Source organism: Streptomyces sp. NPDC111802 (assembly GCF_055634335.1).
On record NZ_JBVKCZ010000026.1, the window covers coordinates 56,949 to 112,902 of the forward strand.

Sequence of the window (55,954 nt, forward strand, 5' to 3'; positions counted from 1 at the left end):
GAGCGCGACCAGGGCGCCGTACAGCATGTGCGTCGTCGCGTACGAGCCGACGTACGCGTCCCGCACCGCGTCCACCAGATAGCGGAACGGGATGAAGTGGGACAGCACATCCAGCCACACCGGTCCCAGCGTCATCGGGAGCATCAGACCGGACAGCAGCATCATCGGCATCGTCATGGCGTTGATCGCCGGGCCGAACTCCTGCGGGGTGCGGACCTTCATCGCGAGGGCGTACGACAGCGAGGCCAGCGACACCGTCAGCAGCGCGACGAACGCGAAGCCGATCAGCACACCGGGCAGGGGAGCGCGCAGCCCCATCAGCAGCGCCGCCAGCACCAGAAGTACCGCCTGGAAGACGAACACGGTGGCGTCGCGCAGCACCCGGCCAAGCAGCAGGGCGAGGCGGCTGACGGGCGTCACGCGCATGCGCTCCACCACGCCCTGGCCCTTCTCGATGATGATCGCGAACCCGGCGAACGACGCCCCGAACAAGCCGAGTTGGAGCAGCAGCCCGGGCACCAGCACCTGCCACGAGCTGCCGCGCCCGCCGAGCGGCAGGTCGGTGAGCAGCGGGCCGAAGAAGAGCAGATAGAGGAGCGGCATCAGGACGCCGAAGAGCAGGGCGAAGCGGGAGCGCAGGGACTGGCGGAGATAGCGGCCGTAGATGAGGGCCGTGTCCTGGAACAGCATCTGAGAATTCCTATACGGCTACGGGGGCGGCGTCGGCCGGTGCGGCGCCGCGGCCGGTGATGGCGAGGAACGTGTCCTGGAGCGAGGCGTCGATCGAGCCGCCGTACTCCAGCTTCAGCGCGCTCGGCGTGCCCTCCGCGACGACCACGCCCCGGTCGACGACGACCAGGCGGTCGGAGAGGGCGTCGGCCTCGTCCAGGTAGTGGGTGGTCAGGAAGACGGTCGTGCCGTGCTCGTCGCGCAGGCGACGGATCAGGTCCCACAGGTCGGCCCGGCTGCCGGGGTCGAGGCCGGTCGTCGGCTCGTCGAGGAAGAGCACCTTCGGGCGGTGCGTGAGCGCCATCGCGATGTCGAGGCGCCGCCGCTGCCCGCCGGAGAGGGCGCCGGCCTTGCGGTCGAGGAGGTCGGTGAGACCCAGGTCGCGGGCCAACTCCGCTGCCCGCTCGGTCGCCTGCGCCTTCGTCAGGCGGTACAGGCGGCCCTGGGTGACCAGTTCCTCCCGCACGGTGATCTGCGGATCGACGCCGCCCGACTGGGCCACGTACCCGCACGCCCGGCGCACTCCGGCGGGGTCGGTCGCGAGATCGCAGCCCGCCACGGTGGCCGCGCCCCCGGTGGGCGCCAGCAGGGTCGTCAGCATCCGCAGGGTCGTCGTCTTGCCGGCCCCGTTCGGGCCCAGAAAGCCGAGGATCTCGCTCTGTCGGACGGTCAGGTCGATGCCGCGTACGGCCTCGACGGGGCCGAGCTTGGTCTGGAAGGTACGGGCCAGTCCGGCCGTACTGATGATGGGCATGGCCCCAGAAAAACAGAGTCACTTAAATTTTGCAATGCCCCCAAAGTTTCAGTGAGCCCACCGAAGCTAGGATGTGGACCATGGCTGAAGGGCTCAGGGAGCGCAAGAAGCGCGAGACGAGGCAGCGGATCTCGGACATCGCTACCGGGCTGTTCCTGGAGCACGGCTTCGTGACCGTGACGATCGCGGACGTGGCCGAGGCCGCCGATGTCTCCGTGAACACCGTCTACAACTACTTCCCGGCGAAGGAGGACCTCTTCTTCGACCGCTCCGCCGGCGTCGTCGAGCAGCTCTCGCGCTGGGTGCGCGGCCGGGAGAAGGGCGAGTCGGCCGCCCGCGCCGTGCTGCGCGAGCTGCGTGCCGAGGTCGAGGCGGTCTCGCCCAGGGTCGGGCTCATGGAGGGCTACGACCGCTTCCTGCGCTGCATCCAAGAGGCGCCGCCCCTGCGCTCACGGCTGTGGAGCCTGCAGCAGGAGATCCACGAGCATCTGGAGGCGACCCTGCGCGAGGAGGCCGGCGCGGACGCCGACGACCCGTTGCCGGGGCTGATCGCCGGTCAGATCGCCTGGATCCACCAGACGGTGTTCGTCCACATCGGGCAGGAGATGGTCGCCGGGCGAAATCCGGGCAAAGTGTCACGCGAGGTGCTCGTACTTCTCGGCGACATCGAGGAGCTGTTGAGCGAGAAGGTGCTCAACTACGCCGTCCGAGGCGCTCAGTGACCCGTGCCGGTGTGATGTCCGTCAGATGAGACGTGACTCGCGTTACTAACCGGTCACACAGTCCCTCACGCCCGCTAAGGTCCGCCGAAGAGCAACCTAAACAGGGTGTAAGGCGTTTCAAAGGGGAGTCGCAACAGTGGCACGGAAGCTTGCCGTCATCGGCGCCGGCTTGATGGGTTCCGGGATCGCCCAGGTCTCCGCTCAGGCGGGCTGGGACGTGGTCCTGCGTGACGTCACCGACGAGGCGCTGGGGCGTGGCACCGACGGCATCAAGGCGTCGTACGACAAGTTCGTCAGCAAGGGCAAGCTGGAGGCGCACGACGCCGACGCGGCCCTCGCCCGGATCACCGCGACCACCGACCTGGACGCCGCCGCCGACGCGGATGTCGTCGTCGAGGCCGTCTTCGAGAAGCTCGAGGTCAAGCACGAGATCTTCCGCGCGCTCGACAAGATCGTGCGCCCGGAGGCGGTGCTCGCCTCCAACACCTCCGCCATTCCGATCACCAAGATCGCGGCGGCCACCGAGCACCCCGACCGGGTGGTCGGTGTGCACTTCTTCTCGCCGGTGCCGATGATGCAGCTCGTCGAGCTGGTCCGCGGCTACAAGACGAGCGACGAAACCCTCGCCACCGCACGGGAGTTCGCCGAGTCCGTCGGCAAGACCTGCATCGTGGTCAACCGGGACGTCGCCGGCTTCGTCACCACCCGGCTGATCTCGGCCCTCGTCGTCGAGGCCACCAAGCTCTACGAGTCGGGCGTCGCCACCGCCGAGGACATCGACCTCGCCTGCAAGCTGGGCTTCGGTCACGCCATGGGCCCGCTCGCCACGGCGGACCTCACCGGCGTCGACATCCTGCTGCACGCCACCAGCAACATCTACACCGAGTCCCAGGACGAGAAGTTCGCCCCGCCGGAGCTGATGCGCCGGATGGTGGACGCGGGTGACATCGGCCGCAAGAGCGGGCAAGGCTTTTACAGCTACTGAGGTTTCGTAGACCACCGGACAGCTCCCGCACGTGTCACGCGATGGGGTGAATTCGGTATCGGTTCGCTTACAGACGGCAACCTCTGACCGCTCAACGCAGTCAGAGGTTGCATCACCGGCCACAGCGAAGACTCCTGGCAAACACAGACGCAAACACAGACAGCGGCACACACGCAGACAACACACCGCGGAGCACGAACGCACGCTTGGGGAGCGCATATGCACATCAGGGGCGACCACGCCGAGCTGGTCGTCGGGGGCCGCCTCGACGTCCGCAGCGCGGCGGACGCCCGTACGGTCCTGCACTCGGCCGTCGACGACGGAGTCGGCGATCTGGTGCTCGACCTGTCCGAGCTTGAGTTCTGGGACGCCACCGGACTCGGGGTGATCATGGGGGCCCATCGGCGGGCCGGCCGCTGCGGCCGGCGCCTGGTGCTGCGCGGCGTGCCGCCGCAGATGCAGCGGCTGCTGGTGGCCACCCGGCTGCACCGGATCCTGGCGATCGAGGGCGGCATCGGGGTGGAGTCACTGCCGAGGGTGTGACACCCGCAACGGGCGGGGCGGGACAGTCGGGCGTTCCGGCTGCGAAGCGCATGTCACGCACAATCCTCACGAGACTGTGATGTCTCGGGCGGCGCGGTACCCCGACCTGTCGTAGATACTGTGCGAAGGTTTAGGGTTCGGCTGCCCGCCACCTAGACAAACCCCTTCGAGCGGGCCCGGACCAGAAGCGACAGCGCGGTGTGCAAAGGCCGGGAGGGGCCGCAAACAGCACACGACGCTTTTGGGGGGCTTGACCTATGGACCCGAACAACCGGGGACCCGAGGAGTACGGCCTTGACGCTGACGGCCAGTCGTCGCGCCAGCGCCCGCCCAGGGATCCCCTCACACCCGACTTCGGACAGCACACGCCCGCACTCGCCCGCACGGTGCAACTGGTCTCGGGCGACTTCCTGCTCACCGTCAATCCCGTGGACGGCAGTGAGATCGAGGTCTGCCCGCCCGCGGAGCGGCCCGCACGTCCCGAGAAGCTGGCCCCGGCCGAACGCGCCGAGATCGACCGCGCCGCCAGGCCGCCGGTCCCACCCGGGCCGACCCGTCCCGCACAGCCGCTGCTGGCCCGCCAGGACGAGCGCGAACAGCTGGTACGGATGCTCGCCCGCGGCCGCTCCGTACGTCTGGTCGGCCCCCGGGGTGCCGGCCGCACCAGCCTGCTCGACCTCGTCGCCGACGACTGCGAGGACCTCGCGCCCGACGGCGTGATCCGTCTCACCGGCTTCCACCGCACGCCCGCCGATCTGCTGTACGACCTCTTTCACGCCGTCTACAGCGCGCCCCTGTACCGCCCGGATCGGGACGAACTTCTCTCCTGTGTGCGGGAGATCGGTGCCGTCGTCGTCCTGGACGACATCGAGTTCGGCGGCGCCGCGCTCGACGAGCTGCTGGACGCCACCCCTGAGTGCGCCTTCCTGATCGGCGCCACGCCCGAGGTGCCCGCCCCGTCCGCCGACTCCGGCATCGAGGTGGTCGCCCTCGACGGTCTCGACCGCGCCGCGAGCATGGAGCTCCTGGAGCGCGGGGTCGGCCGGGTCCTCACCGAGGACGAGACGAACTGGGCGGGCGATCTGTGGTTCGAGTCCGAGGGCCTGCCGCTCAGGTTCGTCCAGGCCGGGGCGCTGCTGCGGCAGCGGGACCGGCTGCGGGCGGGAGCGGAGGCCGTCGACGAGTACGGCGTCTTCGAGGACGCACCGCCGGTCGACGCCCCCTTGGACGCCTCGTACGACACCGAGGGCGGCGGCGTGGAGACGCCCCTGCCGTCGCTCGGCGAGGCGGCCGGCCCGGCGCGGCTGCTCGCCTCCCGGCTCAGCGCGTCGGCCCGCGCCACCCTGAGGTTCGCCGTCGCGCTCGGCGGCGAGGTGCCGCACCAGGCGCATCTGCCCGCGCTGGTCGGTGACACCCACGCGGACGCCGCGCTGGGCGAGCTGGCCGACTGCGGGCTGGTCTCGCCGGTCGGCTCCCGCTACCGGCTCGCCGCCGGGGTGCAGGCCCAGCTGGAGGGCGCCGGATACGCCGAGGAGGCGCGGGACGACGCCCTCACCGCCGCCCGGCACTACGCCTGGTGGGCGGGGCACCCCTCGGTCACGCCGGAGCGCGTCTGCGCCGAGGCCGACGCCGTGCTCGCCGCGCTGGGCGTGCTGGTGCCGGGTACGACACCGCCCGACGAGGGCGAGGAGAGCCCGAGCGTGCTGCTGGCCCGCACGGCGGCGCCCGCGTTCGCGGCGGGGCTGCACTGGGGCGCCTGGGAGCGGGCGCTGCGGGCGGGTGCCGAGGCCGCCCGCCTCGCCGGTGAGGTCTCCGAACAGGCCTATTTCCACCACGAGTTGGGCATCCTCGCGCTCTGTGTCGGCCAGCTGGACCGGGCCCGCGCCGAACTGGAGACCTCCACCGGGCTGCGCGGCGCCCTCGCCGACAAGCGCGGCACCGTCGCGGGGCGCCGCGCCCTCGCACTGGTCTCGGACCGCTCCGGTACGACGCCCGGAGTGGCCGCCTTCGCCGCCACGTCGGGGGAGGAGGTGTCGGACGCGCGGTACGAGGAGTCGCAGTCGCCGCCGGGCGGCGTGCCGGCCGTGTTCCCGCCCGTCGGGGACCCCACGACGCTGGTCACCCACCGGGCGTCCGATCCGTCGTCCCCGGGGGCCTCGCACAAGGGCCGCGGCGGCGTCCGGAGCTTCGCGCGGCGCAACCTCGTCGCGGCCGGCGCGGGCGCGCTGCTCGTGGCGGTGCTCGGCACCGTCGTGACGCTCGGGGCCACCTCCGACAACGACCCCAACGCCCCTTCCAACCAGGTCGGCGTCAACCCGTCCGCCAGCCAGGGCCCCGGCGACGACAGCCTGGGCGCGGACAAGGTGGAGAGCAACGAGGACAAGGGCTCCGGCGACACCGGCTCGGCGACCAGCCGGCCGACCGATCCGGGACCCGACGGCACGTACGGCACCTCGGACGACCCGACGCCCACGGACGGTCCGACGGATCCGTCGGACGACCCGAGCGGTACCCAGGGTTCGGGCGGCGGTTCCACGCACTCGCCGACGAAGCCGCCGTCGTCGCCCACGAAACCGCCCACCTCGCCGACCAGGCCGCCGACGGACCCCACGGACGACCCGACGGATCCGACGGACGACCCGACTGATCCGACGCAGAACCCGACCACCACCCCGACGGACGACCCCACCACCACCCCGACGGAGACCCCGACCAGCTCGACCTCGGCCAGTGGCCCGGCCTCCGCCAGCCCGGTGGAGACCACCAGCTCGGCGAGCGCCCCGGCGGCCACCGACGCGGACACCCCGAGCACCGGCACGGATGCGCTGATCTGACCCACCGATCAGGACAAGAGGGCCGGGTCCGTCCAACGGACCCGGCCCTCGACGTCGTACGGCCGCGGACGGCCGTCGGTCAGAACAGCCGCAGCTTGTCGTCCTCGATGCCCCGCATCGCGTCGTAGTCCAGCACCTGGCAGCCGATGCCCCTGTCCGTCGCGAGGACACGGGCCTGGGGCTTGATCTCCTGGGCCGCGAAGATGCCGCGTACCGGCGCGAGATGCGGATCCCGGTTCAGCAATTCCAGGTAGCGCGTGAGCTGTTCCACACCGTCGATCTCGCCGCGCCGCTTGATCTCGACCGCGACCGTCTGTCCCTCCGCGTCCCGGCACAGAATGTCGACCGGCCCGATGGCCGTCATGTACTCGCGGCGGATGAGCGAGTAACCCTCGCCCAGGGTCTCGATGCGGTCGGCGAGGAGCTCCTGGAGGTGTGCTTCCACGCCGTCCTTGATCAGACCGGGGTCCACCCCCAGTTCGTGCGAGGAGTCATGGAGGATCTCCTCCATTGTGATGATCAGCTTCTCGCCCGCTTTGTTGGTGACCGTCCAGACGTCCTTCTGCTCGCCGTCCCCCTCCTTCAGAGTGCAGGGCGGCGACATCCAGTTGAGGGGCTTGTAGGCCCGGTCGTCCGCGTGGATCGAGACGCTGCCGTCCGCCTTGACCAGGATCAGACGGGGCGCCGAGGGCAGATGGGCGGTGAGCCGGCCCGCGTAGTCGACGGAGCATCGGGCAATGACGAGACGCATGGTCCGCAACGCTACTCGACGGGCCCATGTCGACGCGATCCGCCCTGGGGGAGTCCGTAACACCCCGGACTGCCCCTGTTCATTTCTGGCCGATTGTGCGCCTAACGAGGTCCGCCCATGTACGCATTCTCCTGGTGCGGTCACGGTCTGTTGCCTACCGTATTAAACGGGAGGTCGCGAGGCGTGTACACAGCGTGTCCGGTATCGCGAACTCCCTCATCTGTCCGGCAACCCCCGCTGTTTCGGGGGTGCGAGAGGAGAACCCATGTCGCTCGACGTCTCACCGGCCCTACTCGAACAGGCCGAGCGAGGCGAGGTCGACGAAGCCGCCTTCGTCGACTGCGTCCGGACCTCCCTGCCCTACGCATGGGAGATGATCAGCTCCCTGGTGGCCCAGCTGAAGGTCGACGGCGGCTCGTTCGCCGACAACCAGACGCCCCCGCCGGACGAGCAGGCACGTGGCCAGCTGCTGCGTGCGCTTGCGAGTGACGCGATACGCGGCGCGCTGCAGCGGCACTTCGGGGTGCGACTGGCCTTCCAGAACTGCCACCGGGTGGCGGTGTTCCCGCTTGACTCCTCGGTCGACGAGACGCTGGCTCGCTTCACCTCGGTGCGCAACCAGCTGCTGAACCAGTCCCCGGAGCTCAGGGACTGCTGACGCAGTCAGCCGCTTTGCTTGCCGCTCCGTACGCGGGAGGTGCAATCAGTACTGGGGCGGCAAGCCCCCTGGCGAGCTGGGCCGTTCCGTACGCACGGGGCGATTCAGCCGAGGTGCGGCAGCACTTCGGCGCCCAGCCGCCGTACGTTCTCCTCGGTCGCCGCCAGGTCGCCCGAGCCCTCGACGAGCAGGGCGAAGCGGGAGATACCGGTCCGTTCGCTGGTCGCCGCCAGGCGGTCGGCGCACAGCCGCGGAGTGCCCACCGGGTGCAGCCCGCAGAGCAGTTCGGTGTACGCCAGCGGGTCGCGCATCGTGCGATCGCGGCCGTCCACCGTCACATGGGCCTCCAGGCCCTGCCGGAGCCAGCCCGGCATCGCCTTGGTGAGCGTCTCGACCGCGTCCGTGCGGCGGTCCGCGATCTGGCAGACGCCGGCCGACACATGGGCCGCGCCGAGGATCTCCTCCGCCGGACGCCCGGCCGCGCGCGCGTACTCCCGCCACAGGGCGACCATTTCGGCCTTCTCCTCGTCGCCCACATGCATCCCGAGCAGCATCGGCAGACCCCGCTCGGCCGCGAGGCGCACGCTCCGGGGGGATGTGCACGCGACGACGACCTCGGGCCCCTCGGCGTCCGTCAGGCACTCCGACGGCCTTGGTACGACGGGGACTTCGCGGAAGCCGAACCGCTCCCCGGTGGCCGCGACCGACGGGTCGCGCAGCCAGCGCAGCAGCAGATCGAGTGATTCCGGGAACCCCTCCTCGTAGGCCTTCAGGCCCTGGCCGAACACCTCCAGATCGACCCACGGCCCGCCGCGCCCCACGCCCAGCGAGAGGCGCCCGCCGGAGGTGATGTGCAGCAGCGCGGCCTGCTCGCCGAGGGCCACGGGGTGGGCGGTGGGCAGCACGCTGACCGCCGTGCCCACCCGCAGCCGGCTGGTACGGCCGAGCAGCAACGCCGCCAGGGTGATCGCGGACGGGCAGGTGCCGTACGGCACGAAGTGGTGCTCGGCCAGCCAGGCCGTGTCGAGTCCCGCCTCCTCGGCGACCTCGGCGGAGCGGACCGCGCGGTGCAGCGCCTCCCCGTCGCCCTGCCCCGGGAACCGGGCCGCCAACACGAAACTTCCTACGCGCATTGCTATTTCCTGCTTCCTTGGCTCCGACGCGGAGCTCCCCCACCCGGCATAACCGTCTGACACGTGCCGAGGACACGGCTTGACGAAGAGATTTGCGGATTGTCGGGAGAAAGCATCACCGAGGTGAGGGACTTGCGGGGGTTGGTGCCGTACGACTACCCCTGTCCGTGCCGCGTAGGCTGGACATGACCCGTGCATCCTGTATAGCCCCGTGAGGTGTTCCGTGTCCCCGCGTCGCAACCGACCGAAGGATTCCGGCTTGTCCGGACCCGGTGCCGAGGCCGACCGCCCCGGCCGCTACGGCGGCTGGCAGTCCAGCGAGGGCTGGCAGGGCGAGGACTGGAACGTACGGCATGTGGCGGGCGCGAGCGCGCAGGGCAAGTCCTACCGCTGCCCGGGCTGCGAGCAGCTGATCCCGGACGGTGTCCCGCATGTCGTCGCCTGGCCGGACCACGCGGGCGTCGACGACCGCCGGCACTGGCACAAGGCGTGCTGGAACGCGCGGGACCGCCGCACCACGCGGGTGCAGCGGTCCCGTAACGCGCCGAAGTTCTGAACGCGGATCTACACGTCCCGCTTCTCCAGCAGCACGTAGGCGCCGGCGAACGCGGCGGCCGTCACACCGAGCATGATCCACAGCGGGTCCCAGCCGGACGGGCCGGAATCGGAGAGGGACTGCGCGTAGAAGACGCTGAACTGGTTCGGGATGGAGTACTCGAACAGGGCCTGCTGGAGGTCCTGGAGCGACTCCGAGAACATGAACAGCGCGATGACCAGCGGGGCCAGCACAACGCCGATCATGACGGTGATCGCGCCCGCCGAGTGCCGGATGATCGAGCCGACGACGAGCGAGAGCAGGCCGAGCAGCGCGATGTAGAGCGAGATGCCGACCGTGCCCTTCAGCCACTCCTGGCCGGACGGCTCCCGGGCCCCCTCCAGCAGCGCCACGTCCGCGAGGGCGACCAGGACGGTCGAGGTCAGCGTGACGACGAACGCGACGACGAAGAACACGATCGCCTTCGCCGCCAGCACCCGCCCGCGGGTCGGGCACGCGGTCATCGTGGTGCGGATCATGCCGGTGCCGTACTCCGAGGCCGTGGTCAGCACGCCGAGCGTGATGATGCACATGCTGCCGAGCAGCAGCCCGAAGAAGCCGAACGACAGCGGACTCTCACCGGCCAGGGCGTCCTGAGAGGAGTTGGACGCCACCAGTGCGGCCGCGCCCAGGCCGATGCCGATGACGAGCAGCACGAACACGCCGAGCGTCCACATCGTGGAGCGCACCGAGCGGATCTTCGTCCACTCCGAGGAGAGCGCGTGCCCGAGGTGCGTGCGCACCACGGGGATCGGCGAGGTGTAGGTGGGGTACGACGAGCCGGGCGCCGCCTGCCAGTTCGGTGCGGCGCTCTGCGGCATCGGGGGCTGGGGCGTGCTCATCGGGCGTCCTCGGGCGTGGTCGGGGCGGCGGGGGTCGACGGGGCGGCGGCGGGCGGCTGGGCGGGACTCGGCGGGGCCGCCTGAGGTGCCTGGGGTGCCTGGGGTGCCGTCTGGGCGTACGGGTTGGGCGTCCCCGCGCCGGGCGCCGCCGGTGCGCCGTACGGCCCCGGCGGGCCCTGCGGCGCGGTGAACGGCTGCCCGCCCTGCTGGGGCGGCGGCGGGGCGTACCAGCCCGGCTGGCCCTGACCCGGAACCGGCATCGGCGGCTGCGCGCCCGGCGGCAGCTGCTGCATCAGCCCTTCCTTCTGGTCGATGGTCGAGCGGTAGTCGACCGCGCCCTGAGTCATCCGCATGTACGCCTCCTCCAGCGAGGCCTGGTGCGGCGACAGCTCCCACAGCCGTACGTCGGTGTCGTGCGCGATGTCGCTGATGCGGGGGAGCGGCAGCCCGGTCACCCGGAGCGCGCCGTCCTGCTCGGGCAGCACATGCCCGCCCGCCTCGGTGAGCGCGCCGGCCAGCTTCTCGCGCAGCTGCGGCTCGGTGTCGGGCGTACGGACCCGGGCGAAGCCGGCTGAGTTCGCCGCGATGAAGTCCTTGACGCCCATGTCGGCGAGCAGCTGACCGCGCCCGATGACGATCAGGTGGTCGGCGGTCAGGGCCATCTCGCTCATCAGATGGGAGGAGACGAAGACGGTACGGCCCTCGGCGGCCAGCGACTTCATCAGGTTCCGCACCCAGAGGATGCCCTCGGGGTCGAGGCCGTTGACCGGCTCGTCGAACAGCAGCACCTGGGGGTCGCCGAGCAGCGCGGCGGCGATGCCGAGGCGCTGGCCCATGCCGAGGGAGAAGCCCTTGGAGCGCTTCCTGGCCACGTCCTGCAGACCGACCACGCCCAGCACCTCGTCCACCCGCCGGGGCGGGATGCCGGACAGCTGGGCGAGGCTCAGCAGATGGTTGCGGGCCGCGCGGCCACCGTGCACCGCCTTGGCGTCCAGCAGGGCGCCGACCTGGCGGGGGGCGTTGGGCAGCTTGCGGTACGGGTAGCCGCCGATCGACACATGCCCCGCGGTCGGGTTGTCCAGGCCGAGGATCATCCGCATCGTCGTCGACTTGCCCGAGCCGTTGGGGCCCAGGAAGCCGGTGACGGCGCCGGGCCGCACCTGGAAGGACAAGTTGTACACAGCGGTCTTGTCGCCGTAGCGCTTGGTCAGGCCGACTGCCTCGATCATGCTCCGCACCCATCGAAAGGTTCAGGACAGCGGGGCACACGCCCCCCGTAAGGGTTAGGAGGATACCGAGGCGCTGACGGTTCCGCTCAAGGGCGAGTAAAACCTCGCGCCGACGGTTCCCCCTCGTGCATCTCGCTAGGCGTCCCGTTTCTTGAGCGTGAGATAACCGCCGGCGAGCGCTGCGGCCACCCACAGCGCCATGATGCCGAGCCCGCCCCAGGGGCCGTACGGCTTGTCGTCGTCGATCGGAGTGACCACCTGCATGATTCTGCTGCCGGCCTGGTCGGGCAGATAGCGGCCGATCTTCTCGGTGGCCGAGACGTTGCCGAGGATGTTGGAGACCAGGAAGAAGAACGGCATCAGGATGCCCAGCGACAGCATCGGCGAGCGCAGCATCGCCGCGACGCCCATCGAGAACATCGCGATGAGGGTCATGTAGAGCCCGCCGCCGATCACCGCCCGCAGCACACCCGGGTCGCCGATCTGCGCCTTGTGCTCGCCGAGCATCGCCTGTCCGAGGAAGAAGGTGAGGAAGCTGGTGGCCAGGCCGACCGCGAGCGACAGGCCGGTCGCCACCGCGATCTTGCCGAACAGGAAGGTGCCGCGCTGCGGCACGGCGGCCAGCGAGCTGCGGATCATGCCGGTGCTGTACTCGTTCGAGACGACGAGCACCCCGAACACGATCATCGCGAGCTGACCGAGGCCCATGCCGGCGAAGCTGATGAAGGTCGGATCGAAGGACAGCCGGTCCTGCCGGCTCATGTCGTCGAACTCGTTCTTCGACAGGGCCGAGATCAGCATGCCGAGCGCGACCGTGACGACCACGGCCAGCGACAGCGTCCACACGGTGGATGCCACGGACCGGACCTTGGTCCATTCGGAGCGGATGACCTGGGTGGTGACCGCCATGCTCAGCTCCTCTTCCAGTCCTCGCCCCACGGCCGCTGCTGCGGCTGGGGCGGCGGGGGCGGCGGTGCGTCGGCGTGCGCGTGGTACTCCACCGACTCCGCGGTCAGCTGCATGAACGCCTCCTCCAGGGAGGCCTGTTGCGGGCTCAGCTCGTGCAGCACGATCTGGTGGCGCGCCGCCAGCTCCCCGATCACCTCGGACTTGCTGCCGTCCACCTCCAGCGTGCCGTTGCCCGTCTGTACTGCGGTGATCCCGCCCTGCTGCAGCACATCGAGCAGCCGCTCGCGCTGCGGGGTGCGGATACGGACGTACGACCGCGAGTTGCGTGCGATGAACTCGGCCATGGAGGTGTCGGCGAGCAGCCGCCCCTGTCCGATGACGACGAGATGGTCGGCGGTCAGGGCCATCTCGCTCATCAGATGGGAGGAGACGAACACGGTCCGGCCCTGCGCGGCAAGGGACTTCATCAGGTTCCGGATCCAGTGGATGCCCTCGGGGTCGAGCCCGTTGACCGGCTCGTCGAACATCAGGATCCGCGGATCGCCGAGCAGCGCGCCCGCGATGCCGAGCCGCTGGCCCATGCCCATCGAGAAGCCCTTGGTCTTCTTCTTGGCGACGGCGGTCAGCCCGACCGTCTCCAGCACCTCCCGCACCCGGCTGCCCGGAATGCCGTTGCTCTGCGCGAGGCACAGCAGATGGTTGTAGGCGCTGCGCCCGCCGTGCCAGGCCTTGGCCTCCAGCAGGGCGCCGATGTAGGTCAGCGGGTCCTTGAGCTGGTCGTAGTGCTTGCCGTCGATACGGACGTCGCCGGCGGTGGGCCGGTCGAGGCCCAGGATCATGCGCATGGTGGTCGACTTGCCCGCGCCGTTCGGGCCCAGGAAGCCCGTGACGATGCCTGGTCTGACGGCGAACGTCAGGTTGTTGACCGCCACCTTCTCGCCGTACCGCTTCGTCAGCCCCTCGAGCTCGATCATGCCGCCCACGCTAAAACGGGACAAAGCCCTCTGCCACCCCAGTGGCAGAGGGCTTTGCGAAAATTCAACAGCCGTGCGCCGGATCGTTACCGGGACTGCTGGGCGGGCACCCCACGGGTGATCGGCTCGTCCTCGGTGGCGGGCGCGCCGGTCGCGGCGACCGCGGCACCGGTGAGGGTCGCCAGCATCTCGCGGACGTTCGTCAGCTGAGCGTTGATGCTGTCGCGGCGGTTGGTGAGGGCCGCGAGCTCGCGCTCGGATTCCGAACGGATGCGGTCGGCCTTGGCGTTGGCGTCGGCCACGATGTCCTCGGCCTGGCGCTGAGCCGTCTCCACCGTCTGGCGGGCACGGCGCTCGGCGTCGGTGCGCAGCTTCTCGGCCTCCAGGCGGAGCTGCTCCGCGCGGTGCTCGATCTCCGCGAGGCGCTTCTCGGCCTTGGCCTGACGGGACGCCAGGTCCCGCTCGGACTGCTCGCGGCGCTTGGCGAGGTTCGTCTCGAAGTCGGCGGCGGCCTGCGCGGCCTTGGCGCGGGTCTCCTCGAAGAGAGCGTCGGCCTCCTCACGCTTGGACTGTGCGTCCTTCTGAGCCTCGGAGCGCAGCTGCGAGGCGTCGCTCTTGGCCTTCTCGACGATCCGGACGCCTTCGTCCTCGGCCTTGGCCTTGCGCTCCGCAGCGAACGATTCTGCGTCGTTGCGGACCTGCTGGGCTGCCGACTCGGCGAGCTCGCGGTGCTGCTCGGCGGCGCGGCGGGCCTCCTCGCGCAGATCCTTGGCCTCTTCCTCGGCGAGGCGGAGGATCTTCTCGACACGCGCGCCGAGACCGGCGTACGACGGCTCAGCGTCGGTTACCTGGGCCTGGGCGTTCTGCGTTTCGAGGTGGAGCTCCTCGATGCGCTTTTCCAGAGCGGTGATGCGGGCGAGAGCGCTGTCACGGTCGGAGACGAGCTTGGAGATTCGTTCGTCCACCTGAGCGCGGTCGTACCCACGCCGCACAAGCTCGAAGCCGTAGGGGGAAGTGTCGCTCATGGGGTTCCTGTCGAATGAGACCGGTGAGGTGATAAGTGGAATCCTAGGGGCCGAAGCGGTGTGTCATCGAGCGGATACGTGTTTGATCTGGAGAATGAGACCCCTTTTGAGTGGCTAACCGTCGGACGGCTTGCCAAAAACTGGGTCAAAGGCCCCAGGAGACACTGGAACCCGCTCGACACGCTAGCCGTCTGACGACTTGCCACCCGATCGGGGTGCTCCGACTGTCGCACCCGCCTTGACTCCGCCGTCCTTGCCGCCGGCCGGCGCCTCGAAGGATTCAAGCGCCTCCAGGACGTCCTGGACCCGGGAGATCTCGGCGTTGATGTCCTCGCGGCGCCGCACCAGGACCTCCAGCTCGCGCTTGCCCTCCTCGACCGTGCGCTTGGCCTCGCGGATCGCCTCGGCCTTGAGCTCCTCGGCCTCCTTGATGAGCGAGGACCGCTTCTGCTCGGCCTCCTTCAGTAGGCCCTCGGCCTTCTTGACGGCGGCGATACGGACCTTGCCGGCCTCGGAGTTGGCCTCCGACACCAGCTCCTTGGCCTTCGCCTGGGCCTTGGCGAGCTGTTCCTCGGCGGCCTTGATGAGGGCGTCGCAGCGGTCGCCGGTCGACTTCATCGTCTCGGCGGACTCGCGGCGGGCGCGCTCGTGCAGCTTCTCGATCTCGCTAGTGATGCGGTCGCGCAGCTCCTCCGCGCGCTCCCTGATCGCGGTGGCGTCCCGGCGGGCGCCGACGAGCAGCTCGTCCGCGTCCGTACGGGACTTCTCCACCAGCGAGTTGCCCTCGACCGTCGCCTCGGAGACCAGCCGGTCGGCCTCCTTGCGGGCGGCGCCGACCATGGTGTCGGCCTGCGCCTCGGCGTCCGCGGTCGTCTTGTGCGCCTGCGCCTGCGCCTCGGTGAGCAGCTTGTCGGCCTCGGCCGTGGTCTCCGTGATGAGCTTGTCGACCTGCTCGGCCACGTCCTGGCGCCGCTTGTGTGCGTCCTTGCGGGCCTCGTCGAGGGTGCGCTCGGCCTCCTCGCGCGCGGCCGTCACCAGCCGCTCGGCCGCCGCGGCCGCCTCGGCCTTGACGCGCTGGGACTCGCTGCGGACCCGCTCGGCGTGCTGCTGCGCCGACCCGACCGTCTCCGCGGCCTCGGCGCGCAGCCGCTCCGCCTCCGACGAGGCGTCCCCGACCAGCTTCTCGGCCTTGGCGAGCGCCTCGGTGCGCACCCGGTCGGCCTCGGCGACCGTCTCCGACTGGAGCCGCTCCGCCTCGGAACGCGCCTCGGTGATGAGGGTGTCGGCCTGCGTCGCCGCGTCCGAACGGATCCGGTTGGCGTCCTCGCGGGCGTCCGCCCGGGTGCGGGACGCGGCCTGCTCGGCCTCGGCGATCTTGTCGGAGGCCTCGGTACGGATCCGCTGCGCGTGCTCGGTGGCGTCCGACCGCAGCCGCTCCGCCTCGGCGATGGCCTCCCCGACGGTGCGCTCGGCGAGGGACTTGGCGGCGGCCGACTCCTCGTTCGCCTCGCGCCGGACGCGGCCCGCGTCCTCGCTGGCCCGCTCCCGCTCGGCGTAGGCGTCGGCGCGGACCCGGTCCGCCTCCTCCTCGGCCTCCCGGCGGGTACGGTCCGCCGCGTGCTCGGCGGCACTGCGCAGCCCGGAGATCTCCTCCTGGGCCTGCTCGTGCAGCCCCGACACGGAGTCGCGGACCTGCTGGGCGTGCTGCTCGGCGGCGGCGACCATCTCGGTGGCGCGCCGGTCGGCCTCCTCGACCAGCCGCACCGCCTCGGCCTGCGCCTCCTCCACGCGGTTGCGCGCGGAGGCCAGCAGCTCCTCGCTCTGCTCGCGGGCCCGCTCGCGCTCCTGGTCGGCCTCCTGGCGGGCGGTGCCGAGGTACTCCTCGGCCTCGCGGCGACGCCGGTTGGCCTCCTCCTGCGCGGCGGCCAGTGTCTCCGACGCCTCTGTCGCCAGCCGCTCGGCCGCGGCCTGCGCCTCCGCACGCACCCGGTCGGCGGTGTCCTGGGCCTCCGACTTCAGCCGCTCGGCCTCGGCCGCGGCCTCCGACCGCAGGCGTACGGCGATGGCCTCGCCCTCGGCACGGGACGCGGACGCGTCCGACGCGGCCTCGGTGCGCAGCCGGTCGGCCTCCTGCTCGGCCTGCTGCTGGAGCGTGCGGATCCGCTCGGCGGACTCGCCGCGCAGCCGGTCGGCCTCCTCGGCGGCCTCGCGCCGGATGCGGGCGGCCTCCTCGCGGGCGTCGGAGAGGGCCTGTTCGGCGGCGGTGAGGCGCTGTTCGGCCTCCGACTGCAGCCGCGTCAGCTCCTCGGCGGCTTCCGTGCGGCGGACCTCTATGGCCCGCTCGGTCTCCTCGTGCAGCTCCCGCGCGGCCCGCTCGGCGTCGGCCTTGATGCCCTCGGCCTGCTCGACGACCTCGTCGCGGTGCCGTTCGGCCTCCTGGCGGGTGCGCTGAAGGGTCTCCTCGGCCTGCCGGCGCAGCGTCGTCGCCCGCTCGATGGCCTCGGTGCGAACCTTCTCGCTGTCCGTCGTGGCCTTCTGGCGCAGCTCGTCCGCGTCCTGCCTGGCCTTGGACAGCAGCTCCTCGGCGGTCTTGGCCGCCTCCTCGATCTGCTGGACGGCCTCCCTACGGGCCTCCGCGCGGATCTTCTCGCCCTCGGCGACCGCCTCGGAACGCAGCTGCTCGGCCTCGCCGCGCAGCCGACGGGCCTCCTCCTGGAGTTCGACCGTCTTGGCGCGGTACTCCTTGGTGTCGTCCTTCGCCGCGCCCTTGAGCTGCTCGGCGATGTCATGCGCCTCGGAACGCAGCCGGTCCGCCTCGGCCTCGGCCTCCCTGCGGATCCGCTCGGCCTCCTCGGCCGCGGCCTTGGTGGTGTTCTGGGCGTCCTCCTGCGCCTTGTTGAGGACGTCCTCGGCCGTCTTGGCCGCCTTGGACAGCTGGGTCGCGCTCTCCTCGGCGGTGATCGTGCGGGCCTTCTCGGCGGCCTCGGCGACGATCTTCTCGGCCTCGGCGCGCGCGTCGGCGACGACCTGCTCGGCGTCCGACTTGGTGGACTCGGCCTCCTTGGTGGCCTCGCTGACCAGCCGGGCGACCTGCTCCTTGGCCGTCCGCATGCGCTGTTCGTTGGCCGACTCGGCGGTGGCCAGCGCCTTCTCGGCGGCCGCCTTGGCCTCGGTGACCAGCTTCTCGGCCTCGGACTGCGCCTTGCGCAGGGCCTCCTCGGCCTCCGACATGCGCTGCTCGGCGGCCCGGCTGAGCTCCGTGGCCTGCCGGCGGGCGGCGTCGGACTCCGTGACGGTGGAGCTGCGCAGCTGCTCGGCGTGGTCGGTGGCCTCCTGGGCCTGGGTGGAGGCGGCGTTCAGCAGCCGCTCGGCGTCCGTGCGGGCGCGGCGCAGGATCTGCTCGGCCTCGGTGCGGGCCTCCTCGGCCGCGCTGGTGAGCCGCTGGCGGGCCTCGCTGGTGAGCCGCTCGGCCTCGGCGCGGGCGGCCGCCATGGCCTGGTCGGCCTCGGCACGCGACTCGTCGAGGAGACGGCGGGCCTGCGACTCGCTGCGGGCCCGCAGCTGCTCGGCCCACGCCACGTTCTCGTTGACGTGCGACTCGACGGTCTGGCGGCGCTCGGCCAGCTCCTGGTCCAGCTGCTGGCGGCGGGTCACCGCCTCCTGGTGCAGCTCCGCCTGGAGCCGGGCGGCCTGCTCGGCGTGCTCCTGCAGGATCCGCTGGGTCTGCGCCCGGACCTGGCTGAGCTCACGCTCGGCGTCCTGGCGCAGCTGGTCCGCCTGGATCTGGGCATTGCGCAGCAACTGCTCGGCCTGATAGCCGATGTCGCCGCCGTCGAAGGCGGGCCGGGACATGATGGTCCGCCGCGCCTCGTGCAGCTTGGCGCGCAGCACCTCGACCTGGTAGCCGAGGTCCTCGGCGTGCTGGATCGCCTTCTCCCGCTCGGTCTTCAGCCGATCCATCTCGGCCTCGAACCGAGAGAGGTGGTCGACGTCAGCCGCCGGCTCTCGCTCCTGGCGTTCGTAGCCCCGCACTGCGCGGTCCCATCCGTCCCCTGGTCGCAAGTCTGGCCAAACGGGCTCCGTCCGTCCGCCGAACGGGGCCCCCGGGGAATGGTGTCAGATCAACGGCAGAGCCTGGGCTTGCTGCCCTGACGCTCGCCCCCCGAAACCCGGACCCCGGCATGCGGCCACCCCGAGTGGAGGAGCGACCGCCCCCAACCCTACCGGCCCATATGTACGAGGGTCAGTGCTCAGGTGACTCAACAGGTGCCGAAGTGACCAGTTCTGTCAGTACTCCATGGCAATCCTTCGGGTGCAGGAAGGTGATTCGTGACCCCATGGAGCCGCGCCGGGGCTCTTCGTACAGAACGCGTACGCCCTTGTCCTTGATGTCGGCGGCGTCCCCGTCCACATCCGCCGTACCGAAGGCGATGTGGTGGACACCCTCGCCGTTCTTGTCGAGCCACTTGGCGACGGTCGAGTCGGGGCGCGTGGGCTCGAGAAGCTGCAGGTAGGAGGCACCGCCGTCGGAGGTTTCGTTGATCTTGAGCATGGCCTCGCGGACGCCCTGCTCCTCGTTGACCTCGGAGTGGAACACCTCGAAGCCGTACGTGGCCCGGTAGAACTCGACGGTCTTGTCGAGATCGAAACAGGCGATTCCGATGTGGTCGATTCGCGTCAGCATGTTGTTCAGTGGAGCGCCACGGAGGTGGTTACGCAACGTGCGCGCGATCACACTGACGGGCCGGTGACGGCACGGAGTGCCACTCAGTACATTCGAAGTAAACCCTCGTTCACTCCTCGGCTGCTCAAGCTGGAAGGGGATCGCACCTCATGTCTTCGTCAAACGGCACGACCTCCGTGATCGTCGCGGGTGCTCGCACCCCGATGGGACGGCTCCTCGGCTCCCTCAAGTCCTTCTCCGGAGCCGACCTCGGCGGCTTCGCGATCAAGGCCGCCCTCGACCGTGCGGGGATCGGCGGCGACCAGGTGCAGTACGTGATCATGGGCCAGGTGCTCCAGGCCGGGGCAGGGCAGATCCCGGCGCGCCAGGCCGCGGTCAAGGCCGGCATCCCGATGAACGTCCCGGCGCTCACCATCAACAAGGTGTGTCTGTCCGGCCTCGACGCGATCGCGCTCGCGGACCAGCTGATCCGCGCCGGCGAGTTCGACGTGATCGTCGCGGGCGGCCAGGAGTCCATGACCAACGCCCCGCACCTGCTGCCGAAGTCCCGTGAGGGCTTCAAGTACGGCGCGGTGCAGATGATCGACGCGATGGCGTACGACGGTCTGACCGACTCCTTCGAGGGCGTCGCCATGGGCGAGTCCACGGAGAAGCACAACACCCGCCTCGGCATCCTGCGCCCCGAGCAGGACGAGATCGCCGCCCTGTCCCACCAGCGCGCGGCCGCCGCCCAGAAGAACGGCATCTTCGAGGCGGAGATCACCCCGATCGAGATCCCGCAGCGCAAGGGCGACCCGGTCCTCTTCAGCAAGGACGAGGGCATCCGCGGTGACACCACGGCGGAGTCGCTGGGCAAGCTGCGTCCGGCGTTCTCGAAGGACGGCACGATCACGGCGGGTTCGAGCTCCCAGATCTCGGACGGCGCCGCCGCGGTCGTCGTCATGAGCAAGGCCAAGGCGCAGGAGCTCGGCCTTGACTGGATCGCCGAGATCGGCGCGCACGGCAATGTGGCGGGCCCGGACAACTCCCTGCAGTCCCAGCCGTCCAACGCCATCCAGCACGCCCTGAAGAAGGAGGGCCTGGAGGTCTCCGACCTCGACCTGGTCGAGATCAACGAGGCCTTCGCCGCGGTGGCGGTGCAGTCAATGAAGGACCTCGGAGTGTCCACGGAAAGGGTGAACGTCAACGGCGGAGCCATCGCCCTCGGTCACCCGATCGGTATGTCGGGTGCGCGACTCGTCCTGCACCTCGCCCTGGAGCTGAAGCGGCGGGGCGGCGGCGTGGGCGCGGCCGCGCTGTGCGGTGGCGGCGGCCAGGGTGACGCGCTGATCGTGCGGGTACCCAAGGCCTGAACCGTCGCTACGTGATTCTCGGATCCACGTGATTCTCGGAACGGAGCTGTGATGCAGGACGTCTCCACACTCGTCGCCCAGGCGAGGGAGGGCCGGCCCCGGGCGGTCGCCCGACTGATCTCCCTGGTGGAGGGGGCGTCCCCGCAGCTGCGGGAGGTCATGGCGGCGCTGGCCCCGCTCACGGGCAACGCCTATGTGGTGGGCCTGACCGGCTCCCCGGGCGTCGGCAAGTCGACGTCCACCTCCGCCCTGGTCACCGCGTACCGCAAGCAGGGCAGGCGGGTCGGCGTCCTGGCCGTCGACCCGTCCTCGCCCTTCTCGGGCGGTGCCCTGCTCGGTGACCGGGTGCGGATGTCGGACCACGCCTCCGACCCCGGCGTCTACATCCGCTCGATGGCGACCCGGGGCCATCTGGGCGGCCTCGCGTGGGCCGCCCCGCAGGCGATCCGCGTCCTGGACGCGGCGGGCTGCGACGTGATCCTCGTCGAGACGGTCGGCGTCGGCCAGTCGGAGGTCGAGATCGCCTCCCAGGCCGACACGTCGGTCGTGCTGCTCGCCCCCGGCATGGGCGACGGCATCCAGGCGGCCAAGGCGGGCATCCTGGAGATCGGCGATGTCTACGTCGTCAACAAGGCCGACCGCGACGGCGCCGACGCCACCGCCCGCGAGCTCAACCACATGCTCGGCCTCGGCGAGTCCCGTGGCCCCGGCGACTGGCGCCCCCCGATCGTCAAGACGGTCGCGGCCCGCGCCGAGGGCGTCGACGAGATGGTGGAGGCCCTGGAGAAGCACCGGGCCTGGATGGAGGAGCGGGGCGTCCTGTCGGAACGCCGCCGCGCCCGCGCCGCCCGCGAGGTGGAGACCATCGCGGTCACGGCCCTGCGCGAACGCATCGCCGACCTCCACGGCGACCGCCGCCTCGGCGCACTGGCGGAGAAGATCGTCGCCGGGGAGCTGGATCCGTATCGGGCGGCGGACGAACTGGTGGCCGGGCTGACACGGGCCTGAACCCCCCTTCGCGCGGAGCGCCTTGAGGAGGCGGCTCGCCGGTGAGGCGGTGGTCCTCGACGCGGTCGACCCTGAGCGAGGCGCTCGGAGCGTGTGCGGCGGGGGGGATTTGCGCGGCCGGCTGGGCGGTCTGGGCGGCTCGCAGGTGTCGGCGCTTCAGGGAGTCGGGCAGGGAGGGGCTTCGCCTGGTTGGCTGCCGGGTCTTCGGCGTCGTCAACTCCGCGACTCCGCTGCTAGGTTGACCCACATGTACCTCCTCTTGGCGTAGGGCACGTCTCGCCCGCGCACGGTGTGCGGCCGTTCGGTCGTGACCGGCGTGGCGATCAGGCGTTCCCTTTTCCGCCTCGAGTCGAGGAATTTCCGTGTCTTCCACGTCTGTCGTGCGGCCTTCGTATGCCGCCGTTCTCCGCATTCCCCATGCCCGCCGCACCTTCGCCGCCGCCCTGCTCGGCAGGCTCTCGTACGGCGTCGCCCCGCTGTCGGTGATGCTCGCCGTGACCCGGGCTTCCGGGTCGTACGCGGTGGCCGGCATCGTCATGGCGCTGTTCTCCGGTACCAGCGTCTTCCTGTCGCCCGCCCGGGCGGCTCTGATCGACCGTTACGGGCCGCGGCGCGCGCTCGTGCCGATGGTCGCGGCACACACCTCGCTGCTCGGACTGCTGGCGGTGCTCGTCTGGCGGCCGGGTGCCGCGTCGGCGTTCGTCCTCGGTGCCGTGGCCGCCGCCGCAGGCACCTGTACTCCGCCGCTCGGGCCCACCATGCGGGCCGTGTGGGGGCGGCTGGCGCCGGACCGGGCGCTGATGCAGCGGGCCTACAGTCTCGACGCCGTCGCGGAGGAACTGCTCTTCGTCTCGGGGCCGTTGCTGGTGGGCGTGCTCGTCGGGTTCGCCCCACCGGCGGTCGGCGTCCTCGTCGGGGCGGGGCTGATGGTGGCGGGGACGGCCGGGTTCGTGTCGTCGCCCGTCGTGCGCGGGGTGCCGGCCGGTGGGCGCGAGGCGGGGTCGTCCGCAGCAGGGCGGCGGGTGCTGCGCGGCCTCGGGCGGCCGGTGATCGCCGCGGCCGGGGTCGGGCTCGCGCTGGGCGTGGTCGATCTGCTGGTCGTGGCCTTCGCGGAGGGGCATGGCCACGGCGGTGGCAGCGCGGCCTGGGTGCTGGCCGCCCTGTCCGCCGGAAGCGCCGTCGGCGGCCTGCTCAACGGTGCCGTCGCGTGGCGGGCCTCCACCGGGCGGCGGCTGTCGGCGCAGGCGGCCGGACTGGGGCTGGCGCTGTGCGGGGCCGGGCTGGCCCAGGGGCTGGGCACCCTCGCCGTGGCGGTCGCGGTCGCCGGTGTCTTCGTGTCCCCGTTGATCACCACCGCGTACCTCATCGCCGACGAGACCGCCGCGCCCGAGGCCCGCGTCCAGGCCGGGGCCTGGGTCAACACGGCCGTCAACGCGGGCGGTACGGCCGGTGCCGCCGCGGCCGGCGTGCTGGCCGGATGGCTGCCGGCAGGGGTGTGCTTCGCGGTGACCGGTGCGGTGCTGCTGCTGACGGCGGTGGCCGTGGCGCGGGGTGCGGGTGCGGGACGCGAGAGGGGTACGGGATCTCCCGTACCCCTCGTGTGACGGCCCGGCGTCAGTCGTCGGCGCCGGCGCCGTCGCGGTCGTCGTGGTCCTGGGTGACCTTGCCCGTCTTGAGGTCGACCTTCCACTCGCCCTTCGTGGTCTCCACGCTCCAGGCGGCGGGGCCGTCGTCGTCCAGGTCGACGTCGGTGACGGTGCCCTTCGCCGCCACGGTCTCGGCGGCCTCGCGGGCGTCGACGCTCGTGCCCTTCAACGCGGCGAGGTCCTCGCGGGCGTCGTCATCGTCGTCGCGCTGGGCGCCGAGGACCTTGCCGTCGCTCGCGGAGACCCGCACCTCCTGGTCGGTGCCGTCGCCCTTGACGACGCTCACCTCCCAGGTGTCCGAACCGTCGTCGTCCAGGTCGGCGGAGACGGCCGTGCCCGGCGTGTGCTGCAGCGCGGCCGCGATGGCGTCGGTGGCGGTGACCTTGGCGGGGGCGGCCTCCGAACGGACCTCGGTGCCGTCGTCGTCCCGGTGGTCGGCGACCTTCACGCTCGACTGCCGTTGCGTGGGCGCGCTGTCGTCGCCACCGGCCGCGTAGGCCGCGACGGTACCGCCCCCGATCAGGGCCGCTGCGGCGACGGTGGCGATGACGATGTTGCGCTTCATCCCGGTTCCTCCCAGGTCGTTTTCGTGCCGAGTCGTTTTCGTTTCGACTTCGTTCGACGCGGATCAATCTGCCGAACCGACGCTGAGAGGAACCTGAAGGACCCTGAAGAGATCTTCAGCTTCGCTTTGCCAGGCTGTACGCATGCGCCCGCCCGTCGCCCACCACCACCCTGCTCGAGACGCTTCGCGTCGCCCCTTTCGATTCTTGATCGTGGAGGACGAGAAGCGGCTGGCCCTGTCGCTCGCCAAGGGGCTGACGGCCGAGGGATACGCCGTGGACGTCGTCCACGACGGCCGTGAGGGGCTGTACCGGGCCTCGGAGGGGTCGTACGACCTCGTGATCCTCGACATCATGCTGCCCGGCATGAACGGCTACCGCGTCTGCTCCGCCCTGCGCGCCGCCGGCCACGACGTGCCGATCCTGATGCTCACCGCCAAGGACGGCGAGTACGACGAGGCCGAGGGGCTGGACACCGGCGCCGACGACTACCTCACCAAGCCGTTCTCGTACGTCGTCCTGGTCGCCCGGGTCAAGGCGCTGCTCCGGCGCGGCGGACAGGGCGCCGGTGCCTCTCCCGTGCACGTCCACGGCGACCTCAAGGTCGACACCGCCGCCCGCCGGGTGTTCCTCGGCGACGGTGAAGTGACGCTCACCACCAAGGAGTTCGCCGTCCTGGAGCAGCTCGTGACGCGGGCCGGCGAGGTCGTGTCCAAGGCCGAGATCCTGGACCACGTCTGGGACTTCGCGTACGAGGGTGATCCCAACATCGTCGAGGTGTACATCAGCACCCTGCGGCGCAAGCTGCGCGCCGGGCTCATCCGGACGGTGCGCGGCGCCGGGTACCGGTTGGAGAAGGAGCGATGAGAAGGCTGTTCGGGTCGGTCCGGTCGCGGGCCACGCTCGGCGCCACCCTCGTCGTCGCCGTGGCGCTGCTCGCGGCGGGGGCAGCGGTGCTGCTGTCGCTGCGGTCCAACCTGATCGACCAGGCGGGCAACGAGGCGGAACGCACGGCGCAGAACGTCGTCGCCCAGCTCGCCGCCGGGAAGGCCCACGACCAGCTGGACCTGGACGACGAAAGCCCCGTCCAGGTCGTCGACGAGGACGGAACGCTGGTCGCGGCCAGTGACGACCTGGAGCGGATCAGCGGCACGGCCACCGACGCCGTGAAGCCACGGACGCGGACGGGCGGCACGGGCGCCGCAGCCGGCACGGATGAAGAGCAGGAAGAACAGGACCAACCCGGCGAGATCGGCGAGGGAACCGAGTTCACGAACGGCTCCGCGACGATCGACGGCGACACCGCCGACTACCGCTTCGCCGCCGTCCCGGTGGAGGCCGGCGACCGGGGGCAGCTCACCGTCTACGCCGGAGGTTCGCTGGACGCCGAGCAGAGCGCCGTGGGCACCGCGCTCACCGTCATGCTGATCGGCTTCCCGCTGCTGCTCGCCGTCGTCGCCGGCGTCACCTGGCTGGTCACCCGGCGTGCTCTGCGCCCGGTCGAGGGCATCCGCAGCGAGATGGCCGCGATCACCGCGTCCGAGGACCTCGCGCGCCGGGTGCCGGTGCCGGGCACGCACGACGAGGTCGCCCGCCTCGCGCTGACCACGAACGAGACGCTGGCCGCCCTGCAGACCTCGGTGGAACGCCAGCGCCGGTTCGTCGCCGACGCCTCGCACGAGCTGCGCAGCCCGATCGCGTCCTTGCGCACCCAGCTGGAAGTGGGCACCGCGCACCCCGAACTGCTCGACCTCGACGGCGCCGTGGAGGACACCGTACGACTCCAGGACCTCGCCTCCGACCTGCTGCTGCTGGCCCGCCTGGACGCGGGGGAGCGGCCCGGCGACACCCGGTTCGACCTGGGCGCGCTGGCCCGGAAGCAGGCCGAGGGGCGGGCGGACGTGACGGTTCGGGCGCAGGCCGTGGCGGTGGTCGGCTCGCGGGGGCAGGTCGGGCGGGTGCTCACCAACCTGCTGGACAACGCCGAGCGGCACGCCCGTTCGGCGGTCACCCTGACCGTCCGGGAGGAGGGGGCCTGGGCCGTCGTGGCCGTCGCCGACGACGGGGACGGGGTGGCCGAGGCGGACCGGGAGCGGATCTTCGAGCGGTTCGTACGGCTGGACGAGGCCCGTAGCCGCGACGACGGTGGCGCGGGTCTGGGTCTGGCCATCGCGCGGGACGTGGCCGTACGGCACGGTGGCACGCTCACCGTGGGCCGGGCACCGGCGGGCGGAGCCCTGTTCGAACTCCGCCTGCCGCAGGCTCGCTAGGCTGCCGGGTTCGCCGGGGTCGCCGGGGTCACGGACGGCCGCGCTGACCGCGCAGGTGCTCCGCGATCGGCTTGAGGGCCTTGTCGAGCTCGGTCAGGGCGTCGGGGGACAGCAGATCGATGAAGTGCCTGCGCACGGACGCCACATGGTGTGGCGCGACCTTCCTCATCGTCTCCATGCCGTGGTCGGTGAGGACCGCGAACAGCCCGCGACGGTCGGACTCGCAGTTCTCACGCCGGACCAGGTTCGCGTTCTCCATCCGGGTGATCTGGTGGGAGAGGCGGCTTTTGGACTGGAGGGTGGCGGCTGCGAGATCGCTCATCCGCATCCGTACGTCCTCCGACTCGGAGAGGTTCACCAGGATCTCGTAGTCGTTCATCGTCAGGCCGAACGGCTGCAAGTCCTTCTCGAGCTGGTACGTCAACAGCCTGTTGACCTCCAAGTGGGTGCGCCAGGCGCACTGCTCCGCATCGGTCAGCCAGCGTGTGGCCGTCTCGGTCTCCATGAATGAAGTCTACCTAAGAAGTTGAAAGGCGAACTAGTGAGGGGTTTTCTGTGACCCAGCCGTGTGCGCACACGTTCGATGTCACACTCCGCAGACTACCGCTCACAGCCCGAAGCGACGCTGGAGGTCTCCCAGCTGTCCGGGAAGGCGCGGTACCCCGGCCGGTTGTGAAGGGCCTGTGTGCGACCCTCCGGAACCAGGCACTCCGGCGTCCGGCGGAACCGCCCCCCTGGCCTGCTCCGCCATGAGGGTCTCGGTCGACTGGAGCAGGACGGCGCCGGCCCCGACGAACTCGAACTGATGCTCCTCTCCGGAGGCCCCGCCCAGGCCCGTCACTGCACGTAGACCGCCCATCACGCCGGTCATGTAGCCATGGTCGTAGTGATGGCACGGGGAGGGGCAGTCGGCCCAGCCGACGAGTGCCTGCGGGTCCACCCGGATCGGGGGTTCCATGAACACCACCGGACCGTTAGATGCGGCCACGAACTTTCCGGTTCCGATCAGCGTCAGAAAACCCGGCACGATCGACTGCTTGAGGGCAAGACTTGGCTGAAAAGCGAGCAGGTTGCCGGAGCGAATGGTCAGGTTGCCGTTTTCCAGGTCGTACGAGTTCACGTCGAATGCCCGGTCTGCCAGCAGCATCTTGCCGGAGCCCTCCGCCACGACCCAGTCGCTCGCGTGCAGAGGCGAATGAAAGGACGTACGGACAAGTCGGTCGAGTCGGCCGTGCCCGATGCCGTTGAAGTCGATCGAGCCGTAGTAGGCGATCATCTTCCCCTTCTGCAGGAACCACTGGCTCCCCTTGAGCTCCACGCAGAAGGTGTAGGAGTTGACGTTGTCGTCGGAAGGCAGCGTCATGGGGTCGTACACGGTGGGACCCGCGCCCGGGTAGTGGCTCACAGCTTCTCCTCCGACGCCTGGACGTAGACGGCACCGTTGCCGCTGAGCTCCAGCTGGAAGGCCTCGCCGGAGCCGCGACCCACCATGTCGCGCCAGCCGAGCGCGGTGGACAGCTTGTTGCGTACGTCGCCGTGGTGGGCGACGTAGGCCTGGGGGTCGACGTGGACGGGGCGCTGCGGGGTGATCGGGATCTCGAAGACGCCGCCGTGGGCCATGACCGCCACGGCCCCGTGCCCCTTCAGGGTGGTCGTGAACAGCCCCTGCCCGCTGATCTGTCCCCGGACCATGCCCATGACCCCGCCCTGCGAGCCGAGGAACATCGTGCCCTGCTGGAGGGTGCCCTCGAAGGCCAGGAGGCGGTCCGCCTCGACGCAGAGGGTGTCGCCGGCGAGGCTGATCACCTGGACGTGGTGGCCGCCGTGCCCGAAGAGCACGGTGCCGCTGCCCTCGACCGTCATGAGCGGGGTGTCCTCGTTGGCCACCCGGCGGCCGATCATCGACATGATCCCGCCCTGGCCGCCGGCCATGTTCGGGGTGAAGGAGACCTCGCCCTTGTAGGCGAGCATCGCGCCGCGCTGGCTGAACAGCTTCTGGCCGGGCATGACCGTCGCCTCGACCATCTTGGAGTTGATCTCGCGGAAGGTCATGTCACACGTCCCCCGCGATCGTGTTCCGCTCGCTCGGCTGTACGTACACCAGGCCGTCCCCCTCGAACCGGATCTGGAAGGCCTCGCCGCCGCCCTCGCCCATCAGCGTGCGGAACGTCACACCGGACTGGAAGGACTGCCGCAGGTTCCCCTGGTGGGCCACATACGCCCCCGGGTCGACCGTCAGCGGATACTGCCCGCTGACCCGCAGCACCACGGCCGGGCCGTCCGACATGATCGCCGCCTGTCCGTGCCCCTCGACGGTGGTCGTGAACAGGCCGTTGCCCTGCGAGGCGCCGCGCAGTCCCGTGAAGGACGTGCCGGTGCGCAGCCCGGCGTCGGTCGCGAGCAGGTTGCTCGACTCGACGTAGAGCTTGTCGCCCTGGAGGTTCACCAGGTTGATCTCGGAGGCGCGGTCCGCGAACCAGCACGTCCCGTGCCCCTTCACCTCCATCACCGTCATCTGCTCACCGGTGAGCCGCCGGGTCACCATGCCCCGGATGCCCTCACCGCCGCCGCTCATCTTCTTGAAGGCCATCTGCCCGTCGTACGCGACCATCGAGCCGTTCTTCGCCTTCACGGCGTCCCCGGTCATGTCGACGGCGAGCACCTTGCTGCCCTGGAGTCGGAACATCGCCACGCAGCGAAGGTAGCCGCCGGTGCCTGCCGCCAACAGATCCCAGAGACGGACTTCACCCCTGACGGGACCCCGAGCCGCACCCACCCCCGGCGTTTGCCACAATGGACGGACGCTTGTGCCTTGGTTCACAAGCTGAGCGAGCCGACCGACGTCACTCCCACCGAAACCCACCGAAGGTGACCCGTGGACATCAAGACCGCCACCGCCCTCCGCCGCCTCCGTCTCGTCTCGGCCCCCGAGGCGGTGTCGTTCCTGCTCCTGCTCGTCTGCTCGGTGCTGAAGCGGACCACGGACTTCAACGCGGTGCCCGTGATGGGCATGGTCCACGGTGTGCTCTTCGTCCTGTACGTGATCTTCTGGGCGGACGCCTGGAACCGCGCGAAGTGGCCGCTGCAGACCGCCGCGCTCTACTTCCTCCTCTCCGTCCTGCCGACCGGCGGCTTCTTCGCCGAGCGCAAGCTCAAGCGCGAGGCCGAGGACGCGGTCATCGCCTCCCGGGCCCGCAAGGAAGGAATCGTGGGCGCATGATCGTCGCCTTTTCCGTGACGCCGCTCGGTGTCGGCGAGGACGTGGGGGAGTACGTCGCCGAGGCCGTCCGCGTGGTCCGCGAGTCGGGCCTGCCCAACCGCACCGACGCGATGTTCACCTCGATCGAGGGCGACAGCTGGGACGAGGTCATGGATGTCGTCAAGCGCGCTGTCGCCGCCGTGGAGGCACGGGCACCGCGGGTGTCCCTGGTGCTCAAGGCGGACATCCGCCCCGGCGTGACGGACGGGCTCACCTCCAAGGTGGAGACAGTGGAGCGGCACCTCGCCCAGTAGGAGTGCAAGTTCCCGTGGGGAGCGGGGACTTTGAAGGCGCCCTCGACCGCGAGGGCGCCTTTCGCGTCCTCCGGCTGTGCTCGCGCGAGCGCATTCCGGCCTGTCCGACGGGCAGTTCCCTCAATTGGCCCGCATTTCTCGCGGAGCCCAAGGCCCTGACCCACGATGAAGGCTCAGGGCCGAAACCCGCGTTCGCGCTGGTGGACAGGGACGGCCGCCGCTTGCTCCCGCGAAGGAAGGGTCTGCCGGATGACCACTTCGCCCTACACGTCGCAGTCGGCGTTCGACGGCTCCAGGATGCGCGTCCTCCTGCTCGTCGACCTCCACGAAGGCGCGCAGCAAGAGTTCCTGGACGCATACGAGCAGATGCGTGACCGAGTCGCCTCGGTTCCCGGTCACCTCGGTGACCAGTTGTGCCAGTCCGTGGAGAACCCCTCCCAGTGGGTCATCACGAGCGAATGGGCGACCGCCCCGCCGTACCTCGCCTGGGTGAACAGCGAAGAGCATCTCGAGACGGTCCGGCCGCTGCAGAACTGCGTCCGTGAGCTCCGCTCGATGCGGTACGGCGTGGTCCGCGAAACCGGCGGCGACCGCCCCCGGGCCGGCGCGCTCCAGTCGGCCGTACGGGTGGGCGACGGCGTGATCCGCCACGCCCTGACCTTCACCGTGAAGCCCGGCTCCGAGTCCAAGGTCGCGGAGATCCTCGCCGGCTACGCCCCGCCCGAGGCCCGCGTCGACGACACCACGCGGCTGCGCCGCACCACCCTGTTCATGCACGGCAACCGCGTCGTGCGCACGGTCGAGGTGGAGGGCGACCTGATGGCCGCCCTGCGCCACGTCTCACGCCAGCCCGAGGTGCGGGCCGTCGAGGAGGCCATCAACCCGTACCTGGAGCAGGACCGCGACCTCTCCGACCCCGAGTCCGCGCGGACCTTCTTCATCCGTGCCGCCATGCCGCCCGTCCACCACGTGGCGCGCGGCGGCCCGGAGCCGTCCGACATCCGGCGGCACGCCCTCTACTACCCGGCCAAGGAGGGCTGCGGGATGGCGCTGGCCCGGCATCTCGCCCGGCAGGACGAGGCAGCCGCGGCCGACCCCGCGTCCCCCGTGCACCGCAGCACCGTCTTCCAGCGCGAGGACATCGTCGTCCGTCTCATCGACGTACAGGGCGATCCCGAGACCGACCCGGTCATGGCGCTCGGCATCCACGGCCCGAGGAAGGCCGCCGTACTGGCCCGGCTGCTCGACGGCGCCGCGCTCGGCGTCACCGGACGGCTCACCGGCGAACGGGTCGCCAACCGCCTCCTGGCGCACGCCGACATGGCGCTGATCACCGACCGCAGGGCTGCGCAGTCCTGACGGCGCAGGGACCACCACCTCACCGACCGACCTGGAGACAGAACCATGGACAAGATGCGCCCGCGCGTCGTGGACCTGAACGAGATCGAGCCCAACCGCAAGCGCGGTGGCGACCTGCGCACCCTGCTCACCCCTGTCACGGTGGGCGCCACGAGCGGCTTCATGGGCCTGGCCATCATGCGGCCCGGCGAACGCATCAGCGAGCACTACCACCCGTACTCCGAGGAGTTCGTGTACGTCGTCGAGGGCCGGCTGGAGGTGGATCTGGATGGCGAAACGTTTCCCCTCCGTGCCGACCAGGGCCTCATGATCCCCATCGACATGCGGCACCGCTTCCGCAACGTCGGTGACGAGGAGGCCCGGATGGTCTTCCACCTGAGCCCGCTGGCGCCCAAGCCGAGCCTCGGCCACGTCGACACGGAGGCTCCGGAGATCAGCGACGACATCAAGCCGTACCCGCTGGTCCAGGAGGAGGGTGCGCAGCCGGAACGCCCAGGGGTGCTGTCATGACCCGGCGCGTGGCGGTGACCGGCATAGGTGTGGTCGCCCCCGGCGGGACAGGGGCCCAGGCGTTCTGGGACCTGCTGTCCAACGGCCGTACGGCGACCCGCGGCATCACCCTGTTCGACCCCGAGGGCCTGCGCTCCCGGATAGCCGCCGAGTGCGACTTCGACCCCCTCGCGCACGGCCTGGACGCCGAGGTCGTCGAACGCGCCGACCGGTACATACAGTTCGCGCTCGTCGCCGCGCAGGAGGCCGTGGCCGACAGCGGTGTCGACTTCGCCGCCGAGAATCCCTGGCGGGTCGCCGTGTCCCTGGGCAGCGCGGTGGGCGGCACGACCCGCCTCGAGCACGACTACGTCCTGGTCAGCGAGCGCGGTCGGCGCTGGGACGTCGACCACCACGCCGCCGAGCCCCAGCTGCACCGGGCGTTCTCGCCCAGCACACTCGCGGCCGACGTCGCCGAACGGTTCGGCGCCCAGGGCCCGGTGCAGACCGTCTCCACCGGCTGCACCTCCGGACTCGACGCCGTGGGCTACGCCTTCCACACCATCGAGGAGGGCCGCGCCGACGTCTGTCTCGCCGGGGCGTCCGACTCCCCGATCTCCCCGATCACCATGGCCTGCTTCGACGCCATCAAGGCGACATCGCCCAACAACGACGACCCGGAGCACGCCTCCCGCCCCTTCGACGCGCACCGCGACGGCTTCGTGATGGGCGAGGGTGCCGCCGTCCTCGTACTGGAGGAGCTGGAGCACGCCCGGGCGCGCGGCGCGCACATCTACTGCGAGATCAGCGGCTACGCCACCTTCGGCAACGCCTACCACATGACCGGTCTGACCAGCGAGGGCCTGGAGATGGCCCGCGCCATCGACGACGCCCTCGCCCACGCGCGCGTGGACCCCACGGAGATCGACTACGTCAACGCGCACGGCTCGGGCACCCGCCAGAACGACCGGCACGAGACCGCCGCCGTCAAGAAGTCGCTGGGCCCGCACGCCTACGAGACGCCCATGAGCTCCATCAAGTCCATGGTGGGCCACTCGCTCGGCGCGATCGGCGCGATCGAGGTCGTCGCCTGTGTGCTCGCGCTGGCCCGGCAGGTGGTGCCGCCGACGGCGAACTACGAGACCCCGGACCCCGAGTGCGACCTGGACTACGTACCGCGCACCGCTCGCTCCCGCCGGCTCGACAACGTGCTCTCCGTGGGCAGCGGCTTCGGCGGGTTCCAGTCCGCGGTGCTCCTGACGGGGCCGAGTGGGAGGAGACGACGATGAGTGGTCCACGCGTCCGGCACACCGCCGTCACGGGCATCGGTGTGGTCGCCCCCAACGGCCTGCACGCCGACACCTACTGGAAGAACGTCAAGGAGGGCGCGAGCGTCCTCGACCGGGTCACCCGCGAGGGCTGCGAGCATCTGCCGCTCCGCGTCGCGGGCGAGGTCCGCGGCTTCGACCCGTCGGCGCTGATCGAGGAGACCTTCCTCGTCCAGACCGACAAGTTCACCCACTTCGCGCTGGCCGCAGCCGACGCCGCCCTGACGGACGCCGGACTGAGCAAGTCCGCCTGGGTCGACGCGCCGTACTCCGTCGGAGTCGTCACCGCGGCCGGGTCCGGCGGCGGCGAGTTCGGCCAGCGGGAACTGCAGAAGCTGTGGGGAGAGGGCTCCCGGTTCGTCGGGCCCTACCAGTCCATCGCGTGGTTCTACGCGGCCAGCACCGGCCAGATATCCATACGCAAGGGCTTCAAGGGCCCCTGCGGGGTGGTGGCCAGCGACGAGGCGGGCGGCCTGGACGCCGTCGCGCACGCCTCCCGTGCCGTGCGCCGGGGGACCGACGTGGTCGTGGTCGGGGCGGCCGAGGCGCCGCTCGCCCCGTACTCGGGCGTCTGCCAGCTCGGCTACGCCGAGCTCAGCACCGAGGCGGACCCGGCCCGCGCCTACCGCCCCTTCACCTCGGCGGCCTGCGGCTTCGTGCCCGCCGAGGGCGGTGCCGTGCTGGTCGTGGAGGACCTGGACCGGGCCCGGCGGCGGGACGCGGTGGTCCGCGCCACCGTGGCCGGACACGCGGCCACCTTCACCGGCGCCTCGCGCTGGGACCGGTCACGGGAGGGGCTCGCGCAGGCCATTCGCGGCGCCCTGGACGAGGCCGGCTGCGCACCGGAGGAGATCGACGTGGTCTTCGCCGACGCCATGGGCGTGCCCGAGGCGGACCGGGCCGAGGCCCTCGCCCTCGCCGACGCCCTCGGCCCGCACGGCACCCGCGTGCCGGTCACGGCACCCAAGGCCGGCATCGGGCGGTCGTACTGCGGGGCGCCCCTGCTGGACAGCGTGGCCGCGGTGCAGGCCATGGAGCACGGGCAGATACCGCCGACGCCGGGCGTCTTCGACATCTGTCACGACATCGACCTGGTGACCGCCACGGCCCGCCCGGCCGAACTGCGTACGGCCCTGGTCCTCAGCCGGGGGCTCATGGGCTCCAACGCGGCGCTCGTCCTGCGCCGGGGTTCCGGATCCGCCGCATAGAACGACTCCGCCGCACAGAACGACAAGGAGAACCCTCATGACCACCGAAGTGAACCAACTGACCGTCGGGGAACTGGCGGCGCTGATGAAGAAGGCCGCCGGTGTGACCGTCGACCCGCAGGACCTCGAACGCCGTGCGGACGCCCCCTTCGCCGACTTCGGGCTGGACTCGCTCGGCCTGCTCGGCATCGTGGGCGAGCTGGAGAACCGGCACGGCCGGGCGCTGCCCACCGACGCGGAGCGCTGCAAGAGCCCCCGCGCCTTCCTCGACCTGGTCAACGGCGTACTGACGACGGGAGCCTGACGTGGCTGGACACACCGAGAACGAGATCACCATCGCCGCTCCCGTCGACCTCGTCTGGGACATGACGAACGACCTGGAGCGCTGGCCCCAGCTGTTCAGCGAGTACGCCTCCTGCGAGGTGCTGTCCCGCGAGGGCGACACGGTGACCTTCCGCCTGACCATGCACCCCGACGAGAACGGCAAGGTGTGGAGCTGGGTCTCGGAACGGGTCGCCGACCGCGAGAAGCTCGTCGTGCGCGCCCGCCGGGTCGAGACCGGCCCCTTCGAGTACATGAACATCGTGTGGGAGTACGAGGAGACCCCGGCCGGCACCCGGATGCACTGGACGCAGGACTTCGCCATGAAGCCCGACGCCCCGGTCGACGACGCCGGGATGACGGACATCATCAACCGCAACTCGCCCATCCAGATGGCCCTCATCCGCGACCGGGTGGAGGCGGCATGCACCACGCACTGATCGTCGCCAGGATGGCCCCGCAGTCGGCCAAGGACATCGCCGGCGTCTTCGCGGACTCCGACCGCGGCGAGCTGCCGCACCTCGTCGGGGTGACCCAGCGCTCCCTGTTCCAGTTCGGCGATGTGTACATGCACTTCATCGAGGCCGAGCAGGACCCGGGACCCGCCATCGCGAAGGTGGCCGGGCACCCCGAGTTCGTCGACATCAGCCGCAGGCTGGAGGCGTTCGTCAGCCCGTACGACCCTCAGACCTGGCGGAGTCCGAAGGACGCGATGGCCCGGTGCTTCTACCAGTGGCGGAAGGACTGACCGAGGAAGCCGCCCGAACGAAATGGGCCGCCGCCCGCGCTGACCGAGCGCGGGCGGCGGCCTTCACCTGCGTACGGCTACGACCGGGCGAGCCCCGGCATCAGCCGCAGCGCGTTCTCCCGGTTGATGCCCTGGAGTTGCTCCTCCGAGAGGAAGGGGTCGCTGTCCAGGGCCGGCGTCACGCTGTCGATGAGGACCTGTGCGGGCGTAGGCGGCCAGTCGGTGCCGAAGAGGATGCGGTCGGGGTCGACCGTCGCCAGCAGGGTGGGCGTGGCCGAGGGGGACATGGGGCCGGCCGTGTCGAAGTAGAACCGGTGCAGATAGTCACGGACCCGGGCGGGCTCGACCGGCGGATCGATCCGCCCGCCGAAGAGTTCGAGCCGGGTGGCCATGTAGGGGAGGAAGCCCCCTCCGTGCGGCAGGATGAAGCTGAGGTTCGGATAGCGGTCCAGGGTGCCGTTCCTGATGAGGTTGATGGCCGCGCGGGTGGTGTCCAGCAGGAAGTCGCACACGAAGGGCGGCATCCCCGGCAGCCCCGGGGCACCGTCCTTCCCGGCCGGTACGTCCATGGGGTGCGTGCTGATGACCGCCGAGCGCTCGTTGAGCTCCTGGAGCAGACGGTCGTGCGACTCGTCGCCGAGGAAGACGCCGTCCATGCTCGTGCGCGTGCTCACCCCGATGGCACCGAGCTCGTCCAGGCCGTACCCGACGCTCCACGAGGACAGTTCCAGGTCGTCGAGGAAGATCGGGGTGAAGAACGCGAAGCGCGCGGGGTTGGCCTCCACGACGTCGGCCGCCGCCCGCAGGGCGACGCGCGCGCTCTCCTGGCGCTCGGCGCGCTCACGCAGCCGGCCGAGCATGGCCACGGTCATGACGGAGGTGCCGATGCCCGTCTTGTCCATGATCTCCAGCGCCGCCGTCAGGTCCCAGCGCGTCCACCAGGGCAGCTTCTCGCGGTTGACGACACCTCGTTCCTCCGCCCAGTCCAGCCAGGCGGGGGCGGTGAAGTGATGGTGGACGTCGATGCGTCCGGCAAGGGTCATGGCAACGTCCTCGTCGCTCGGTGGGGGTGGGTGTGGGGGGACAGCGGGTTCCCATCGGGGGTTCAGTCGCGGCAGAGCACGCTCTGCAGCACGTTCGTCAGGACGCGGTCGGCGTCCGGCATCGCGGCGTCCGCACGCCAGGCGACGAATCCGTCGGGGCGTACGAGCACGGCACCGTCCTCGGCCGTGCCGTGCAGCTCGGCCCAGTCGGCGTCCGCGTCGGGGGCGAGGTCGTGGTCGGGGCCCGTGCCCACGAGATACGCCTCGACCGGGACACCCAGGTTGCCGGCGGCCTTCTCCACGGCGGCCCGCCACTTCTGCCCGCCGGACCCGGCGAGCAGTACGAAGGAACGCTCGTACAGGTCGAGTGTGGAGATCCTGGTGTCCCCTCGCATGACCCACATATGGGGTGCCCGGCTGCCCGGTTCGCCGCCCAGCCGGAACGTGTCGGGGACGATCGGCCGCTCCGGCGGGACACCCACCACGGCGTTCGAGGCGTACCGGTAGCACAGGGCGACGGTCATCAGGTCCGCCGGGTCGTTGTTGCGTCCGGCGGCCGGGCTGAATCCCGGGTGCTGTTCGTCGGCCGCCTGTACGCACGCCCGGGTGCCGGTCGCAAGGGCGACGGGCCGGCGTTCGAGCTCGTAGCTGTCGAGCAGCGAGGGGCGGGCCCAGCCGCGCAGCACCGCCGCCAGTTTCCAGGCGAGGTTGTGGGCGTCCTGGATCCCGGTGTTGGAGCCGAACGCCCCGGTGGGCGGCATCTCGTGGGCCGAGTCGCCGGCCAGGAAGACCCGGCCCTCGCCGTAGCTGTCGGCGACCCGCTTCGAGGCGTGCCAGGGTGCCTTCCCGGTGATCTCGACGTCGATGTCCGGTACGCCGACGGCGGCGCGGATGTGCGCGGCCAGCCGCTCGTCGGTGAAGTCCTCCAACTCCTCACGCCGGTCGGGGTGCCAGGGAACGTGGATCACCCAGCGCTCCTCGTTGTCCACCGGCAGCAGGGCGCCCTCGCCCTGGGGGTCGGTGACGTAGCAGACGACGAATCGTTTCTCTCCGACGTGGTTCTTCAGCGCCCTGCTGCGGAACGTGACGCTGACGTTGTGGAACAGCTCGCCCGGACCCGACTGACCGATCCCCAGGTCATTGCGGATGGGGCTGCGGGGCCCGTCGGCGGCCACCAGGTACTCGGCGTTCACGTCGTAGGTCTCGCCGGTGTCCCGGTTCCTGACCCGGGCCGTCACTCCGTCGCCGTGCTCCGTGAAGGAGAGCAGCTCCGTGCTGAAGCGGATGTCGGCCCCCTGCTCGCGGGCGTACTCCAGCAGCACCGGTTCGAGATCGTTCTGGCTGCACAGGCACCAGTCGGAGGAACTCACCCGGGAGATGTCCATGCCGCCGGAGATGTCCCCGATGATCCAGCGGCGCTGCTCGCCGGTGAGGGTGTCCACCTGGAGGATGCCGTCGTTGCCGGCGAGCACACGGGCCGCGTCCCGGATGCGTGACTCAAGGCCGGCCGTCCGGTAGATCTCCATCGTGCGCACGTTGTTGCCGCGGCCACGCGGGTGCGTCGAAGTCGCGGCATGGCGTTCCACGAGCATGTGCTCGATTCCCAGGCGCCCCAGGAAAACCGAAGTGGAAAGACCCACCAGGGATCCGCCGACGATGAGGACTGGTACAGATTCCGCTTCGTGTCCGCTCACGTCGACGATGTTTACCAAGCCTGACTGCCACACACACGTCGTCCGGCGACCCGACCCATATGGCGCAGCGCCGTTTGCGGCGCCCCGCGGCCCGGGAAACGGTGGCACTGATCACGGAAAATCACGCCGACCCGGGGACCAGTCATGACGCAAGCGTTCGCATCCGAGGAATCCGAGGAATCCAAGGAATTCAAGGCAATGTCGACCGAGGAGGCCGCGGCCGCGGCTTCTTCGTGCAGCCGGGAGTTCCGCGCCAACCCGCATCCCGTCTACGCCGCGCTGCGGGAAACGGCGCCCGTGTGCCCGCTGTCGCCGCCCCACGGTGTGGAGACGTACCTGATCACGCGTTATGACGACGCCCGAGCCGCACTGGCCGACCCCAGGCTGAGCAAGGACATGTACGGCGCCATCGACGCCTACCACCGCATTTTCGGTGACTCGTCGATCGCGCTCGACGACAACATGCTCTTCTCGGACCCGCCGAAGCACACCAGGCTCCGCAGGATCGTCGGCAGCACCTTCACCCCGAAGAGAGTGGAATCGCTGCGGGCGCGCGTCCAGCAGATCACCGACGAACTGCTGGACCAGTGCCCGACGTCCGGGACGGTGAATCTGCTCCCGGAGTTCTGTTTCCCGCTGCCGCTCCATGTGATCTGTGAACTTCTGGGCGTCCCGGAGAACGAGCGGAAACAGGCCCAGGAATGGTCCGCCACGGTCGCGCAGACCGGTTTCGGGCCGGAGGCGAGAAAGAAGCTGGAGATCGCCGAGGGCAATCTGCGCGACTATCTCGCCGACCTGTGCGCGCGAAAGCGCAGGGAGCCGGACACGGGACTGCTCAGCGCACTCGTCACGGCCCAGGACCAGGAGGGCTCGCTCACCGACCACGAACTGGTCTCGACGGCATGGGTGCTGCTGTTCGCGGGCCACAAGTCGACGGCGTACCAGATCGGCAACGCGGTCTACCACCTGCTCAGCCGGCCGGACCAGAAGGAACTGGCCCTGCGCGACGCGAGCGCCATGAACGCGGCCATCGAGGAGATCTTCCGCTTCGAGACCTCCGTGGAGAACTCCACGTTCCGGCACGCCAAGGAAGACATCGTGCTCCGGGACACGCTCATCCCCAAGGGCTCGCTCGTCCAGATCTCGATCACCGGAGCCAACCGCGACCCGGAGATGTTCACCGCAGCCGACGAGCTGGACGTCCAGCGTCCGAACGTCCAGGCCACGCATCTCGCCTTCGGCTACGGACCGCACTACTGCATCGGCGCCCCGCTGGCCCGGCTGGAGATGCAGATCGCCCTCAACTCGCTCTTCGGACGCTTCCCCCGCATGGCACTCACCGTCGCCCCCGAGGACGCGCGCTGGATGACCGTGCCCTTCCCCGCCTTCCGCGGACTGGCGGAACTGCCCGTCGTCCTCGACCCGTCATGACCACCGGCACCTCGGCCCCGGCGCGGGTGCGGGTGATCCGGCTGCTGCGGGTGCGCGAGGGGATGGAGGCGCAGTTCGTACGGTCGTACGGAGACGTCCGTGCCGGAGCGGAGCGGTTCCCCGGGCACCTCGGCGAACAGTTGTGCCGCTCCCTGGACGACCCCGGCCAATGGCTGCTCACCAGCGAATGGGCCGACCTCGAAGCCGTCAAACGCTGGCGCACCGGCTCCGCCCACCGGTCCCTGGTCGAGCCGATGAACGCCTGCCTGCACGACGACCGGTGGACAGGGGTCTTCCGCGTCAGGGAGAGGGCGGAGGACGACTAGCGCGCGCCGACCGATGGGCGAGACGGGGCTGACCAGCATGTGACCGGCCGGTAAGGTCGGCTCCGTGCCGAAGCCGCTCAGTCTTCCCTTCGATCCCATCGCGCGCGCCGACGAACTATGGAAGCAGCGCTGGGGAAACGTGCCGTCCATGGCCGCCATCACCTCGATCATGCGCGCGCACCAGATCCTGCTCGCCGAGGTCGACTCGGTGGTCAAGCCCTACGGCCTGACGTTCGCGCGCTACGAGGCGCTGGTGCTGCTCAACTTCTCCAAGGACGGCGAGCTGCCGATGTCCAAGATCGGCGAGCGGCTGATGGTGCACCCCACGTCGGTGACGAACACCATCGACCGGCTGGTCAGATCGGGCCTGGTGGACAAGCGTCCCAACCCCAACGACGGACGCGGCACCCTCGCCTCCATCACCGGCAAGGGCCGCGAGGTGGTCGAGGCGGCCACCCGCGACCTGATGGCCATGGACTTCGGGCTCGGGGTGTACGACGCCGACGAGTGCGGGGAGATCTTCGCCATGCTGCGCCCGCTGCGGGTGGCGGCACACGACTTCGAGGAGAGCTGAGGCCGGGGCCGCGCCGGGGTCGGGGCGGGGACCGGGGCCGGGGCCCGGGGCAAGATCTGCCGGAACGGGTGGTTACGCTCGTACGCATGAAGAAGAGCGTGCTGACGCGCTACCGCGTCATGGCCTACGTGACCGGTGTCCTCCTCGTCCTGCTCACGCTGGGCGTCATCGCCAAGTACCTGCTGAAGATGGACGGCGCCGACGGTTTCACGAGCGTCGTCGGCATCGCGCACGGCTGGCTCTACGTGGTGTACCTGATTTTCGCCTTCGACCTGGGCTCCAAGGCGAAGTGGCCGGTGAAGCGACAGCTGTGGGTGCTGCTGGCCGGGACGATCCCGACGGCCGCCTTCTTCGTGGAGCGCAAGGTCACGCACGAGCTGGAGACCAAGGTCGCGGAGGATGCGGCCGCGGTCGCCAAGGCGTAGCCCCACCGCCGTGAGGTGATCTCACGGCGGTTGTTCCATGTTCATTTACTTGTTCATTTACTTGGACGTCCTACTACCTCGACAGTTACTAGGACGTCCAAGTAAATTGGATGGTATGGACGCTGACGCCATCGAGGAGGGCCGCCGTCGCTGGCAGGCCCGGTACGACGCCGCGCGCAAGCGCGACGGTGACTTCACCACGCTCTCGGGGGACCCCGTGGAGCCGGTGTACGGGCCCAGGCCTGGGGACAGGTACGAGGGCTTCGAGCGGATCGGATGGCCCGGGGAGTACCCCTTCACACGCGGGCTGTATCCGACCGGCTACCGAGGGCGGACGTGGACCATCCGGCAGTTCGCCGGGTTCGGGAACGCCGAGCAGACCAACGAGCGGTACAAGATGATCCTCGGCAACGGCGGAGGCGGTCTCTCGGTCGCCTTCGACATGCCGACGCTGATGGGCCGCGACTCCGACGACCGGCGCTCGCTGGGCGAGGTCGGGCACTGCGGTGTCGCCATCGACTCGGCCGCCGACATGGAGGTCCTGTTCAAGGACATCCCGCTGGGCGACGTGACGACGTCGATGACCATCAGTGGCCCGGCCGTGCCGGTCTTCTGCATGTACCTGGTGGCGGCGGAGCGCCAGGGCGTCGATCCGGGCGTGCTCAACGGCACGCTCCAGACCGACATCTTCAAGGAGTACATCGCCCAGAAGGAGTGGCTCTTCCAGCCCGAGCCGCACCTTCGCCTCATCGGCGACCTCATGGAGTACTGCGCGGCCGGCATCCCCGCCTACAAGCCGCTGTCCGTCTCCGGCTACCACATCCGCGAGGCCGGCGCGACGGCCGCGCAGGAGCTGGCGTACACGCTGGCGGACGGCTTCGGCTACGTCGAGCTGGGCCTGTCGCGCGGTCTCGACGTCGACGTCTTCGCCCCCGGCCTGTCCTTCTTCTTCGACGCGCACGTCGACTTCTTCGAGGAGATCGCCAAGTTCCGGGCCGCCCGCCGGATCTGGGCGCGCTGGATGCGGGACGTGTACGGGGCCAAGAGCGACAAGGCCCAGTGGCTGCGCTTCCACACCCAGACCGCCGGTGTCTCCCTGACCGCGCAGCAGCCGTACAACAACGTCGTACGTACGGCCGTGGAGGCGCTGGCGGCCGTGCTCGGCGGAACGAACTCGCTGCACACCAACGCCCTCGACGAGACCCTCGCGCTGCCCTCCGAGCAGGCCGCGGAGATCGCCCTGCGCACCCAGCAGGTCCTCATGGAGGAGACCGGGGTCGCCAACGTGGCCGATCCGCTGGGCGGTTCGTGGTACGTCGAGCAGCTGACCGACCGGATCGAGGCCGACGCCGAGAAGATCTTCGAGCAGATAAAGGAACGCGGGCTGCGCGCGCACCCCGACGGGCAGCACCCCATCGGGCCGATCACCTCCGGCATCCTGCGCGGGATCGAGGACGGCTGGTTCACCGGCGAGATCGCCGAGTCCGCCTTCCAGTACCAGCGGTCCCTGGAGAAGGGCGAGAAGCGGGTCGTCGGCGTCAACGTCAACACCGGCTCCGTCACCGGCGACCTGGAGATCCTCCGGGTCAGCCACGAGGTGGAGCGCGAGCAGGTCCGGGCGCTGGCCACGCGCAAGGCCGGCCGCGACGACACCGCGGTGCGCACCGCGCTCGACACCATGCTGACCGCCGCCCGCAACGGCACCAACATGATCGACCCGATGCTGGACGCCGTCCGGGCCGAGGCGACCCTGGGCGAGATCTGCGACGCGCTGCGGGACGAGTGGGGGGTGTACACGGAGCCGGCGGGCTTCTGACCGCTGCGGCCCGCTGGGGGCGGCCGGGGTGGGGGCGCCGCGCCGCCCGCCCCGCCGCCGATGTCCCTTGCCGCAGACGCCGGCGCCCCCGCCCGGGGCGACCTCACATCGCCGCCGCCCCCGCCAGCCCCGCGACCAGTACCCGGGTGAATCCGCGTACCCATTCCTCGTCCGCCGGCTCCGCGCTGACCAGCGTTCGGTGGACCACCGCCCCCGCGACCATGTCGAAGATGAGGTCGATCGTGCGGGCGGAGTCCGCGGGGTCGGTCTCCGGTGGGAGTTCGCCCCGGTGCTCGGCACGCTCCCGGCCCTCCACGACCAGCCGCTTCTGGCGGTCGACGATCGAGGTGCGGATGCGCTCGCGCAGCGCGTCGTCCCGGGTCGACTCGGCGACCACCGCCATCAGGCCACTTTTCGCCTCCGGCCGGGCCAGGATTGCCGCGAACTGGAGCACTACGCCCTCGATGTCCGCCGCGAGGCTTCCCCGGTCGGGCAGCCGGAGTTCGTCGAAGAGCTCGGCCACCGCGTCGACGACCAGCTCGTTCTTGCCGGACCAGCGGCGATACAAGGTCGTTTTTGCAACCCCCGCGCGCGTCGCCACGTCTCCCAGAGTGAGCTTTGACCAGCCCAGTTCGACCAGCGCCTCCCGCGTCGCGGCCAGGATCGCGGCGTCAGCGGTGGCGCTGCGGGGGCGTCCGGGACGGGTGGCGGCGGTGTGGCTCTGCATCCCATGACCATATCCGGGGGGTTCGTGGGTGCTCGTGAGGGAGATCACGGGAGGGTGGTGTTCGCGGGGGGCGCCTTGCCATTACGCTACGACCCGTAGCGAAAGCGACGACCACAGGCGTGGGGTGGGGACCCGGCGCCGAACACCACCGAGCAGGACCTGCTTTCAGACCACTTTTCACACGCGCGCGCCGAACGGGGGAGGATAGACGCATGCAGCCACGGAACATGTCCATGAGCGGAGTCGTCGACCTCGCCGCGGTGAAGGCGGCCCAAGAGGCCAAGGCGAAGGCGGAGCAGGCGCGTGCCGAGGCCGCGCGACAGGGCGGAGCGGGTGCCGTGTCGCCCGCCGACCTCGTCATCGATGTGGATGAGGCGGGCTTCGAGCGGGACGTCCTTCAGCGGTCCGCCGAAGTGCCCGTCGTCATCGACTTCTGGGCCGAGTGGTGCCAGCCCTGCAAGCAGCTCAGCCCCGTGCTGGAGCGGCTCGCCGTCGAGCACAACGGCCGGTTCCTCCTCGCCAAGATCGACGTCGACGCCAACCAGATGCTGATGCAGCAGTTCGGCGTACAGGGGATTCCGGCCGTGTTCGCCGTCGTCGCCGGGCAGGCGCTGCCGCTCTTCCAGGGGGCCGCCGGCGAGGCCCAGATCCGCGAGACGCTCGACCAGCTCGTCACGGTGGCCGAGCAGCGGTTCGGCCTGACCGGTCTGACGGTCGACCCGGAGGCCGAGCCGGGCGCCGCGCCGGCCGCTCCCACCCTCCCGGCCGGTCCGTACGACGCCCTGCTCGAGGCCGCCGTACAGGCTCTGGACGCGGGCGACTTCGCCGGTGCCGTCCAGGCGTACAAGAACGTGCTGAGTGAGGACCCGGCGAACTCCGAGGCCAAACTCGGGCTCGCCCAGGCCGAGTTGCTCCAGCGGGTGCAGGGCGCCGACCCGCAGCAGGTGCGCAAGGACGCCGCCGAGAATCCCGCCGACGCGCAGGCGCAGATCGCCGCCGCCGACCTGGATCTGGTGGGTGGTCATGTGGAGGACGCCTTCGGGCGGCTCATCGATGCCGTGCGGCGCACGGTGGGTGACGACCGGGACACCGTACGGCTTCGGCTGCTGGAGCTCTTCGAGGTCGTGGGCGCCGACGATCCGCGAGTGGCAGCGGCCCGCAGGGCCTTGGCGCGTGCCTTGTTCTGACCGTGTTTGCGAGCGGGGCGGTAGCCCCGTTCTGACCAGTCGCTAAACGTGCGGGCATGTGTTGCCCGAGTGAAAGATCTGCCGAGAGACGACCAGTGCGGCCGCGCTTTACCAAAACTTGGTAATCGCGGCCGCCGTTACTGCGGGTAAGTCGCGGGCGTCGTTCTGTCATTTTCTGTCTGGTGATTCCCGGATTTGTCCGGTCACTTGACGCCACCCTGCGTCGTCGTCCGAGACCGACGGGTCGTTGTTCGGTTATCCGGCCGTTACTACTGAGTAACGAAGCCCCTTGTGCGGGCGGCGAGAATGCACCACGATCGGCCACGCTCGGTCCGTTCCCGTACCCCGACAGCCGGTTGGGTCGCGGGAGTTCCTGGGTCCCCACCGAGCAGAGTCGGCGGCAGTGGCGCCGGCTCTTGGACAGGGGGGTCTTCGCCCACCCGGCGAAGCCTGTCCAGCAGGGTTGTGCGTGATGCGTGTCAGGCGCGACCAGTGGTTGTCGCTCGGGGGTGATCGCCGGTGATTCGGGTGCGATTCGCGCCTCCGAGTACGGGCGCTCTCCTTCCCGAGGACGTAGCACTTCTCCCATCCCTGCCCGGCTGAGCCCTCTTTGGGGGCAGGTCGGGGCAGGCGATGTACGTCCGAGAAGGAGGAAATATGGAGTCCCAGGTGCGTGGCGGGACCAGATGGAAGCGGTTCGCTGTGGTCATGGTGCCCAGCGTCGCCGCGGCCGCGGCGGTGGGTGTCGGGCTTGCGCAGGGTGCGCTGGCTGCTTCGTTCAGCGTCTCCGGTCAGCAGTTCAAGGTGAGCGCCTCGGAGCTGCACGGTAACGGCTTTGCCCAGTACGGCGGCATAGACACCGTCTACACCAAGACGGACGGCAAGGAAAAGACAAAGGTTCCGGTGGCGATCTCGTCGTTCGACGACGCGACCATCACCAAGATGTGCCAGTCGGTCAAGACGGACATCCCCTTGCTGGGGTCGATCTACCTCCGTCTTGAGGCAGGGGACAAGGGCACGCCGGTTTCGGCCGAGCGGCTCTACATCGACGTCGCCCAGCTCGACGCCGACGCGGAGTTCAAGGACATCGACATCGGCGTCGCGGTCAAGGACAAGACCCGCGGCCCCGATGTGAAGCCGGGCGAGAGCGTGCTGCCGGGCGGCTTCGCCCAGCAGGCGCGGAAGGCCGACCTCTACAACGTGAAGCAGACGGCGTGGGCGACCACGGCCGGCACCTTCAAGCTGAGCGGTCTGTCCATGAAGCTCGGCACCAACCCCAACATGGAGTGCTACTGACGGCTCCCGTCACCGGGGTGTTCCGGGGTAGCTGAGCTGCCCCATGGGGCGGGGAAGTCATCGCTTCCCCGCCCCGCCCGGCCCGGTCCCTCCGGGGGCCGGGCACCCTCACAGACTCAGACTTCCGGCTTCTTTACGCCTACGGCCGAGCCGGTACGTACTTCCACCGGACCCAGGGAGCTGTTTTCCATGAGTGCCGAGACTCCGGTCCAGAGCGCCGGGACCTTCACCCGGTTGCGTCTGCGATTCCGCGACTGGCGGGGCACCCGGCCGTTCTGGGCAGGCCTGTTCACCCTGCTCGGCGGGGTGCCGATCGCCTATTTCCCGTACGCCACCCTCAAGCTGGGCACCATGTCGCTCACCATGGCGACCACCGCCGGTGCCGGCTCCCTCATCATCGGCATCCTGCTTTGGACGCTGGGCCTGACCATGTGGTTCCAGCATGCGACGCGTGTGTTCGCCGGTGTCGCGGCGATCATCCTCGCCCTGGTGTCCCTGGTGGTCTCCAACATCGGTGGCTTCGTCGTCGGCTTCCTGCTGGCGATGATCGGAGGCGCGCTCGCCGTCTCGTGGATGCCGGGCAAGGGCCGGTCGGAGGAGGGCAGGTCGCAGGAGGATGCGGCAGGGCCCACGGACGAGAGCGCCGAGCCCACCGCTTCCGAGGGCACCTTCGAGCCGGGACAGCCGTTCCCTTCGTACCCGCCCGCCGACGGTGGCCCCGCGCAGGGCGGCGGCTTGGACGGCCCCCGCGCCGAGGACCGGATCGGGGGGAACCGTGTCGGCTGACGAGGACCGCGCCGAGTACCCCGCGGCCCCGGCACGGGCGAGAACGGGGCCGCGCCACGCGGCGCCCAGGAAGCCGCTGTTCACCCGGTTGCAGATGCCGGCCGGCAAGGCGATAGCCATGGCCGCGATGCCGACGGCGGTCCTCATGGGGATGGGGTTCACGCCGACGCTGGCCCTGGCCGACGACGCCTCGCCGTCGACGTCGAACAGCCTGACGGCCGACGAGTACAAGGACTGTGTGGCCGCCCTGGCGGGCGACGCCTCCGCCTCGCCGTCCCCGGACGCGAGCGAGTCCACGGACAAGGACGAGGTGGCGGAGCCGACCCCGTCTCCGTCGTCTTCCTCCGCGAACTCCTCGGATTCGTCCGGCTCTTCGGACTCCTCGGGCTCCTCGGACTCTTCCGGCTCCGCGGGCGACTCCTCGTCGTCGGATTCAGGTTCCGACGACGCGGCCGAGCCCACGCCGACGCCCTCCGCGAGCCAGTCGAGCGAGGCCCAGTCCGGCGACACCACCACGGCGTCCCCCTCGCCGTCCGACAGCGGCGGCAACCTGCTGGAGGACATCGGCGACACGATCTCCGGCATCTTCACCGGCGGCAACGAGGCGACGGCGAGCCCGAGTTCGAGCCCGACGCCGTCCGCGTCGGCGAGTACGAGCGAGGAGGCGTCGTCCGGGAGCGACGCAAAGGACACCTCCGACACGGCTGAGGACGCCTCCGACCCCGTCAAGGACACGACGGACCAGGTCACCGACACGGTCAAGGACACCGTGAAGGAGGCGACCGACAAGGCGACCGAGGCGGCCGAGGACACCACCGAGGCGGCCACCGCCTCCCCGAGCCCGTCCGAGAGTTCCACGACGGATCCCGAGGACTGCCCGGCCGCCACGGACGACGGCGGCGGCATCGACAACAAGATCCTGGTGCCGGACGACCCCTGGTACCTGGAGGCCAGTTCGCTGACGCTGAAGGGCGCGGACTACCAGGGCATCGTCGAGGTCAAGACCGCCAGTGGCAAGACCAAGAAGGTGCTGAAGTACGTCATCTCCGACGGCACCGACATCGGCGATCTGCACCAGATCGTCAAGGACAAGCAGTCCGGCAAGACGCACCACGTGCAGGCGGCCAAGGGCTCCAAGTCCACGATCACCAACGGCAAGACGGTGATGTACACCGAGAGCATCTCGGGGAACCTGCTCGGTCTGATCCCGGTCACGTTCGACCCGGAGCACCCGCCGCCGCTGAACATCCCGTTCATCTACTTCACCAAGGTGAAGGTCACCCAGGCCGGCCAGTTCGGGGGCACCCTCACGGTTCCCGGGCTGCACCAGACCATCACCGACTGAGCGCCACCGTCCCCGGCCTCTCCGGGAGCCGCAGACTGTGCCCCGCCGGGCTATCGACCCGGCGGGGCACAGTCGTATCGACGCCCAGATCGAACTCCTAAGCGAATTAAGGGTTCCGTCAACGCTCTCGCCCTGCCATGATGATCGCGTCCCCATGGGGAGGGGGCTCGGGGGCGCGTGTTGACCGCACGCGATACGACGGGGATCTCTTCATTCCTGCCTTTCTCACCGGCGCTTCGGCATGCCTTCTTCCTGCGCGGACGACACCGACCATCCGGACTGACCATCCAGGTAGGCATCGACGTGCGAACGAAACGAAGAAGATCACAGAGACGATTCCAAGGGGGGCGCGCACAGCGGGGGTTCGCGGCCGTCGCGCTCGCGACAGCGACTGCCGTGCTCGGCGGACTCGTCGCCGCGGCCCCGGCGGCCGCCGACGAACCGGGCGACAACCCGGCCAACCCGTACCAGCGCAGCCTGCGCATCAGCCTGGGCGCTCAAGCCCGCCAGGACCGCTGCCAGGTGGCGCGGGCCGTGCACTACGGCGGATCTGAGATCAAGGCCTACGCGGGCCCCGAACTTGCCGGTCCGGACGCTGAGTTGCGCACGGTCGTGGCGGGCTTGGGCTTCGGCGAACTCGGCCAGGCCCACCAGCGGGACGTCGACGCGGGCATAGCCGACCTCAGGGCCCACGAAGACCGCCAGAACAAGCTGAACACCACCAATGAGCCTTACCGGTCGGTGAACTCCTCGGGGGGCCGGGACTTCTGGGCGCCCGAATTCGGCAAGGACATCGTCGCCTTCACCCTCGGCACCCAGCGCAACCTGTATGACAAGATCTGGGAGAATCCGACGCCGAGGCCCGGCAAGGCCTCGCTGGACCAGGCCATGAAGGTGCTCGACGCCTTCGACACCGGCGACGACGAGTGGGCCGGCGCTTACAAGCAGGCCGCCGGAGATGAGCTGCTCGACACCGGCAGCATGGGCTCCTCAGCCAACGACGTCGCGACCTTCCTCCGCTTCGGCGGCTTCCCGACCAAGGCCCCCGAGCCGGACTCACTGGAGTTCCGCACCGAGGTTGAGGCGCTCAAGACTGCATGGGCGGCCTGCGACAGCACCAACCCGATCGACCACTACCGCGTGTTGACCGGGGTCGTCGTGCAGGCGTACTCGGAGTGGGAGTCGGAGTACGCCGGCCAGGCCGAGCAGCGCAAGGCGATCCTCACTGCCGAGGCCGCCGCGGCGAAGGAGACGCGGACCGCCACGGCCGCGATGATCGAGGCCGTACGGCAGGCTTGGCAGGCGGACCAGATCCTGTTCTGGCAGAAGTACTGGGCCGCGCACAAAGACTCGCTCCACTACCCGACGAAGGCCGAGTTCACCAAGGCCACCTCGGACCTGAACGCGGCGAAGACCAAGGCCGCCGCGCAGGTGGCAGTGGCGGACGCGGCGGCAGCCCGGGCCAAGACAGCCGCAGAGAACGCGAACACCCAGCAGACGAAGGCCTGGGCGATCGCCGACGCCGCGAAGCTGCCGCGTGGCCGGGGCCTGCTCTACGCCCAGCAGTCGGTGCAGGTCACCAAGGCCTCGTCCGCCGCCGCCCAGGCCGCGGCGAAGGCCACGCTGACCGCGTCGAACGCGGCGAAGGCCACGGTGGCAGACTCGCAGACACTGCTGGCGCTTGCGAAGACCCAGGCGCACGCGCTGAACACCGAGTTCCGCAAGACTGCGGCACTGGAGGCCAAGGCGCAGGCCAAGGCAGCCGCCGAGTCCGCGGCCAAGCTGGCCGCCGAGGCCGCCGCCGACGCCACCACCGCCAAGAAGGCCCGCGCGACCGCCGAGAAGGCGGAGCAGACGGCCAAGGACCAGGCGGCCGAGGCGAAGCGGCAGCGCGGTATCGCGGAGGCCGAGAAGGCGACCGCCGAGCGTGAGCGCGACACCGCGGCGAGCGAGCGCAAGAAGGCCGACACCGCCGAGCAACGGGCACGGGGCGAGCAGGACAAGGCCCGCCAGGCCCGTACGGCCGCGGAGACCGCAGGTTCGACGGCGGCGGACAAGCTGGCGGCGGCCGAGGATGCCGAGTTGCGCGCGTTCACGGCACGCAATCAGGCGGTCAAGGCCGAGCAGGAGAAGAACGCCACCGCTTCCCGGGCGGCCGCGCTGGAGTCCGCCGCCGCTGCTGCCGAGGGCACCGAGGCAGCGGCCGAGACCAGGCAGGCGGCCACGGAAGCACGTACCGCCGCCACCGATGCGGCGGGCGCGGCGACCCGGGCCCGTACCGCGGCGAACGAGGCGACCACGGCGGCGGTCAACGCCCGCGCGGCGGCGACCCGTGCCGAAGGCGCGGCGAAGCGGTCCCGGTCCGCGGCCGACGCGGCCCAGGCCGCGTACGCGAAGACGCACGCGGCTGCCGAGACCGCGCACGCCGCGGCGGCTGAGGCGATCGACGCGGCCGCCTCCGCGAAGCAGAAAGCCAAGCAGGCGGATGCCGAGGCCAAGAAGGCCCAGGCCGCGGCGATCACCGCGCGCAAGGAGGCCACCGCAGCGGTGGCCGAGGCCGCGAAGACGGCCGCGTGGGCGGTGAAGACCGCCGGGTACGCCGCAGCCACCGCCCAGTACGCACAGGGCGCCCGCGATGCCGCCACCGCGACCACCAAGGCGGGCGACGAGGCGATCACCATCGGGTCGCCCTATCGCGAGACCGACGCCTCGGCGGCGTACGCGGTGCTGATCGGGCAGACCTCCAAGACGCTGGCCGAGCAGCAGGCCACCGCGGCCAAGGCCAAGTCGGACGAGGCGAAGAAAGCGGCGGCACAGGCCAAGGCGCTCGCCGACAAGGCCGCCGGCGACGCCAAGATCGCCCTGCAGGCGGCGGCCGACGCCGCGAACTACGCTGTACAGGCGGTCGATTCCGCCGCTGCGGCCAATGCTTCCGCCAAGGCCGCCGAGACGCACGCGGTGGCTGCGAAGAAGGCCGACGCGAACGCCCAGAAGTACGACCAGCAGGCGGGCACCGACGCCTTCTACGCCAACTCCGCCGCCAACGACGCCGAATCGGCGGCCGCCCAGGCCGACCGCGACGCCACGGAGGCCGAGAAGGACGCGTCGAGCGCCCGCTCCGCCGCTACCAGCGCCGAGCAGGACGCGTCGGCGGCCGACCGGACGGCCACCAGGGCGGAGAGTGACGCCACCGCCGCGGAGGACGCGGCGGCCAACGCTCACACCTACGCGGACCAGGCGGACAAAGCGGCCACCCGTGCGGAGGCCGAGGAACGGGAACGGGCCAAGCAGGAGCGCGAGGAGGTTGTGTCATCCGGTGGTTCGACCGCCGAGTACGTCCTGACTAAGGACGAGGAAGCCGCCCTGCTCGCGGAGTGCGGGCAGAGTTGCGTCGACCAGTACCGCGAGGCCATGGCGGCCGCGAACCAGGACGTCCTCGACTGGGTCAAGGCGAACGGGGGTGCGATCCTGCTCGAACTGCTCGGGGCCACGAATGCCAAGAAGTGCTTCTCCGACCCCGATGTGGAGAGCTGCCTGTGGACGGCCATCGACGCCGTCGGCATCGTCACGATCGCGGGCAAGGCACCGGCCGTCGGCCGGGCCATCGTACGCGTCAGCACCGGGATCGGGAAGTTCTTCGAGGGCGCGTCCAAGGCGCGCAACACTCTCAAGTCGCTGAAGGTCATCATCGACGCGCGTCTCGCCAAGGGCGTGTCGTTCTGCCTGAAGCACAGCTTCGTGACGGGCACCCAGGTCAAGATGGCCGACGGCAGTGTCCGCGCCATAGAGAGCGTCATCCCCGGAGAGCAAGTCCTCAACGCGCAGCCGGGAGCCACGACCGCCGAGCGGCACCGCGTCGTGCTGACGCACCGCACCACCAGCGACACACAGTTCACCGACCTGACGGTCACCACGCCGAATGGCCGGCACACCATCACTGGGACGTCCAACCATCCGTTCTACGACCTTACCACCGGGTCATGGACAGACGCCGGGCGTCTTGCGGTCGGTCACCGGCTGCAGACGCTGGAGCACGGCACCGTCACGGTCGTCGATGTAGCGTCGTATACAAAGCCGCAGGTCACATACGACCTCACGGTGGAGGGCGTTCACTCCTACTTCGTGGTGGCCGGGGACAGCGCCCTGTTGGTCCACAACATCAGCTGCCGCACGATCACCGACGGTGCGTTGAAGCACATCCGTAACCAGCACCTGTGGGGTGGCAAGTACCACGAGGCGGGCGACATGGGGAACGTGTTCGCCGAGGGAATCGACGCCGGCAAGCTCAAGAAGCTGATCGAGGAGGCAGCGCAGTTCGGGCGTGAGGTGCCCAGGGCCAAGGACGACATCCGCGGAGGTAACTACATCGACTACGCGTTCGACGGTGTCGCGACCGGTGTGCACGGTCAGAACGGCATCCGGCTCGTCGTCGATGATTACGGCAACCTCGTGACGGCCATGCCCAAGAACATCTGGTGACGGGAAGGAAGGCAGATGATCACTTTCTCTTTCGAGCCCCGCACGGATGACGACTCATGGTCGTCGGACTGGAGGCCGGAGGAGCCGGACCTGAAAGCCTCGGACTTCTGCCTGAGGTATTTCAAGGCCGACCTTCGGCTCGTCGTCCACGGCGTGGATCTCAGCGTGCGTCTGCTGGGAGAGCCGGTGGTCGACATCGCCCTCATGCTGGACCATGCGGCGCGAGAGCTGGAAAGCAGGAGTGACGTCGCCGTCGAGGCCAGCCTCACCCAGCACGTCTACTCCTTCAGCCGCGACGGGACAGCCGTCACCCTCACCACGGACTGGCCGCAGGCCAGAGCCGAGTTGACCTGGGACGAACTGCGGCAGCTTGCCGAGCGGTCGAAGGAGGAGGCCGTGCGGCTGATTACCACGGCTCATCCGGAACTGGGCGGCAACGCGTGGTTGCGGGAGGCTGTGGGGGCGCCGCCCCCGGAGTGATCCATGAGTAAAAACTGAGGGCGCCCCATGCTCCAGGGGGCGCCCTCAGTGCCGTACAAGGGCCTCACAGCGGTCCGTGCGGTCAGTCCCGCGCCCCGCCACCCAGGTGGTGAACCCGAACCATGTTCGTCGTCCCCGGCACCCCGGGCGGCGACCCCGCCGTAATCACCACGATGTCGCCCTCGTTGAACAGCCCCAGCTTCACGATCTCCTGGTCCACCAAGTCGACCATCTCGTCCGTGCTGTTGACGAACGGCACGACGTGCGGCTCGACGCCCCAGCTGAGGGTCATCTGGTTGCGGGTGGACTCGTCCGTGGTGAACGCGATGATCTGCTGGGCGGCGCGGTAGCGGCACAGCCGGCGGGCGGTGTCGCCGGACTGGGTGAAGGCGACCAGGCCCTTGCCGCCGAGGAAGTCGGCGATCTCGCAGGCCGCGCGGGCGACCGAACCGCCCTGCGTGCGCGGCTTCTTGCCGGGGACCAGGGGCTGCAGGCCCTTGGAGAGCAGTTCCTGCTCGGCCGCCGTGACGATCTTCGACATCGTCCTGACGGTCTCGATCGGGTACGCGCCCACGCTCGACTCCGCCGACAGCATGACCGCGTCCGCGCCGTCCAGGATCGCGTTGGCCACGTCGGAGGCCTCGGCGCGGGTCGGACGGGAGTTGGTGATCATCGACTCCATCATCTGGGTCGCCACGATCACCGGCTTGGCGTTGCGGCGGCACAGCTCGATGAGCCGCTTCTGCACCATCGGGACCTTTTCGAGCGGGTACTCGACGGCCAGGTCGCCACGCGCGACCATCACGGCGTCGAACGCCAGCACGACGTCCTCCATGTTGGCGACCGCCTGCGGCTTCTCTACCTTGGCGATGACCGGGACGCGGCGGCCGACCTCGTCCATGACCTTGTGCACGTCCTGCACGTCGTTCGCGTCCCGCACGAAGGACAGGGCGACCATGTCGCAGCCCATGCGCAGCGCGAACCGCAGGTCCTCGACGTCCTTCTCGGACAGCGCCGGCACGTTCACGGCCGCGCCGGGCAGGTTGATGCCCTTGTGGTCGGAGACGACGCCGCCCTCGATGACGATCGTCCGCACCTGGGGACCCTCGACCTCGGTGACCTTCAGCTCGACGTTGCCGTCGTTGATGAGGATCTGGTCGCCCTTGGCGACGTCGCCCGGGAGGCCCTTGTAGGTCGTCCCGCAGATGTGCTTGTCGCCGGGGACGTCCTCGGTCGTGATGACGAACTCGTCACCGCGTTCCAGCTCGACCGGACCCTCGGCGAAGGTCTCCAGGCGGATCTTCGGGCCCTGGAGGTCGGCGAGCACACCGATGGCCCGCCCGGTCTCCTCGGCGGCGGCCCGCAGGCGCTCGTACCGCCCCTGGTGGTCTTCGTGCGTGCCGTGGCTGAAGTTGAAGCGGGCCACATTCATGCCCGCCTCGATCAGGGCGACAAGCTGTTCATGGGAGTCGACCGCGGGGCCGAGAGTACAGACGATTTTCGAACGGCGCATGGGACGATCCTATCGGTTTGTTTCGCTACGGAATATTCCGTCTGGCGGAAGATACAAATGAGCTGCGCATTGCTCAGCCGTGTTACTCAGCCGTGTTACTCAGTCGTTGCTCTTCCTCACCAGTGCGTAGGTCTGCGTCGCGATCTCCAGTTCTTCATCCGTCGGCACCACCGCGACCGCCACTCTCGCGCCCGAGGGCGAGATCAGCCGCGGCTCGTCACCGCGTACGGCGTTCAGCTCGGGGTCCACCGCGAGGCCCAGCTGTTCCAGGCCCGCCATGGCGGCCTCCCGCACCGGTGCCGCGTTCTCGCCGACGCCCGCCGTGAACGCGATGGCGTCCACCCGGCCGAGCACGGCGTAATAGGCGCCGATGTACTTCTTCAGTCTGTGAATGTAGATGTCGAAGGCCAATTGGGCCCGCTCGTCACCTTCGTCGATCCGCCGGCGGATCTCCCGCATGTCGTTGTCGCCGCACAGGCCGATCAATCCGCTCTTCTTGTTGAGAAGAGTGTCGATTTCCGCGATGGACATTTCGCCAACACGTGCCAAATGGAAGATGACGGCGGGATCCAGGTCACCCGATCGCGTACCCATCACGAGCCCCTCCAAGGGCGTCAGCCCCATGGAGGTGTCCACGCACTTCCCGCCCCGCACGGCGGACGCCGACGCGCCGTTGCCGAGGTGCAGCACGATGACGTTCACGTCCTGCGGAGCCTTGCCCAGCAGCTCCGCCGTGGTCCGGGAGACGTACGCGTGCGAGGTGCCGTGGAAGCCGTACCGGCGGATCCGGTGCCGGTCCGCGGTCTCGACGTCGATCGCGTAGCGGGCGGCCGACTCCGGCATCGTGGTGTGGAACGCGGTGTCGAAGACGGCGACCTGGGGCAGGTCCGGGCGCAGTGCCCGGGCGGTGCGGATGCCGGTGAGGTTGGCCGGGTTGTGCAGCGGGGCCACCGGTATGAGCCGCTCGACCTCGGCGAGCACGGCGTCGTCGATGACGGTCGGCTCGGTGAACCGCCTGCCGCCGTGCACCACCCGGTGGCCGATCGCGGCCAGCTCGGGGGAGTCGAGCCCGAGGCCGTCCCTGGCGAGTTCCGCCGATACGGCCTTCAGAGCGGCCTCGTGATCGGCGATGCTCCCCGTCCACTCACGGGTCTCGCCACCGGCCGCGAGCGGCGTGTGCTTGAGCCGGGAGCTCTCCTCGCCGATGCGCTCGACGAGGCCCGCGGCCAGCCGGCTGCTGTCGCGCATGTCGAGCAGCTGGTACTTCACCGACGAGGAGCCGGAGTTGAGGACGAGGACGCGGGACGAGCTCACTGGGCGGTTGCCTTCTCGCTGGGGAACAGGGCGGGGGACTGGGACTGGATCGCCGTGATGGCGACGGTGTTGACGATGTCCGAGACGAGAGCGCCCCGGGACAGGTCGTTGACCGGCTTGCGCAGACCCTGAAGCACCGGGCCGACCGCGATGGCGCCGGCCGAGCGCTGCACGGCCTTGTAGGTGTTGTTGCCCGTATTGAGGTCCGGGAAGATCAAAACCGTTGCCTGCCCCGCCACTTCGGACTCCGGCAGCTTGGTCGCGGCGACGGACGGCTCCACGGCGGCGTCGTACTGGATCGGCCCCTCGATCTTCAGATCGGGCCGCCGCTGCCGCACCAGCTCGG

Annotated in this window: 53 protein-coding genes (2 of these 53 only partly in view); 31 read left to right on the top strand and 22 right to left on the bottom strand. The window is 70.2% G+C overall.

Annotated features, from left to right (window positions below; genetic code table 11):
• Both ACZ7NC_RS27085 and ACZ7NC_RS27090 read right to left on the bottom strand, forming a co-directional pair.
• Positions 1-690: the 5' portion of an ABC transporter permease gene (locus ACZ7NC_RS27085; RefSeq protein ID WP_471492007.1), read on the bottom strand. It extends 60 nt beyond the left edge of the window; only the first 690 of its 750 coding nucleotides appear in the window; it begins with the start codon at positions 688-690; its stop codon lies beyond the left edge, outside the window.
• A gap of 10 nt (positions 691-700) precedes the next feature.
• Positions 701-1,483 carry an ABC transporter ATP-binding protein gene (locus ACZ7NC_RS27090; protein WP_471492009.1) on the bottom strand — a complete coding sequence of 261 codons (783 nt, stop codon included), beginning with the start codon at positions 1,481-1,483 and terminating at the stop codon, positions 701-703.
• An 80-nt stretch (positions 1,484-1,563) separates the two neighbouring features.
• Between ACZ7NC_RS27090 and ACZ7NC_RS27095 the strand changes: the two genes are divergently transcribed.
• From ACZ7NC_RS27095 to ACZ7NC_RS27110, 4 genes are all read left to right on the top strand, one after another.
• Positions 1,564-2,205 carry a TetR/AcrR family transcriptional regulator gene (locus ACZ7NC_RS27095; protein ID WP_471492011.1) on the top strand — a complete coding sequence of 214 codons (642 nt, stop codon included), beginning with the start codon at positions 1,564-1,566 and terminating at the stop codon, positions 2,203-2,205.
• Between the two features lie 136 nt (positions 2,206-2,341).
• The gene (locus tag ACZ7NC_RS27100; RefSeq protein WP_471492013.1) at positions 2,342-3,190 is read left to right on the top strand and encodes a 3-hydroxyacyl-CoA dehydrogenase family protein; all 849 of its coding nucleotides are present in this window, start codon (positions 2,342-2,344) and stop codon (positions 3,188-3,190) included.
• Positions 3,191-3,409: 219 nt separating this feature from the next.
• Positions 3,410-3,733 carry an STAS domain-containing protein gene (locus tag ACZ7NC_RS27105; RefSeq protein ID WP_019760944.1) on the top strand — a complete coding sequence of 108 codons (324 nt, stop codon included), beginning with the start codon at positions 3,410-3,412 and terminating at the stop codon, positions 3,731-3,733.
• A 257-nt stretch (positions 3,734-3,990) separates the two neighbouring features.
• Positions 3,991-6,567: an ATP-binding protein gene (locus ACZ7NC_RS27110; RefSeq protein WP_471492015.1), complete on the top strand. Its 2,577-nt coding sequence runs from the start codon at positions 3,991-3,993 to the stop codon at positions 6,565-6,567.
• 79 nt (positions 6,568-6,646) lie between these two features.
• Here the strand turns inward: ACZ7NC_RS27110 and nucS are convergent, their stop codons facing one another.
• Positions 6,647-7,318 carry an endonuclease NucS gene (gene nucS / locus ACZ7NC_RS27115; protein WP_383414828.1) on the bottom strand — a complete coding sequence of 224 codons (672 nt, stop codon included), beginning with the start codon at positions 7,316-7,318 and terminating at the stop codon, positions 6,647-6,649.
• A 265-nt stretch (positions 7,319-7,583) separates the two neighbouring features.
• Here nucS and ACZ7NC_RS27120 point away from each other — a divergent pair, with 265 nt between their 5' ends.
• On the top strand, positions 7,584-7,976 hold the full coding sequence (locus tag ACZ7NC_RS27120; RefSeq protein WP_383414831.1) for an SCO5389 family protein: 393 nt from the start codon (positions 7,584-7,586) through the stop codon (positions 7,974-7,976).
• Between the two features lie 104 nt (positions 7,977-8,080).
• On the opposite strand, the gene ACZ7NC_RS27125 is transcribed toward ACZ7NC_RS27120, so the two are convergent.
• The gene (locus ACZ7NC_RS27125; protein ID WP_471492019.1) at positions 8,081-9,109 is read right to left on the bottom strand and encodes an LLM class flavin-dependent oxidoreductase; all 1,029 of its coding nucleotides are present in this window, start codon (positions 9,107-9,109) and stop codon (positions 8,081-8,083) included.
• Positions 9,110-9,332: 223 nt separating this feature from the next.
• Here ACZ7NC_RS27125 and ACZ7NC_RS27130 point away from each other — a divergent pair, with 223 nt between their 5' ends.
• The gene (locus ACZ7NC_RS27130) at positions 9,333-9,665 is read left to right on the top strand and encodes an ATP/GTP-binding protein (protein WP_471492021.1); all 333 of its coding nucleotides are present in this window, start codon (positions 9,333-9,335) and stop codon (positions 9,663-9,665) included.
• An 8-nt stretch (positions 9,666-9,673) separates the two neighbouring features.
• Here ACZ7NC_RS27130 and ACZ7NC_RS27135 read toward each other — a convergent pair whose 3' ends face one another.
• The 7 genes from ACZ7NC_RS27135 to mce form a co-directional block, all read right to left on the bottom strand.
• Positions 9,674-10,546: an ABC transporter permease subunit gene (locus ACZ7NC_RS27135; RefSeq protein ID WP_471492024.1), complete on the bottom strand. Its 873-nt coding sequence runs from the start codon at positions 10,544-10,546 to the stop codon at positions 9,674-9,676.
• Positions 10,543-11,775 carry an ABC transporter ATP-binding protein gene (locus tag ACZ7NC_RS27140; protein WP_471492026.1) on the bottom strand — a complete coding sequence of 411 codons (1,233 nt, stop codon included), beginning with the start codon at positions 11,773-11,775 and terminating at the stop codon, positions 10,543-10,545. The genes ACZ7NC_RS27135 and ACZ7NC_RS27140 overlap by 4 nt, the downstream gene beginning before the upstream one ends.
• A 135-nt stretch (positions 11,776-11,910) precedes the next feature.
• On the bottom strand, positions 11,911-12,684 hold the full coding sequence (locus tag ACZ7NC_RS27145) for an ABC transporter permease (protein WP_471492027.1): 774 nt from the start codon (positions 12,682-12,684) through the stop codon (positions 11,911-11,913).
• Positions 12,685-12,686: 2 nt separating this feature from the next.
• Positions 12,687-13,658 (bottom strand): ABC transporter ATP-binding protein, encoded by a 972-nt coding sequence (locus ACZ7NC_RS27150; protein WP_471492030.1) that lies wholly within the window; start codon positions 13,656-13,658, stop codon positions 12,687-12,689.
• Positions 13,659-13,744: 86 nt separating this feature from the next.
• Entirely contained in the window at positions 13,745-14,683 is a 939-nt protein-coding gene (locus ACZ7NC_RS27155) for a cellulose-binding protein (protein WP_471492032.1), read from the bottom strand.
• Positions 14,684-14,866: 183 nt separating this feature from the next.
• Entirely contained in the window at positions 14,867-18,715 is a 3,849-nt protein-coding gene (gene scy / locus ACZ7NC_RS27160) for a polarized growth protein Scy (RefSeq protein ID WP_471492034.1), read from the bottom strand.
• Between the two features lie 211 nt (positions 18,716-18,926).
• Positions 18,927-19,367, bottom strand: coding sequence for a methylmalonyl-CoA epimerase (gene mce / locus ACZ7NC_RS27165; RefSeq protein WP_093906564.1), 441 nt, complete (start codon positions 19,365-19,367; stop codon positions 18,927-18,929).
• Positions 19,368-19,516: 149 nt separating this feature from the next.
• Between mce and ACZ7NC_RS27170 the strand changes: the two genes are divergently transcribed.
• The 3 genes from ACZ7NC_RS27170 to ACZ7NC_RS27180 all read left to right on the top strand — a co-directional run bounded on the left by ACZ7NC_RS27170 (position 19,517) and on the right by ACZ7NC_RS27180 (position 23,331).
• Complete coding sequence (locus ACZ7NC_RS27170; protein ID WP_471492036.1) at positions 19,517-20,719, top strand: acetyl-CoA C-acetyltransferase; 1,203 nt, start codon at positions 19,517-19,519, stop codon at positions 20,717-20,719.
• Positions 20,720-20,770: 51 nt separating this feature from the next.
• The gene (gene meaB / locus ACZ7NC_RS27175; protein ID WP_471492037.1) at positions 20,771-21,727 is read left to right on the top strand and encodes a methylmalonyl Co-A mutase-associated GTPase MeaB; all 957 of its coding nucleotides are present in this window, start codon (positions 20,771-20,773) and stop codon (positions 21,725-21,727) included.
• Between the two features lie 362 nt (positions 21,728-22,089).
• Positions 22,090-23,331 carry an MFS transporter gene (locus ACZ7NC_RS27180; protein ID WP_471492039.1) on the top strand — a complete coding sequence of 414 codons (1,242 nt, stop codon included), beginning with the start codon at positions 22,090-22,092 and terminating at the stop codon, positions 23,329-23,331.
• 10 nt (positions 23,332-23,341) lie between these two features.
• Here ACZ7NC_RS27180 and ACZ7NC_RS27185 read toward each other — a convergent pair whose 3' ends face one another.
• Positions 23,342-23,938: a PepSY domain-containing protein gene (locus ACZ7NC_RS27185; protein WP_471492040.1), complete on the bottom strand. Its 597-nt coding sequence runs from the start codon at positions 23,936-23,938 to the stop codon at positions 23,342-23,344.
• A 142-nt stretch (positions 23,939-24,080) separates the two neighbouring features.
• Here ACZ7NC_RS27185 and ACZ7NC_RS27190 point away from each other — a divergent pair, with 142 nt between their 5' ends.
• Together ACZ7NC_RS27190 and ACZ7NC_RS27195 are read left to right on the top strand one after the other, a co-directional pair.
• The gene (locus ACZ7NC_RS27190) at positions 24,081-24,803 is read left to right on the top strand and encodes a response regulator transcription factor (protein WP_471492042.1); all 723 of its coding nucleotides are present in this window, start codon (positions 24,081-24,083) and stop codon (positions 24,801-24,803) included.
• A complete protein-coding gene (locus ACZ7NC_RS27195) occupies positions 24,800-26,206 on the top strand; it encodes a sensor histidine kinase (RefSeq protein WP_471492043.1) in 1,407 nt (468 codons plus the stop codon). The genes ACZ7NC_RS27190 and ACZ7NC_RS27195 overlap by 4 nt, the downstream gene beginning before the upstream one ends.
• Positions 26,207-26,234: 28 nt before the next feature.
• Here the strand turns inward: ACZ7NC_RS27195 and ACZ7NC_RS27200 are convergent, their stop codons facing one another.
• From ACZ7NC_RS27200 to ACZ7NC_RS27215, 4 genes are all read right to left on the bottom strand, one after another.
• On the bottom strand, positions 26,235-26,711 hold the full coding sequence (locus ACZ7NC_RS27200) for a MarR family winged helix-turn-helix transcriptional regulator (RefSeq protein ID WP_471492045.1): 477 nt from the start codon (positions 26,709-26,711) through the stop codon (positions 26,235-26,237).
• Between the two features lie 102 nt (positions 26,712-26,813).
• The gene (locus ACZ7NC_RS27205) at positions 26,814-27,611 is read right to left on the bottom strand and encodes an AIM24 family protein (RefSeq protein ID WP_471492047.1); all 798 of its coding nucleotides are present in this window, start codon (positions 27,609-27,611) and stop codon (positions 26,814-26,816) included.
• Positions 27,608-28,258, bottom strand: coding sequence for an AIM24 family protein (locus ACZ7NC_RS27210; RefSeq protein ID WP_471492050.1), 651 nt, complete (start codon positions 28,256-28,258; stop codon positions 27,608-27,610). Before ACZ7NC_RS27210 ends, ACZ7NC_RS27205 begins: the two co-directional genes overlap by 4 nt.
• 1 nt (position 28,259) lies before the next feature.
• Positions 28,260-28,892, bottom strand: coding sequence for an AIM24 family protein (locus tag ACZ7NC_RS27215; protein ID WP_471492138.1), 633 nt, complete (start codon positions 28,890-28,892; stop codon positions 28,260-28,262).
• Positions 28,893-29,081: 189 nt separating this feature from the next.
• Between ACZ7NC_RS27215 and ACZ7NC_RS27220 the strand changes: the two genes are divergently transcribed.
• The 9 genes from ACZ7NC_RS27220 to ACZ7NC_RS27260 all read left to right on the top strand — a co-directional run bounded on the left by ACZ7NC_RS27220 (position 29,082) and on the right by ACZ7NC_RS27260 (position 35,172).
• Positions 29,082-29,426 (top strand): DUF3817 domain-containing protein, encoded by a 345-nt coding sequence (locus ACZ7NC_RS27220; RefSeq protein WP_471492052.1) that lies wholly within the window; start codon positions 29,082-29,084, stop codon positions 29,424-29,426.
• Positions 29,423-29,719, top strand: a complete 297-nt coding sequence (locus tag ACZ7NC_RS27225; RefSeq protein WP_471492054.1) for an MTH1187 family thiamine-binding protein — start codon at positions 29,423-29,425, stop codon at positions 29,717-29,719. The genes ACZ7NC_RS27220 and ACZ7NC_RS27225 overlap by 4 nt, the downstream gene beginning before the upstream one ends.
• Before the next feature lie 249 nt (positions 29,720-29,968).
• Positions 29,969-31,078, top strand: a complete 1,110-nt coding sequence (locus ACZ7NC_RS27230) for a SchA/CurD-like domain-containing protein (protein ID WP_471492057.1) — start codon at positions 29,969-29,971, stop codon at positions 31,076-31,078.
• Between the two features lie 45 nt (positions 31,079-31,123).
• Positions 31,124-31,588 carry a cupin domain-containing protein gene (locus ACZ7NC_RS27235; protein WP_471492059.1) on the top strand — a complete coding sequence of 155 codons (465 nt, stop codon included), beginning with the start codon at positions 31,124-31,126 and terminating at the stop codon, positions 31,586-31,588.
• A complete protein-coding gene (locus tag ACZ7NC_RS27240; RefSeq protein WP_471492061.1) occupies positions 31,585-32,856 on the top strand; it encodes a beta-ketoacyl-[acyl-carrier-protein] synthase family protein in 1,272 nt (423 codons plus the stop codon). The genes ACZ7NC_RS27235 and ACZ7NC_RS27240 overlap by 4 nt, the downstream gene beginning before the upstream one ends.
• Positions 32,853-34,103, top strand: coding sequence for a ketosynthase chain-length factor (locus ACZ7NC_RS27245; protein ID WP_471492063.1), 1,251 nt, complete (start codon positions 32,853-32,855; stop codon positions 34,101-34,103). Before ACZ7NC_RS27240 ends, ACZ7NC_RS27245 begins: the two co-directional genes overlap by 4 nt.
• A gap of 37 nt (positions 34,104-34,140) precedes the next feature.
• Positions 34,141-34,407 (top strand): acyl carrier protein, encoded by a 267-nt coding sequence (locus ACZ7NC_RS27250; RefSeq protein ID WP_471492065.1) that lies wholly within the window; start codon positions 34,141-34,143, stop codon positions 34,405-34,407.
• Between the two features lies 1 nt (position 34,408).
• Complete coding sequence (locus ACZ7NC_RS27255; RefSeq protein WP_328873888.1) at positions 34,409-34,864, top strand: SRPBCC family protein; 456 nt, start codon at positions 34,409-34,411, stop codon at positions 34,862-34,864.
• Complete coding sequence (locus ACZ7NC_RS27260) at positions 34,849-35,172, top strand: TcmI family type II polyketide cyclase (RefSeq protein WP_471492066.1); 324 nt, start codon at positions 34,849-34,851, stop codon at positions 35,170-35,172. Before ACZ7NC_RS27255 ends, ACZ7NC_RS27260 begins: the two co-directional genes overlap by 16 nt.
• Positions 35,173-35,249: 77 nt before the next feature.
• Here the strand turns inward: ACZ7NC_RS27260 and ACZ7NC_RS27265 are convergent, their stop codons facing one another.
• Complete coding sequence (locus tag ACZ7NC_RS27265; protein WP_471492068.1) at positions 35,250-36,215, bottom strand: amidohydrolase family protein; 966 nt, start codon at positions 36,213-36,215, stop codon at positions 35,250-35,252.
• 62 nt (positions 36,216-36,277) lie between these two features.
• Positions 36,278-37,909: an FAD-dependent oxidoreductase gene (locus tag ACZ7NC_RS27270; RefSeq protein ID WP_471492070.1), complete on the bottom strand. Its 1,632-nt coding sequence runs from the start codon at positions 37,907-37,909 to the stop codon at positions 36,278-36,280.
• A 144-nt stretch (positions 37,910-38,053) separates the two neighbouring features.
• On the opposite strand from ACZ7NC_RS27270, the gene ACZ7NC_RS27275 reads away from it, so the two are divergent.
• The 5 genes from ACZ7NC_RS27275 to ACZ7NC_RS27295 all read left to right on the top strand — a co-directional run bounded on the left by ACZ7NC_RS27275 (position 38,054) and on the right by ACZ7NC_RS27295 (position 42,481).
• Positions 38,054-39,340: a cytochrome P450 family protein gene (locus ACZ7NC_RS27275; protein WP_471492071.1), complete on the top strand. Its 1,287-nt coding sequence runs from the start codon at positions 38,054-38,056 to the stop codon at positions 39,338-39,340.
• Entirely contained in the window at positions 39,337-39,666 is a 330-nt protein-coding gene (locus ACZ7NC_RS27280) for an antibiotic biosynthesis monooxygenase family protein (RefSeq protein ID WP_471492073.1), read from the top strand. The genes ACZ7NC_RS27275 and ACZ7NC_RS27280 overlap by 4 nt, the downstream gene beginning before the upstream one ends.
• A 64-nt stretch (positions 39,667-39,730) precedes the next feature.
• The gene (locus tag ACZ7NC_RS27285; protein WP_471492075.1) at positions 39,731-40,240 is read left to right on the top strand and encodes a MarR family winged helix-turn-helix transcriptional regulator; all 510 of its coding nucleotides are present in this window, start codon (positions 39,731-39,733) and stop codon (positions 40,238-40,240) included.
• Positions 40,241-40,326: 86 nt separating this feature from the next.
• Entirely contained in the window at positions 40,327-40,665 is a 339-nt protein-coding gene (locus ACZ7NC_RS27290; RefSeq protein WP_471492076.1) for a DUF3817 domain-containing protein, read from the top strand.
• A gap of 115 nt (positions 40,666-40,780) precedes the next feature.
• Entirely contained in the window at positions 40,781-42,481 is a 1,701-nt protein-coding gene (locus ACZ7NC_RS27295) for an acyl-CoA mutase large subunit family protein (protein WP_471492078.1), read from the top strand.
• A gap of 103 nt (positions 42,482-42,584) precedes the next feature.
• Here the strand turns inward: ACZ7NC_RS27295 and ACZ7NC_RS27300 are convergent, their stop codons facing one another.
• Positions 42,585-43,208 (bottom strand): TetR/AcrR family transcriptional regulator, encoded by a 624-nt coding sequence (locus tag ACZ7NC_RS27300; RefSeq protein WP_471492079.1) that lies wholly within the window; start codon positions 43,206-43,208, stop codon positions 42,585-42,587.
• A 212-nt stretch (positions 43,209-43,420) separates the two neighbouring features.
• Between ACZ7NC_RS27300 and ACZ7NC_RS27305 the strand changes: the two genes are divergently transcribed.
• The 6 genes from ACZ7NC_RS27305 (at position 43,421) to ACZ7NC_RS27330 (ending at position 52,781) form a co-directional block, all read left to right on the top strand.
• Positions 43,421-44,395 (top strand): tetratricopeptide repeat protein, encoded by a 975-nt coding sequence (locus tag ACZ7NC_RS27305; RefSeq protein ID WP_471492080.1) that lies wholly within the window; start codon positions 43,421-43,423, stop codon positions 44,393-44,395.
• A 657-nt stretch (positions 44,396-45,052) separates the two neighbouring features.
• Positions 45,053-45,691 (top strand): DUF6230 family protein, encoded by a 639-nt coding sequence (locus ACZ7NC_RS27310; RefSeq protein ID WP_471492082.1) that lies wholly within the window; start codon positions 45,053-45,055, stop codon positions 45,689-45,691.
• Positions 45,692-45,880: 189 nt separating this feature from the next.
• Positions 45,881-46,477: a DUF6114 domain-containing protein gene (locus ACZ7NC_RS27315; protein WP_471492083.1), complete on the top strand. Its 597-nt coding sequence runs from the start codon at positions 45,881-45,883 to the stop codon at positions 46,475-46,477.
• Positions 46,467-47,822, top strand: coding sequence for a hypothetical protein (locus ACZ7NC_RS27320; RefSeq protein ID WP_471492086.1), 1,356 nt, complete (start codon positions 46,467-46,469; stop codon positions 47,820-47,822). The genes ACZ7NC_RS27315 and ACZ7NC_RS27320 overlap by 11 nt, the downstream gene beginning before the upstream one ends.
• Before the next feature lie 396 nt (positions 47,823-48,218).
• Positions 48,219-52,301 carry a Hint domain-containing protein gene (locus ACZ7NC_RS27325; RefSeq protein WP_471492088.1) on the top strand — a complete coding sequence of 1,361 codons (4,083 nt, stop codon included), beginning with the start codon at positions 48,219-48,221 and terminating at the stop codon, positions 52,299-52,301.
• A 15-nt stretch (positions 52,302-52,316) separates the two neighbouring features.
• Positions 52,317-52,781, top strand: a complete 465-nt coding sequence (locus ACZ7NC_RS27330) for a hypothetical protein (protein WP_471492089.1) — start codon at positions 52,317-52,319, stop codon at positions 52,779-52,781.
• Positions 52,782-52,863: 82 nt separating this feature from the next.
• Here ACZ7NC_RS27330 and pyk read toward each other — a convergent pair whose 3' ends face one another.
• The 3 genes from pyk to pta all read right to left on the bottom strand — a co-directional run.
• Positions 52,864-54,294 carry a pyruvate kinase gene (pyk, locus tag ACZ7NC_RS27335; protein ID WP_471492090.1) on the bottom strand — a complete coding sequence of 477 codons (1,431 nt, stop codon included), beginning with the start codon at positions 54,292-54,294 and terminating at the stop codon, positions 52,864-52,866.
• Positions 54,295-54,393: 99 nt separating this feature from the next.
• Positions 54,394-55,608, bottom strand: a complete 1,215-nt coding sequence (locus tag ACZ7NC_RS27340; protein ID WP_471492091.1) for an acetate kinase — start codon at positions 55,606-55,608, stop codon at positions 54,394-54,396.
• On the bottom strand, positions 55,605-55,954 hold the 3' portion of the coding sequence (gene pta / locus ACZ7NC_RS27345) for a phosphate acetyltransferase (protein ID WP_471492093.1). 1,753 nt of this gene lie beyond the right edge of the window; the window shows 350 of its 2,103 coding nt (coding positions 1,754-2,103); its start codon lies beyond the right edge, outside the window — the gene reads right to left on this strand; the stop codon is at positions 55,605-55,607. The genes ACZ7NC_RS27340 and pta overlap by 4 nt, the downstream gene beginning before the upstream one ends.

Excerpts from the sequence above, each read along its gene's own strand:
- ACZ7NC_RS27090 (WP_471492009.1), bottom strand. The coding sequence starts at position 1,483 with ATGCCCATCATCAGTACGGCCGGACTGGCCCGTACCTTCCAGACCAAG.
- ACZ7NC_RS27095 (WP_471492011.1), top strand. The coding sequence starts at position 1,564 with ATGGCTGAAGGGCTCAGGGAGCGCAAGAAGCGCGAGACGAGGCAGCGG.
- ACZ7NC_RS27105 (WP_019760944.1), top strand. The coding sequence starts at position 3,410 with ATGCACATCAGGGGCGACCACGCCGAGCTGGTCGTCGGGGGCCGCCTC.
- ACZ7NC_RS27110 (WP_471492015.1), top strand. The coding sequence starts at position 3,991 with ATGGACCCGAACAACCGGGGACCCGAGGAGTACGGCCTTGACGCTGAC.
- nucS (WP_383414828.1), bottom strand. The coding sequence starts at position 7,318 with ATGCGTCTCGTCATTGCCCGATGCTCCGTCGACTACGCGGGCCGGCTC.
- ACZ7NC_RS27120 (WP_383414831.1), top strand. The coding sequence starts at position 7,584 with ATGTCGCTCGACGTCTCACCGGCCCTACTCGAACAGGCCGAGCGAGGC.
- ACZ7NC_RS27125 (WP_471492019.1), bottom strand. The coding sequence starts at position 9,109 with ATGCGCGTAGGAAGTTTCGTGTTGGCGGCCCGGTTCCCGGGGCAGGGC.
- ACZ7NC_RS27135 (WP_471492024.1), bottom strand. The coding sequence starts at position 10,546 with ATGAGCACGCCCCAGCCCCCGATGCCGCAGAGCGCCGCACCGAACTGG.
- ACZ7NC_RS27140 (WP_471492026.1), bottom strand. The coding sequence starts at position 11,775 with ATGATCGAGGCAGTCGGCCTGACCAAGCGCTACGGCGACAAGACCGCT.
- ACZ7NC_RS27145 (WP_471492027.1), bottom strand. The coding sequence starts at position 12,684 with ATGGCGGTCACCACCCAGGTCATCCGCTCCGAATGGACCAAGGTCCGG.
- ACZ7NC_RS27150 (WP_471492030.1), bottom strand. The coding sequence starts at position 13,658 with ATGATCGAGCTCGAGGGGCTGACGAAGCGGTACGGCGAGAAGGTGGCG.
- ACZ7NC_RS27155 (WP_471492032.1), bottom strand. The coding sequence starts at position 14,683 with ATGAGCGACACTTCCCCCTACGGCTTCGAGCTTGTGCGGCGTGGGTAC.
- mce (WP_093906564.1), bottom strand. The coding sequence starts at position 19,367 with ATGCTGACGCGAATCGACCACATCGGAATCGCCTGTTTCGATCTCGAC.
- ACZ7NC_RS27170 (WP_471492036.1), top strand. The coding sequence starts at position 19,517 with ATGTCTTCGTCAAACGGCACGACCTCCGTGATCGTCGCGGGTGCTCGC.
- meaB (WP_471492037.1), top strand. The coding sequence starts at position 20,771 with ATGCAGGACGTCTCCACACTCGTCGCCCAGGCGAGGGAGGGCCGGCCC.
- ACZ7NC_RS27185 (WP_471492040.1), bottom strand. The coding sequence starts at position 23,938 with ATGAAGCGCAACATCGTCATCGCCACCGTCGCCGCAGCGGCCCTGATC.
- ACZ7NC_RS27190 (WP_471492042.1), top strand. The coding sequence starts at position 24,081 with ATGCGCCCGCCCGTCGCCCACCACCACCCTGCTCGAGACGCTTCGCGT.
- ACZ7NC_RS27195 (WP_471492043.1), top strand. The coding sequence starts at position 24,800 with ATGAGAAGGCTGTTCGGGTCGGTCCGGTCGCGGGCCACGCTCGGCGCC.
- ACZ7NC_RS27200 (WP_471492045.1), bottom strand. The coding sequence starts at position 26,711 with ATGGAGACCGAGACGGCCACACGCTGGCTGACCGATGCGGAGCAGTGC.
- ACZ7NC_RS27210 (WP_471492050.1), bottom strand. The coding sequence starts at position 28,258 with ATGACCTTCCGCGAGATCAACTCCAAGATGGTCGAGGCGACGGTCATG.
- ACZ7NC_RS27215 (WP_471492138.1), bottom strand. The coding sequence starts at position 28,892 with ATGTTCCGACTCCAGGGCAGCAAGGTGCTCGCCGTCGACATGACCGGG.
- ACZ7NC_RS27225 (WP_471492054.1), top strand. The coding sequence starts at position 29,423 with ATGATCGTCGCCTTTTCCGTGACGCCGCTCGGTGTCGGCGAGGACGTG.
- ACZ7NC_RS27230 (WP_471492057.1), top strand. The coding sequence starts at position 29,969 with ATGACCACTTCGCCCTACACGTCGCAGTCGGCGTTCGACGGCTCCAGG.
- ACZ7NC_RS27235 (WP_471492059.1), top strand. The coding sequence starts at position 31,124 with ATGGACAAGATGCGCCCGCGCGTCGTGGACCTGAACGAGATCGAGCCC.
- ACZ7NC_RS27240 (WP_471492061.1), top strand. The coding sequence starts at position 31,585 with ATGACCCGGCGCGTGGCGGTGACCGGCATAGGTGTGGTCGCCCCCGGC.
- ACZ7NC_RS27245 (WP_471492063.1), top strand. The coding sequence starts at position 32,853 with ATGAGTGGTCCACGCGTCCGGCACACCGCCGTCACGGGCATCGGTGTG.
- ACZ7NC_RS27250 (WP_471492065.1), top strand. The coding sequence starts at position 34,141 with ATGACCACCGAAGTGAACCAACTGACCGTCGGGGAACTGGCGGCGCTG.
- ACZ7NC_RS27260 (WP_471492066.1), top strand. The coding sequence starts at position 34,849 with ATGCACCACGCACTGATCGTCGCCAGGATGGCCCCGCAGTCGGCCAAG.
- ACZ7NC_RS27265 (WP_471492068.1), bottom strand. The coding sequence starts at position 36,215 with ATGACCCTTGCCGGACGCATCGACGTCCACCATCACTTCACCGCCCCC.
- ACZ7NC_RS27275 (WP_471492071.1), top strand. The coding sequence starts at position 38,054 with ATGACGCAAGCGTTCGCATCCGAGGAATCCGAGGAATCCAAGGAATTC.
- ACZ7NC_RS27280 (WP_471492073.1), top strand. The coding sequence starts at position 39,337 with ATGACCACCGGCACCTCGGCCCCGGCGCGGGTGCGGGTGATCCGGCTG.
- ACZ7NC_RS27290 (WP_471492076.1), top strand. The coding sequence starts at position 40,327 with ATGAAGAAGAGCGTGCTGACGCGCTACCGCGTCATGGCCTACGTGACC.
- ACZ7NC_RS27295 (WP_471492078.1), top strand. The coding sequence starts at position 40,781 with ATGGACGCTGACGCCATCGAGGAGGGCCGCCGTCGCTGGCAGGCCCGG.
- ACZ7NC_RS27300 (WP_471492079.1), bottom strand. The coding sequence starts at position 43,208 with ATGCAGAGCCACACCGCCGCCACCCGTCCCGGACGCCCCCGCAGCGCC.
- ACZ7NC_RS27305 (WP_471492080.1), top strand. The coding sequence starts at position 43,421 with ATGCAGCCACGGAACATGTCCATGAGCGGAGTCGTCGACCTCGCCGCG.
- ACZ7NC_RS27310 (WP_471492082.1), top strand. The coding sequence starts at position 45,053 with ATGGAGTCCCAGGTGCGTGGCGGGACCAGATGGAAGCGGTTCGCTGTG.
- ACZ7NC_RS27315 (WP_471492083.1), top strand. The coding sequence starts at position 45,881 with ATGAGTGCCGAGACTCCGGTCCAGAGCGCCGGGACCTTCACCCGGTTG.
- ACZ7NC_RS27330 (WP_471492089.1), top strand. The coding sequence starts at position 52,317 with ATGATCACTTTCTCTTTCGAGCCCCGCACGGATGACGACTCATGGTCG.
- pyk (WP_471492090.1), bottom strand. The coding sequence starts at position 54,294 with ATGCGCCGTTCGAAAATCGTCTGTACTCTCGGCCCCGCGGTCGACTCC.